Genomic DNA, 57,671 nt, shown 5'->3' with positions numbered 1-57,671 from the left:
TCGAACAATTAATTCATCGCCTTTGCCGACTTCACCGAGTTTGCGGAATACAGTATCCCTGTGGCCGGATAGGACAGAATTGTCATTTTCACCTGGCAGCACACTTTCGGCAAAATGCCCCACGCCTTTTGCCAACTCATCCTCATTGGTTCCATGAAAGATGGGTAAGGTTGCATTTAATTTCGGAATAAACAGCTCTCCCATTTCTTCTCCCATTTTAGGACGGACAGGATACAGCTCTTGTTCTCTCTCTTTTTCCACTTGGTTGACCATTGTATTAGGTTTGGAAGCGGCAGTTGTCTGAGAGTTTTGGGAATGGGTCTTGTAAATATAATAGCCTTTTGCAAATTTAAAGATATTAGTAGTAGAAAACCAAAGACCAAAAACAATAAAAACAATACTTAAGGAAAGAAGAATCAAACGCTTTTTGCGTTTGACCCTATGATTTTTTATTGATTCCAATTTTAAACATTCCTTACTTTTCGGTACGTAAAGAGTCCAGCTGCAACAAAGAATAGTCCCAGCAGTGCTTGTGGAAGATAATCAGAAGCAGTCTTTGGAAGTTTAGCTCCTTTTACTGTCTTACTTGCCGGTGCTTCCTTCTGGGGTTTCTTCTTAATGACTGGTGATTGTTCTACCGTTTTTGCTGCTTCATCAGCAGAATCCTTAATTTGTTCACCAGTATCAACTACTGTGCCAGAATCAACCATTTCTCCTGTCACAATAAGGTCCGCTAAAAATTTCCCGTCCAAACTGTAGATCATTACTTTAAGATTTGCCCCTTTTAATTCCTCTAAATGCATTAAATCGATTAAAGAAATAGGTGTATCTTTACCACTAGCAACGAGGCTGTAAGAAACCTTTAGTTGAAAAATAGATAGTAATTCTTCATAAATGGACGCTAACTCTGCAATTTGTTCGGAAGAAAGCTCGTCCGCTGTATCAAAATCTTCGAAAGCCATCATGCGATTGCCCAATTCTTCTAGTTCCGCCAGGGTTTCTGGATCAGTAAAATGGTCCTCCAAGGACAGTAAATGGTCTTCAAGCCGTTGAAGTTCTTCATCGGTTAAATCCACTTCTTCTTGAAAAATAGGAAGCAGTTCACCAATAATTTCCTCGTCCATCCCTGGGAAGTCGCCGCCATTTAACTCCCAGACCGTTTGCTCCAGGTCGTCGATGAATACGTAATCGTTGATGGTTTTTCCATTATCCTCTAAAAGTTTAAGTAAGGCTTGCTGGTCCAGGTCATAATTTTCTTTAAAATAATCTAGATTTGATAGGTCCGCTTTAATGACGTCCCCTAAGAAATCACTTAGATCCTTTACCGTTTCAAACTCATCCAGACTCGTCTCATAAAGGCTGAGAGACGCTTCAATCTTCTCTTTGGTCACTTCAAAGCCTCGTTCTGTGGATATCTGTGTTAAATAATTAGCAAGATTTTGGTCGAAATCTGGATCTCGCTCAAAAGTGCTGTCTTCTGAATAGAAGGAAACAGCTTGATCAAGGTCATTAAGGAAAATATAATCATTAATCTCTTCCCCGTACTCATTTAACAATTCATTAAGACTGTCTTTATCCAGCTCATACTCTTCATAGATTGAGTCTAAGTTGCTCAAATCTGCTTTGATTACTTCACCAAGGGAGTCTTCCATTTCTTTAACAGATTGATAGTCTTCAATACTTTCTCCATTTAGAGCCAGTGACTCTTCAATCATATCTCTTGATACTTTAAACCCTCGTTCTTGGCTTACTTTTTGTAGATATTGCGACAGTTCCTGCTCAAAATTAGTGTTTTGAGCTGCCATTGTTAGTTGCGGGGATAAACCGATTAACAATGCAAATGTCAGTATAATTGCCCCCAGTTTTTTCATGCAGTTTCTCCTTTTTTCTCTATTTACTTTTCTAGCAAATTATAAAATAATTTCAAAATATTAACAATGGGGATTTTTTGGCAAGGTGATGAGTCAAAATTTTTTAAAGCAAATTGATTTTTATCATTTTTGCGAAAAAAGCATATTAAAGAAGAATATGTTATAATTTTTAATGCCTATCATTTTACTGAGATTATTTTATTTAATAGATACATTAATGAATTGGGGTGCGTGAGATGAAGATTTCTACTAAAGGTCGATATGGGTTGACCATTATGATTGAACTGGCGAAAAAACATGGTGAAGGTCCTACTTCTTTAAAAACGATTGCTCAGGCAAATGATTTATCCGAGCATTATTTAGAGCAGCTGATTGCTCCATTACGAAATGCCGGATTAGTAAAAAGTATCCGTGGAGCTTATGGTGGGTATGAACTAACAAATCATCCTACAAAAATTACCGCAGGAGATGTTATCCGCGTATTAGAAGGTCCAATCACCCCTGTTGAAGGGATAGAGGATGAAGAGCCAGCAAAGCGGGAGCTTTGGATTCGGATCCGTGATGCAATTAGAAATGTCCTTGACAACACGACATTAGAAGATCTGGCAAGCCATAGTGATGACCAGGAGACAGAAGGTTATATGTTTTATATTTAATGTTAAAAATAATAGTAAGAGTCGACTAGTCACCTATTTATTTAGGTGACTTTAGATATTATTAGAACTATCTTGATTGAAGGTGTAATTATGGAACGAATCTATCTTGACCATGCTGCAACCAGTCCGATGCATCCTAGTGTGATAGACAAGATGGTAACCGTTATGAATACCGTGTTTGGAAATCCCTCCAGTATTCATTCCTATGGCAGGGAGGCACGTCATTATATCGATTTAGCCCGGGCTGCGCTTGCCCGCAGTATTGGTGCGCGTGAGACGGAAATTATTTTTACAGGCGGCGGGACCGAAGCAGATAATATGGCGTTGTTTGGTGTGGCTGAGAGTTATCAAATGAAAGGCAAACACATCATAACAACGGAGGTAGAACATCATGCTATCCTCCATGCCTGTCAAAGGTTAGAAAAAAACGGATATGAGATTACCTACCTCCCGGTTGATGAAACTGGACGAATTTCGATCCGCGACCTAAAAGCGGCATTGAGGGATGATACGATTCTAGTATCTATCATGTACGGCAATAACGAAGTGGGCACAATCCAGCCGATTAATGAAATTGGCGAACTGCTGCAAGATCATCAGGCTTTTTTTCATACAGATGCTGTACAGGCTTATGGAATAGAAGAGATTGATGTTGATCAAAGTAAAATTGATTTATTATCAGTATCGGCTCACAAAATAAACGGCCCAAAAGGGGTTGGCTTTCTATTCGCAAGATCTGCTGTCAAGCTGGCTCCACGCCTTTTTGGAGGGGATCAAGAAAGAAAACGACGGGCCGGGACGGAAAATGTTGCCTCGATTGTGGGATTTCATGAAGCTGTTTTGATCGCAAATCAAGAAAGGCCGGCAAAACGAGCGAAGTTCATCGAGTTAAAAGAAACATTAATAGAAAAGCTTCGAGAAGGCCAGGTTGATTTTAACATAAACGGATCGCTTGAATATTCACTGCCACATGTATTAAACTTAAGCTTTCCGGGAACTAGTGTGGAGGCCATGCTGGTCAATCTTGATTTAGCAGGAGTAGCTGTTTCAAGCGGTTCAGCTTGTACGGCCGGTTCAATCGAGCCATCCCATGTTCTTGTTGCCATGTTTGGTAAACAATCAGCGCGGCTGACAAATTCTATCCGCTTCAGCTTTGGCTTTAATACGACAACCGAAGACGTGATTAAAGCTGCTGACGAACTTATGAAAATTGTTAAGCGCCTGAAAAAATAGAGTTTTAGTTAACATGCTTGAAGGAGAGGTGAAATCATGAAAAAAAAAGATCCAAAAGATATACGTGTAGTGGTAGGAATGTCAGGTGGAGTAGATTCCTCGGTTGCAGCGCTTTTATTGAAGCAGCAGGGGTATGACGTTATCGGGATTTTTATGAAAAACTGGGATGACACCGATGAGAACGGTGTTTGTACAGCGACAGAAGATTATGAGGACGTTATTCGTGTCTGCAATCAAATTGGCATTCCTTATTATGCGGTAAACTTTGAAAAACAATATTGGGATAAGGTATTTACCTATTTCCTTGATGAATATAAAGCGGGCAGGACACCAAACCCTGACGTAATGTGTAACAAAGAAATCAAGTTTAAAGCCTTCCTGGAGCATGCCGTGAACCTTGGTGCGGACTATCTTGCTACAGGGCATTATGCTCGTGTAGAGTACCGAGACGGCGAATATAAGATGCTGCGCGGCCTTGATGAAAATAAGGACCAAACGTATTTCCTAAACCAATTATCGCAGGAGCAGTTAAGTAAAGTGATGTTCCCAATTGGTAATCTTGAAAAATCCAGAGTTCGGGAAATTGCCAAGGAGGCAGAGCTTGCTACTGCAACGAAAAAGGACAGTACGGGTATTTGTTTTATTGGCGAACGGAACTTTAAAGAGTTCTTAGGTCAGTATCTGCCAGCGCAGCCTGGAAACATGGAGACCTTTGAAGGAGAAGTTAAGGGCAAACATGAAGGGTTGATGTATCATACCATCGGCCAGCGTCATGGTCTTGGAATTGGCGGATCGGGTGAGCCATGGTTTGCCATCGGTAAGGATTTAAAAAGAAATATCCTATATGTTGGACAAGGGTTCCATCATGAGAAACTTTATTCTGATGCGATTACTGCTGTAAATGTTAGCTGGGTTTCGGACCGTGAGAAGCCTGCTGAATTTGAATGCACAGCGAAATTCCGCTATCGTCAGGAAGACAACAAAGTAACGGTTCGCCTTCTAGAGGGTGACAAAGTACAGGTGCTCTTCCATGAACCAATCCGTGCGATTACTCCAGGACAGGCAGTTGTGTTCTATAATGGTGATGAATGCCTGGGCGGCGGAACGATTGATGAAGTTTATAAAGATGGTGAACGTTTAACCTATGTGGGCTAAGAGAGATCCTGATTCCTTTTTGGAGTCAGGTCTTTTTTTGTGGGGTTCAGACTGTTTAGCGGGAAAAAAAAGAAAAGTGCGCGGAAATAATTTGGAAGCTGGCGGAATTAAATAGAAAACACGCTGGATAAATCTTAAAACCGGCCGAATTCCGCCCTAGGTTTGACGCACTAGTATAGCTTGTTTTGATGTTTGGCGGAAAAAATAAGGAATCGCGCGGAATTAATTAGAAAACGCGCGGGAAAAATCCCAAAATGCGCTGGAAAAATCCTAAAATCGGAGGAATTCCGCGCCAGGTTCGACGCACGAGAATAGCTTGTTTTAATGTTTGGCGGAAAAAATAAGGAATCGCGCGGAATTAATTAGAAAGTAGGCGGAATTAATTAGAAAACGCGCGGAAAAAATCCCGAAATACGCGGGAAAAACACAAAAAACGGCGGAATCCAATTCTACACCACCATCCTAGTATCTCAGGATAACTTTTACTTAAAATATGATATACTTTCATTTAGGATTGGAGTTGAAAAAATGGATAAAAACCAATTAGGTGTTAAATACATGCAAGAAGGAAACTGGGAAGAGGCGGCAAAGGCCTTCAATGAAGCCATTGAACAAAACCCACAAGACCCAGTAGCCTACATCAATTTTGGCAATGTCCTCTCAGCAGTCGGGGACGATGAAAAAGCCATTAGATTCTATCAAAAAGCGATCGAAATCGATGAAAACGCCGCTGCTGCTTACTATAGCATCGGTAACATCCTATTCAGTCACGACCGCTTCGAGGAAGCGAAACAAGTATTTGAGCAAGCCATGAAAAAAGGGCTCGACTCTAGTGATACATATTTTATGTTAGGATTAACCCACCTGCAATTAAATCAAGGCAGACAAGCCTTGCCATACCTGCAGCGAAGTGTCGAACTGAACGAAAATGACTCAGAAGCACGCTTCCAATATGGACTATGCCTCGCTCAAAATGAACTTATTGACGAAGCGACCGTGCAGCTAAAGGCATGTATCGAACTAGATCCAAAACATTCAGATGCCTACTATAACTTGGGCGTTTCCTATGCATTTAAGGAAAATCAAGATAAGGCATTAGCCATGTTTAACAAAGCACTCGAAATCCAGCCGGACCACTTACTCGCGGGCCACGCAAAAAATTTACTTGAACAAAATCTTTAATAAATCAAAGTAGCCGAAAGGAGGGAGCAGAATGGAAAAACAAGACACCCTTGATCTATTTGCCGAGCAAGGAAAGTTCGTAAAGGGAAGACCCATCGTAACGATTTTTCATAATGAAAACAATCTATATACCGTTCTTAGAATTCGTGTCGATGAAACAAATGATCAATATGATGACAAAGAAGCGGTGGTCACAGGGTATTTCCCGAAAATCCACGAGCAGGAAACGTATGTCTTTTACGGGGAGTTTAAGGATCACCCAAAGTTTGGGGTACAGTTCCATACTCAACATTTCAGGAAGGACATGCCGCAGACCAAACAAGGGGTCATTGCCTATCTATCAGGTGAAATGTTTAAAGGTATCGGAAAAAAGACGGCTGAAAATATAGTTGAAACGCTCGGGGAAAATGCAATCTCTAAAATTCTGAATGAACCTTCATTGCTCGATTCCATTCCCAAGCTTCCTCCAGAAAAAGCAAAAACACTTTATGATACCTTAATGGAGCACCAGGGACTTGAACAAGTCATGGTCGCACTTAATCAATATGGATTTGGTCCGCAGATTTCCATGAGAATCTACCAAGCCTATAAAGAAGAGACGCTTTCCATTATTCAAAAGAATCCCTTTCAGCTTGTTGAGGATATTGAGGGGATCGGGTTTGGCCGTGCCGATGAGCTTGGCTATCAGCTGGGGATTACCGGCAGTCATCCTGATCGAATTAAAGCGGCATGCCTTTATACCCTTGAAAATGATTGTATGCAGACGGGCCATGTCTATTTACATGCAGAGGATTTACTTGAACAGGTAAAGACACTGCTTGAAGACAATAAAAGTGATCAAATTGAATACAGCGAGATCTCAAATGAGCTGATTAAGCTTGAAGAGGAAGGGAAAATAATCGGTGAGGAAAAACGTATTTATCTTCCAACATTATTTTTCGCAGAAAAAGGCCTGGTTACTAATATTAACCGAATCTTAAAGCAAACCGAATACAGTAACCAATTCCCTGAGTCTGAGTTCCTTTTGGCATTGGGCGGATTAGAAGAACGCTTGGGCGTGCAATATGCTCCTTCCCAGAGAGAAGCGATCCAAACGGCGCTCATGTCTCCAATGCTCATCCTAACGGGTGGTCCGGGAACAGGTAAAACAACGGTAATTAAAGGGATTGTTGAACTGTACGGCGAACTTCACGGCTGTTCATTAGAGCCGAAGGATTACTATAAAAAAGATGAACCGTTCCCTATCTTACTTGCGGCCCCCACCGGAAGAGCGGCGAAACGGATGACTGAATCCACAGGGCTGCCGGCTGTCACTATTCACCGCTTGCTTGGTTTTAATGGATCGGAAGGATTTGACCGTGATGATGCAAGTCCTCTAGAGGGTAAAATATTGATAGTGGATGAGACCTCGATGCTCGATATATGGCTCGCTAATCAATTGTTTAAGGCCCTGCCGGAACATATTCAAGTCATCATGGTAGGCGATGAGGATCAGCTTCCTTCGGTCGGTCCAGGACAAGTGCTAAAGGATATGCTGAAATCAGAAAGGATTCCGACCGTCCGCCTTACCGATATTTACCGCCAAGCTGAGGGATCTTCCATTATCGAACTGGCGCATGATATAAAAAAAGGTTACTTGCCGCCAAATGTCACAGCGAAACAAGCGGATCGGTCTTTCATCAAATGTTCAACCGCACAGGTCGCTCAAGTAGTTGAAAAAGTAGCCTTGAATGCCAAAAACAAAGGATATACATCAAAGGATATCCAAGTTCTTGCCCCGATGTACCGGGGGCCGGCAGGTATTGACCGTTTAAATGTATTACTTCAGGAGATCTTTAATCCTAATCCTGACGGAAAACGTAAGGAAATCGCCTTTGGGGATGTTAAATACCGAATTGGCGATAAGGTGCTTCAGCTGGTGAACCAGCCGGATAGCAATGTCTTTAACGGTGATATCGGGGAAATTATCTCGATTATTTATGCAAGAGAAAATACCGAAAAGCAAGACATGATTTATATCTCTTTTGAAGGTAATGAAGTGGAGTATACCAGACAGGATTTAAATCAAATTACACATGCCTATTGCTGTTCAGTTCATAAATCACAGGGCAGTGAATTTCCTATTGTTATTATGCCAATCACAAGAAGCTACTATCGGATGCTGCAAAGAAATCTAATCTATACCGCCATCACAAGAAGTAAACAATCCCTAATTATTTGCGGGGAGGAAGATGCCCTTAGAATGGGGATAGAACGCTCAGATGAGCTTCAACGACAAACGACACTCTGCCAAAAGCTGCAAGATTCTATCGTCCTTGTTGCCCAAACGAATCAAGAGATCGACAGTGAATTATCTTATGAAGAAATATTAATGCAAGCAAGTCCGATGATCGGAATGGAAAACGTTACCCCTTATGATTTTCTAACCAATGACGGAAACTAAGAAATGTTCGGGGGTGGAAACTCTTTGCGGACATTCTCTTTATTAAAAGGGCAGCCTGTTTTTGAAACAAAAAGCGGTTCAAAAATAGGCGAAATTACTGACCTATGTATAGCAAGCACCGGAAAAGTCGAAGGGCTATTGGTTAAAAAAGGAGTATTCTTCAAGCAAACCTACTTCCTTGAAATCAAAAAAGTGGCCTCCTTTGGCTGGGATGGGGTAATGATTGATGATAGCAAGCATTTAGAAAAATTGCGGGAGAGCCCTGAATATACATTAAACCATCAACATTCCTTAGATGGCATGATGATGTTATCTAAAAGCGGCGATTCACTCGGAATGTTAAAAGATGTTTATTTTCAGGAAGAATTGGGCACAATCGTAGGGTATGAAATCACGGATGGCTTCTTTTCGGAGATCACGGAAGGCAAACAAGTCATTCAATCCGGGAAGCCCGTAGCGATCGGAAAGGATGCCATTATCGTAGATGTAGATAATACGTGAGGTGTCTTTTCATGTTCAAGTGTCCCAATTGTCAAAGCAAAGATATCGGCAAAATTGGCATCAACCAATATTATTGCTGGAATTGTTTCATTGAGCTCTCCGTTAACAAAGGGATCATCAATACCCATCAGGTTGAAGAAGACGGGTCGCTGAGTTCATTGGATGATTTGTTTGAAGAAGAAGAGCGTCGTTATACGATTTAACTGAGGAATCTCAGGGTTTAGTCTGGCCATTCTGTTAAAGAGGTGAGACGATTGAATAAAATGATGACGACCATGCTTGTTTTTGGTGCAGGGATGGCAACCTACAATATTGCCCAAAGAAATAATATGATGTCAGCCCGCAATATAAAAAAGATGAGTAAAAAGGTAAAACGCGCGTTTCTTTAAGTTTAATCCCCCTCAGGGAACCTTGAGGGGGATTTCTGTATCATCCTGTATATTTCCACCACCAGTCTCCAAAACTAATGCAAGGAGGGGCTTGATGTGGATATTCGGGTAAAATGGTATTATCGGATTGGTTTCTTACTGCTATTATTAATCGCTATTTTTGTTTTTCTGAAAATCAGCTCCTTATGGGTGCCGATTGTTCGAATGATTGGAACGATTATTTTACCCTTCGTTATTGCAGGATTCATCACCTATTTACTGCATCCCATTGTTGAGAAGTTACATGAAAAAGGACTTCATCGCGGTTTTGCAATCATTCTTATTTATCTTATCTTTTTTGGAGGAATTGGTTTCTCCTTATATAAGGGAATTCCGATCGTTATTGACCAAATAAAAGACTTATCAGAAAGTGCTCCTGTCTTTGCCGAGCAGTACCGCGAATGGATAGCACAGCTCCAAAAGCATACGAGGGAATGGCCAGATGGCTTGCAGGCAAGAATAGATGAAGGGATAGACGTTTTCGAAAGTAAACTTGATTCCTTATTAACGATTATCGTCAATATTCTAGTTAACGTTTTAAACTCAGCCCTGTTAATGATGATTATTCCTTTTATCACCTTCTATATGTTAAAAGACTATCCACTATTAAAACGGGCTGTTTGGTATCTGACACCTAAAAGGTGGAGAAAAAAAGGGACATTATTCCTTAGGGATGTAGACCTTTCTCTCGGAGGCTATATTAGAGGACAACTGCTTGTTTGTGTGATCATCGGCAGTCTTTCCTCTCTGCTATTTTGGTTGTTCGATTTGAAATATCCGCTCCTATTAGGGGTGATTGTTGGGGCTACAAATGTCATACCATATTTTGGTCCAATCATTGGGGCTGTACCCGCAGTCATTGTTGCCGCCACCATATCCATGAAATTAGTGATAATAACTATCGTCATTGTCTTTGGACTCCAATTTCTCGAGGGAAATATATTATCCCCTTACATTGTCGGCAAGAGTTTGCATATGCACCCGTTATTGATCATGGGGGCATTGACAACTGGGGGTGAAGTCGGGGGAGTGTTAGGACTCATACTTGCTGTCCCGATCCTAGCCATTTTAAAAGTAGGAATCATTCATGCAAAAAACCACCTAATTCACAATTCAAATTGACAAACGTTTTTTTGGTGGCTATAATTCGTCATATAGTATAATTGTTTAAAAATGTAGAAGGATCAAGTATGTTATAGTCCATCTGTAACGCAGGTTTGCGCAGAAGAGAGGAGCTTCCCAGGCTGAAAGAAGTTCTAGATGAAGGATGACAGAAAGCTAATCCGGAGTGCAGCTAATCACTGCCGTCACGGCCGCGTTAAGGCTATTATTGAGAGATGAGTACATAGATTTGTATTCATAATCAGGGTGGTACCGCGAGACTAAGCTCTCGTCCCTGTTTTGGGATGAGGGCTTTTTTGTATGCTTTTTTATATTAAGGAGGTCTATAAGAAATGAAAAAATTAACAGGAGCCCAGATTCGTTCCATGTTTCTTCAATTTTTTAATGAGGAAAAAGGACATAACATTGAACCAAGTGCATCACTTGTTCCGCATGACGATCCGTCATTATTATGGATTAACAGCGGGGTTGCAACCTTAAAGAAATACTTTGATGGACGTGTAGTACCCGAAAATCCAAGAATTACGAATGCGCAAAAATCAATTCGTACCAATGATATCGAAAATGTTGGTAAGACTGCACGTCACCATACTTTTTTTGAGATGCTTGGAAACTTCTCGATCGGAGAATATTTCAAGGATGAAGCCATCGTCTGGGCATGGGAGTTTTTAACTTCTGATAAATGGATGGGCTTTGACCCTGAACTGCTTAGTGTTACTGTTCATCCGGAAGATCATGAAGCCTATGAAATCTGGAATAAAAAGATTGGTATTCCGGAAGAACGTATTATTCGTTTAGAAGGAAACTTCTGGGATATCGGTGAAGGACCAAGCGGCCCAAATACAGAAATTTTCTATGACCGCGGAGAAGAGTATGGGGACGACCCAGCTGACCCAGAATTATATCCAGGCGGGGAAAACGATCGTTACCTGGAAGTTTGGAATCTTGTATTTTCTCAATTTAACCACAACCCTGATGGCACTTATACACCACTGCCTAAGAAAAACATTGATACAGGTATGGGACTTGAGCGGATGGCTTCCGTCGTGCAAAATGTTCCAACGAACTTCGATACAGATTTATTTATCCCGATTATTCGGGCAACAGAAGAAATTTCTGGTGTGAGTTACGGGGTCGACAAGGAACAGGATGTGGCATTTAAAGTAATTGCCGACCATATCCGTACAGTTGCTTTTGCTGTAGGTGATGGAGCGCTGCCATCAAATGAAGGCCGCGGCTACGTATTGCGTCGTTTGCTGCGCCGTGCGGTCCGCTATGCGAAGCAAATTAATATTAACCGTCCATTTATGTTTGAATTGGTTCCAGTAGTGGGCGAGATTATGCAAGATTACTATCCAGAAGTCAAGGATAAGACAGAATTTATTCAAAAGGTCATTAAGAATGAGGAAGAGCGTTTCCACGAAACCCTGCATGAAGGCTTAACGATTTTAGCAAGTGTCATCAGCAAGGAAAAAGAAAAGGGCAGTGATACCATTTCTGGGGCCGATATTTTCCGTCTATATGACACGTATGGTTTCCCGGTTGAATTAACAGAAGAATATGCAGAAGAAGAAGGTATGAAAGTAGATCACGCAGGATTTGAGTCAGAGATGGAGCAGCAGCGTGAACGTGCCCGGGCAGCCCGTCAAGATGTTGATTCGATGCAAGTTCAAGGCGGTGTCCTTAGAGATGTTACACTCGAAAGTAAATTTGTTGGCTATGACGAAATGACAACTCACTCTGCCGTTTCAGCCATTATTAAAGACGGTGAACTAGTTGACCAAGCAGTGGCAGGTGAAGAAGTACAGCTCATCTTAAACATCACTCCTTTCTACGCAGAAAGCGGAGGCCAAATTGCTGACCGCGGTTTACTTCAAGGTGACGGTGTGACAGCTGAAGTGAAGGATGTTCAAAAGGCGCCAAATGGTCAAAACCTGCATAAGGTTGTTATCCAAAGCGGACAGTTGAAAACCAATCACCAAGTTAAAGCTACTGTTGACCCTGAAAATCGTGTCAAAATTATTAAAAACCATACGGCAACCCATTTGCTTCATCGTGCCCTTAAAGATGTACTAGGTGAGCATGTAAACCAAGCCGGTTCACTTGTTGAACCAGAACGTCTCCGTTTTGACTTTTCTCACTTTGGTCAAATTAAACCGGAAGAATTGGAGCAAGTTGAACGGATTGTTAATGAAAAAATTTGGCGCAATATCGAAGTAGATATTAGCTTAAAACCAATTGCTGAAGCAAAAGAAATGGGAGCCATGGCACTCTTTGGCGAAAAATATGGTGATATTGTCCGTGTTGTTAGAGTCGGAGATTACAGTTTAGAACTTTGCGGCGGATGCCACGTACCGAATACTTCTGTGATTGGTCTCTTTAAAATTGTTTCCGAGGGTGGAATCGGGGCCGGCACTAGAAGGATTGAAGCTGTAACAGGCGAATCTGCTTACAAATTATTAAATGAGCAAGTCGGGCAATTAAAGGATGCTGCTGAAAAATTAAAAACAAATCCAAAGGATATTGGCGGCAGGATTGAAGGACTGTTGGCAGAAATTAAGCAGCTGCAGCGCGAGAATGAATCACTTTCAGCCAAGCTAGGAAATATTGAAGCTGGCAGCCTGGTTTCAAAGGCAAGAGAAATTGATGGTGTAACAGTCTTATCTGCAAAAGTACAAGCTGCTGATATGAATAACCTGAGAAATATGGCCGATGATTTGAAACAAAAATTAGGTTCAGGTGTAATTGTTCTTGGCAGCGCGCAAGATGGAAAAGTGAATTTAATTGCTGCTGTTACAAAGGACCTCATTGAAAAAGGCTATCATGCCGGAAAGTTAATTAAAGAGGTCGCAACACGTTGCGGAGGCGGCGGAGGCGGCCGTCCGGATATGGCTCAAGCGGGTGGTAAAGACCCAGAAAAATTAGATGGTGCCCTTCAATTCGTTGATGAATGGGTGAAATCCATTTGATAATGGGCCAAACTAGTGTAAAATGTAGGTAACTAGAAAAGCGGAAGCGCCTTGTCCAGGGGCGACCGGCATAAGACGAGCCGGCGAGAAGGTTGTTCTTTAACCTTCTTGACGGATTGGCTTATGACCCGAGCCCCTAGGCGCTGGAGCTAGACAATTCTCGTAAAAAATAAGCGAGGTGTATGAAATGAGCTCATTTGATAAAACGATGCGGTTTAATTTTCCTGAAGAGCCGTTTGAACATGATGTCAACGATGTTCTTTTTCAAGTATATGAGGCCCTGCAGGAAAAAGGATATAACCCAATTAATCAAATAGTTGGTTACTTATTATCTGGAGACCCTGCCTATATTCCTCGTCATCGTGATGCCCGTAACATCATACGAAAACTAGAACGGGATGAGATTATTGAGGAACTAGTGAAATCCTATCTAAAAAAACAGCGAGAGGTTTAATGAATGCGCGCATTGGGATTAGATGTAGGCTCAAAGACCGTCGGGATTGCCTTAAGTGATGAACTAGGCTGGACGGCGCAGGGCTTAACGACCCTCAAAATAAACGAGGAAAAACAAGAGTTTGGTTTTGAGGAAATTGGGAAATTAATAAAGGAGTATCAAGTTGATACTGTCGTTATCGGATTACCTAAAAATATGAATGGGACAATTGGACCGCGTGGAGAGGCCAGTAAGCAATATGCGGCTGAAGTTGAGAGCCGGTTTGATGTTCCAACCGTACTGTGGGACGAGCGTTTAACAACAATGGCTGCTGAACGTGTTTTGTTAGAGGCTGACGTCAGCCGGAAAAAACGAAAGAAAGTCATTGATAAAATGGCAGCAGTTATGATCCTGCAAGGTTATCTTGATAGCAAAAATTAATGAGGTGAAAAAATGGCACACGAACATAATCATGAAGAAGAAGAACGCTACATCACACTTGTCGATGAAAATGGCGATGAACAACTATTTGAAATACTTTTCACATTTGACTCCGATGAGTTTGAAAAGTCCTACGTATTCTTTTACCCTGTGGGTGCAAATGAGGATGAGGAAGAAGAAATTGATATCCTTACATATGCGTATATCCCTACAGAAGATGGCGGTTTCGGTGAGTTAATGGAAATTGAAACGGACGAAGAATGGGATATGGTAGAAGAGGTATTTAATACCTTTAACGAGGAACAAGAAGAAGAATAAACGCTTAGACCGGCTAATTTTGGCCGGTCTTTTTGTGTGCTTTTTTTACATATTAATTGTTAAATTGACATTTTTCTTACTGTATGCTCAAATTATTATTGATAGCTTTTTAAGTGAATCTATAGACTAAGAGTTAATGTATCAGTGCATTAGGGAAGGGGGAACAGGATGACAACAAAGGAAAAGGGCAGTAAAAAAGATATCATTCGACAAAAAATGCTTGAACAACATCATGAAGCAAAAATTGTACGTAAGTTTGTTCTTGCCATATCAATATTCCTGCTATTATCCATTATTTTAATTGGCGGTGGAGGTTACTTATATATACAATCTGCACTAAAACCTATTGATGCTGACAGTAAGGTGACTAAAACCGTTGATATACCAATGGGGTCATCTGTAACAGGTATTGGTGAAAGATTAGAAGCCAGCGGAATAATAAAAAATGCAAAGGTATTTAAATACTATGTTAAGTTAAAAAATGAAGGCGGCTTTATGGCAGGTAAATACCAGATGAGTCCTTCGATGGATATTGCTGAAATTGTCAATCGTTTGAAAACGGGAAAGGTTTTGGCTGAAGCTGATTTTAAAATTACCATTCCAGAAGGCAGACAGCTGAAGGAAATTGCCGGTATTATGGCGAAAGCTACCAATCAAAATGAAGCAGATGTATTTAATAAATTAAATAATCAAGAATATATCAAATCACTTATGACTAAATATCCTGATATATTAACAGAAGAAATCTTGCATTCCACTGTGAAGTATCCGCTGGAAGGGTACTTATATCCAGCGACGTATCCATTTTATAAACCAAATCCGACTGTGGAAGAAATGGTAACTGCCATGCTCGATAAGACAAGAACAGTGCTATCGGATTACACGGAGAAAAGTGAAGAGAGAAAGTTGTCCGTCCATCAGTTGTTAACGATGGCCTCACTTGTTGAGGAGGAAGCAACCGGGAAGGCTGATCGTAAAACCATTGCTAGTGTATTTTATAATCGGCTGAAAAAAGGAATGCCGCTGCAAACAGATCCAACGGTTCTGTATGCACAAGGCAAACATAAAGAAAAGGTCTACTATAAGGATCTGGAAGTCAATTCACCTTATAATACTTATTTGAATACGGGACTGCCTCCGGGACCAATTGCCAACTCGGGCAGGGTGTCTATTGAGGCAGCACTTGAACCGAATCAAACGGATTATTATTATTTCCTTGCAACAGATAGTGGAGAAGTGGTGTTTACCAAAACTTTAGCCGAACATAATCAAAAAAAGGCTCAATATATTACCAATAAAAAATAGTTAGTACATGGAGGAAAGATTAGCATTCCTCCTTTTTTTATGGTAAAATAATTCAGGTGTTTTAATAAGTATTCTATAGCGTAACCCACAGTTCTAGGATTTGGCGGCTCTTTTTCCCCAAACAAAGCACAAGCCATGACTTTCGCTTGTATGAATCGAACCTGTGTACGCTATTTTTTCATGTCTAAAGAATACTGTATTGGCAATAATAGAAGCATTTAATTTAAGTTAAGAATTTGAGAATTGTGAGACTAGGCGCCATCGGACCCGAGGCAACGAGCCATAGTTTAATCGCCTTGTGCTTTTCTCAGTAGGATAGAGGTGAGGGCAGCTTGGTAAATGATAAGCTGCAATCTTATATAGAAAGTCTTATTCCATTGCGGAATGAATTATTAATGGAAATGGAGAACTATGCACTCGAACATCAAGTGCCCATCATGGAACTTACCGGAATAGAAACCATGCTGCAATTGCTCCGAGTCCACCGTTCTAAAAAAATCCTTGAGGTAGGAACGGCCATTGGCTATTCGGCATTAAGAATGGCCACAGCTCTGCCTGATGCGAGGATCATTACCATTGAACGGGATTTGGAGAGAATCGAAAAGGCTAAAGAATTTATTCATCGATCGGGTAAGGCTGAACAAATCACCTTAATTGAGGGAGATGCCCTTGAAGTAGGGGATGCTGTTCGTGAGCATGGTCCATTTGATGCTATATTTATTGATGCTGCAAAAGGGCAATATAAAAAGTTTTTTGAAATCTATTCAAAGTATTTAAATTCTGACGGTTTAATTGTTACAGATAATGTACTTTTTAAGGGTCTTGTTGCGGAAAAAGAGATAATTGAATCCAAAAGAATCCGGAATCTGGTGAAGAAAATAGATGATTTTAATGATTGGTTAATGAACCATAACGATTATGATTCCATCATCTTACCAGTTGGTGATGGTATTGCGATTAGCAAAAGAAAGAGGCGAGAGGTATGAAAAAACCGGAATTACTTGTCACTCCATTAACAGTGGACGATATTTTGCCTTTAGCAGAAGCGGGAGCAGATGCGTTTGTAGTCGGTGAACAGCGCTACGGACTGCGTCTTGCCGGTGAATTTAACCGTGATAATGTTAAAAAGGCGATTGAACTGGCACACAGCCAAGGAAAGAAAGTTTATGTAGCCATGAATGCTATTTTCCATAACGAGAGAATTGAAGAGCTGGACGACTATATCAAATTTGTCAAAGAAGCGGATGCCGATGCTATCATTTTTGGTGACCCAGCTGTTTTAATGTCTGCGAAAGATGCAGCTCCTGAAATGAAGCTTCATTGGAATACAGAAACAACCGGAACAAACTGGTTTACTTGTAATTATTGGGGCACAAAAGGTGCAAAACGATCGGTGCTGGCTCGTGAGATTAACATGGATGCTATCGTGGAAATCAAAGAAAATGCGGAAGTGGAGATTGAAGTTCAGGTACATGGGATGAGCTGCATGTTCCAATCCAAACGTTCCCTGCTTGGAAACTATTATGAGTATCAAGGCAAGGTTATGGAAGTCGAAAACCGCAAGAAAGAAGAAAATATGTTCCTGCATGACAAGGAGCGCGGAAATAAATATCCGATTTTCGAAGATGAAAATGGTACCCATATTATGAGCCCGAATGATATTTGTATCATTGATGAGCTTCAAGAAATGATTGAGGCCGGTGTTGATTCATTTAAAATTGATGGGATTCTAAAAAGCCCTGAATACATTCTAGCGGTAACAAAAGCATACCGCACCGCAATCGATCTATGTGTGGAAGATCCAGATGCATATGATGACAAGAAGGACGAGCTGCTAGAGGCTATTGAGGAAATTCAGCCAGCCAATCGTTCATTGGATACAGGATTCTTTTTCAAAGAGACCGTTTATTAAACAAAGTTGCGGCGCTTTTAGCAGCGCTGATATAAAAATTAGAAAATTATTGGGAGGGGTTCACTCGTGAATACAGTCATAGACAAAATTTCTGAAATCATCGATGGAAAACGCGTCATTGTAAAGAAGCCGGAACTCCTTGCTCCAGCAGGCAATCTTGAAAAATTAAAAATTGCTGTGCATTATGGTGCGGATGCTGTTTTTATTGGCGGTCAGGAATATGGACTTCGTTCGAACGCCGATAACTTTACCTTCGAAGAAATGAAAGAAGGCGTAGAGTTTGCGAAGAGATACGGAGCAAAAATCTATGTAACAACAAACATTTTTGCTCACAATGAAAATATTGATGGCTTAGAGGAATATATTTTAGGCTTGAAGGAAACCGGTATTGCAGGAATTATCGTTGCTGATCCGCTGATCATTGAAACTTGCCGCCGCCTGGCGCCTGAAATTGAAATTCATATTAGTACCCAGCAATCACTTTCTAACTGGAAAGCAGCTCAGTTTTGGAAAGAAGCGGGGGCAGAACGGGTCGTGTTAGCTCGTGAGGTTGGAGCTGAGGAAATTAGAGAAATGAAAGAAAAGGTCGATGTAGAAATCGAAACCTTCATTCACGGCGCAATGTGTATTGCCTATTCTGGCCGTTGTACATTAAGTAATCACATGACAGCCCGAGATTCAAATCGCGGCGGCTGCTGTCAGTCATGCCGCTGGGACTATGATCTTTACAAGCTTGAGGGCACTGACCAAGAAAATGCCTTGTTTGGAGAAAACGATTCACCTTTTGCGATGAGTCCTAAAGACCTTAATTTAATCCAGGCAATTCCGAATATGATTGAGCTTGGAATCGATAGCTTAAAAATTGAAGGCCGTATGAAATCCATTCATTACATTGCAACAGTTGTTAGTGTTTATCGCAAAGTAATCGATGCTTATTGTGCCGATCCTGAGAATTTTGTAATTAAGAAAGAATGGTTAGAAGAGCTTGATAAATGTGCGAACCGTGAAACAGCTCCAGCATTCTTTGAAGGAATTCCGGGGTATAAAGAGCAAATGTTTGGTAATCATAGCAAGAAGACAACGTTTGACTTTGTTGGACTCGTGTTAGATTATAACAAAGAGACACAAATGGTTACTTTGCAGCAGCGTAACCATTTCAGACCAGGTGATGAAGTGGAATTCTTCGGTCCTGAAATTGAGAATTTTACTCATGTCATTGATAAAATTTGGGATGAAAAAGGGAATGAATTGGATGCGGCTAGACATCCACTTCAAATTGTACAATTTAAATTGGACAAACCGGTGTACCCTAACAACATGATGCGAAAGGAGAACGCTTAATGCGCAAACCGGTTGTTATTGGTGTAACCGGCGGCTCCGGCTCCGGAAAAACCAGTGTAACAAAATCCATTTATGAAACTTTAAAGGATCATTCGATTTTAGTTCTTGAACAGGATTATTATTATAAAGATCAGCATCATTTACCATTTGAAGAACGTTTGAAAACAAACTATGATCATCCGCTAGCTTTTGATAATGACTTGCTGATTGAACATATCGAGAAGCTTCTTCGCTATGAGGCTATTGATAAACCTGTGTATGATTATTCCATTCATACCCGTTCGGAAAAGGTGATACCGGTAGAACCTAAGGATGTAATCATCCTAGAGGGCATTCTTGTCCTTGAGGATGAGCGTCTCCGAAATTTAATGGATATTAAATTATATGTGGATACAGATGCAGATTTAAGAATTATCCGCCGGCTGACACGTGATATTAGAGAGCGGGGACGGACATTTGATTCGGTTATCGAACAATATCTCAATGTTGTCCGTCCTATGCACAACCAGTTTATCGAACCTACGAAGCGATATGCAGATATCATTATTCCTGAAGGCGGCCATAATCATGTTGCCATAGATTTAATGGTCACAAAAATTCAAACAATTCTTGAACAAAAAGCAATTTTATGACACAATAGCAAAAGAATAGACGTAAATAAATAGATAAAATGCGCGCCCTTTTATAAGGACGCGCTACTATGTATTTACCATATGGTATTACACCTACATAATATTATACACAATTCTATCATGGGGGATTGTGAAGACTAGAAGGAGTGAGGGTTTTGGCTACTGAGAAAGTATTTCCAATGACACAAGCAGGTAAAGATAAGCTTGTACAAGAACTTGAATATTTAAAATCAGTAAAACGTAAAGAAGTGGTGGAAAGAATTAAAATTGCCAGAAGCTTTGGTGATTTATCTGAAAACTCCGAGTACGATTCTGCAAAAGAAGAGCAAGCATTTGTTGAAGGTCGTATTACAACCTTAGAAAATATGATTCGTAATGCAAAGATCATTGCTGAAAGCGAAATGGCAGGAGACTCTGTTGCATTAGGAAGATCTGTTACTTTTATTGAGCTTCCGGATGGGGAAGAAGAAACTTACTCCATCGTGGGAAGTGCAGAAGCTGACCCGTTTGAAGGAAAAATTTCAAACGATTCACCAATTGCTAAGAGCCTTCTTGGGAAAAAAGTTGGCGACCAAGTAACCGTGCAAACTCCAGGCGGAGAAATGAACGTACGTATTGTTTCAATTAAATAATTTATAACCATAGTTTGAAATGTCTTCACCTCGTCAAAACTTTTGACGAGGTGTTTTTTATGTGGAAAAGACGGGCGCTGGGGTGGCTTTTCATTTGTATTATGGGTCTGACACTGCTTTTGGTCCGCCTTATACAAATACAATTAACCGAGACAGAAACATTTTCAAAGCATAACATTAACTTACTTGAGGAAAGTGTGAAGCAAAGAACTCAGGAATTGGTCATTGATAATGGCCGGGGAAACTTTCTTGACCGGAACGGTACGATGCTCAACTCTAAAAAAGTATCCGTCCTAGTCCTTTTCCCTTTTTTAAAAAAAGTAGACTGGGACGCCAAAAAAGTTTCAGCAATTACCGGTGTTCAGGAAAATGTATTAAAAATGGCGGTCAAGGGGGCTAAGAAGCCGTTTGCTTATGGTGACCCACAACCACTGGAGTTAACTGCTTCACAAATGGAACGAATTAATCAATTAAATATTCCTGGTGTATTTGCCGTTGAGAAGAAGTTTGAACGTTCTCAAATTCCCGCAGAACAATTGTTAGGATTAACGGGTGAAAACCCAGAATTAGTAAAAAAAAGGTATCCTAATAAAGAATTATCAGAGAAAACCTTATTGGGTGTTTCGGGCCTTGAGGAAAGCTTTGATGAATTCTTGCTTCCTGAGGGTAAATCAAAGCTTGTCTATCATGTAGACGGCACGGGTGGTCCTTTATTTGGCATCAATGTGAAATATGTTGACCCTGCTAATCCGTTTTATCCTGTGAATGTACGTACTACTCTTGATAAAGGAATCCAGCAAAAGGCTGAGGTCTTGGTGGACAGGTATCATATTAAAAAGGGCGGACTCATCCTGCTTAATATTGAAGATAACAGCGTTCTCGCAATGGTATCCCGGCCTGCTATTAATAAAAAGGATCCCTATGGCGGTGCCGGAATCGTTAATCATATGTTAAAACAGCAGATAATGGGATCCGTGTTCAAAACAGTTGTCGCAGCCGCCGCAATTGATAATAATCTAGATAACCCTGGGCGTCAATTTGATTGCAGTAAAAAAATTAATGGCAGACAAGAGTTGAAATATAATTATGGATCACTGGGTTTCACTGAAAGCTTTGCAAGAAGCTGCAACCGCACTTTTGGTGAGATAGCTAAGGAATTACAAAAAAAGGACTCTCATCTTTTAGAGGTCTATGCTGATAAATTATCTTTAACTAGCACGGTCGGCTGGCAGGGTGACGTGTATCATACAAGTGATTTCAAACAGTTTACTAATGAAGAGAAGGGCCGTGTATTTATTTCAGATGAGGCAAGAAAGGACGCCAACATTGTAGCCATGTCGGGGATTGGCCAGCATGAAGTCCGCGCCACCCCTTTAGCTGTTGCCAATATGATGGCAACTATTGCTAGAGGGGGGAAAAAAGAGATGGTTAGGACGGTATCCAAAATTGAGTATAAAAATGGGACAACCATGGTGAATTTTCCCGTTCAGGAATTAAAGGGGGATACCATCTCACCATACACAAGCATGAGGCTGCAAAAATTGCTTCGGGAAGTGGTCGTTAACCCAAATGGTACAGGAAGATGGTTTAAAGAGCTGCCTTATGAAACAGCGGGGAAATCCGGGACGGCTGAAACAGGGAAATATATGAACGGGAAGCAGCTTCATAATAAATGGTTTGCTGGATACTTTCCATACAAAGATCCTAAATATGCACTTGTGGCTGTGAATTTAGATGTCCTAGATTCTGAGGGCGGAGTGAATCTGTTATTTGCCGACATGGTCAAAATGCTTTATGAAGAGGATCAAGACTAAGCAAGTGGAAAGGTTTTCCCTTCAAGTTCTCATCAAATCGTGTTAGAATATTGAGAGCCATATTTTTTGGAGGGATTAATTTTGAATAATGATTTCAATTCGCGTTCGGGTTATCGATCGAAACGGAAAAAAACAAATCTAGTTTTGAATTCGTTAATTGTTGTCGTCCTGTTACTAATTATTTTTGTTGCCTATAATATTTTCGCTTCGGGAAATGACAATGCATCCTCATCAAAAACGGAAAGTACAAAAACAGAACAAACAAAAACAACGGATAAAGAAAAAACAAATGATAAAGAAACAACAACGGATAAAGAAACAACAACCGATGAGAACACAACAGACGACACTGTAGCAAGTGACGACAGTTCTTCAGAGGATCAAAATGCAGATGACCAGGAAAGTCAAGAAACGACCACACCAGAGCAGCCAGCTGATACACAGGCTGATGAAGAAGCTGCCACGACAACTGAAACTGGTGACCATAAAATGACATTCGAGGGCGAAGACTGGCAGGCGATGATAAATGCCATTTCTAATGCAACAGGTATTGAGCAGAGCAATATGACAGTCTATTGGCTAGGCAGTGATAAGTCTACAGCCAATGGAGCCGTTGGGACCGTTGCTTCTAAAGGTAATTCACAGAAATATAAGGTTTATATAAAATGGGTAGATGGCCAAGGCTATGTCCCTACAAAGGTTGAACCACAATAATGAAAATAGGATGGTGCTTATAAATGCACCATCCTATTTCTTTTTAAAATGCACAACAGCTGTAAAATAAGTCTGACCGTTTTCGTTGACATGCATTTGATGGGATACGGAATGAACTGATAACATAATAGCACGGTTCTCATCAATCTGTGACTCAATCTTTTTTTGCAATGTCTTTAAATTATTAGCTTCGAAAAATTCTACCTTATCCTCAATAAAGTCGAGTTGAAAATTCATCAAGTTGATACCCCCTTCTATATGTTCATTTTAGTTATTTTCTTGCGTGTATACAATTGCTTTATCATTAATCTAGCAGGTTGTTTTTAAATGGTGATAGAATAGGGTTTGCGGATATGTTGGTTGAATCAGAGGAAGATTATAATCATAAAACGTAAACTAAAAAAAACTAGGGCCTTCACTAACCTGACACTACCTAAGTGAATACAATAACACAATCCATTTTATTGTTATAAGTTGTTGGGTTATTGTGGCGAGAAAAGGAAGAGGTAAATTCATGAAGATTGCAATTATTGGAGCTATGGAAGAAGAGGTCACATTACTAAGAGATCATATTGAGGGTCAGACACAAGAAACGGTGGCTGGATGTGAATTTACTTTTGGAAATATGCACGGTGTGGAGGTCATTCTTCTGCGTTCAGGAATTGGAAAAGTAAATGCAGCGATGTCAACGACGATCCTTCTAGAGAAATATAAGCCTGATTGTATTATTAATACGGGTTCAGCTGGCGGCTATAATCCTTCTCTAAATGTAGGCGATGCAGTGATTTCCATGGAAGTTCGTCATCATGATGTCGATGTCACCGCGTTTGGATATGAATATGGTCAGGTACCTCAGCTTCCTGCTGCATTTGTTGCAGATGAAAAATTAATCTCTGTTGCCGAGACAGCTGCAAAAGAAATTGAGAATTTTCAAATTAGTAAGGGGCTAATCGTAACAGGTGACTCTTTTATGGAGGACCCCGTACGTGTCGAGTTTGTTCGGTCCAAATTTAATGATCTGCAGGCGGTTGAAATGGAAGCAGCAGCAATTGCACAGGTAGCCCACCGTTTCGAGGTGCCGTTTGTCATTATCCGTTCCCTTTCTGATATAGCCGGCAAGGAGTCTGAAATTTCATTTGATCAGTTTATAGACAAAGCAGCAACTAATTCTGCTACTTTGGTTATGAAAATGGTAGCTGCCTTAAAATAGTATTTAAGGGGTGGGGCAATGCAGTTTTACAAAAACGTCCACGAGTTAATTGGGCATACACCTATGGTTGAAATTACACAATTTTCTTTGCCTGAAGGTGTGCGTATTTTTGCAAAACTTGAATTCATGAACCCAGGGGGAAGTGTCAAGGACCGGCTTGGTATAGAACTTTTAGAAGAGGCATTTTCGAGTGGAAAGCTGAAAAGGGGCGGTACGGTCATCGAACCTACTGCCGGAAATACCGGAATCGGCTTGGCACTTGCCGCCATTAATAAAGGGATACAGGTTATTCTGTGTGTGCCAGAAAAATTCAGTATCGAAAAACAGGAACTAATGAAGGCGTTAGGAGCTAAGGTAGTTCATACTCCGACAGAACAAGGGATGAAGGGAGCCATTGCGAAAGCGGAGGAGCTTTTAAAAGAAATGCCGGGTTCTTACTACCCGCAGCAATTCGGTAATCCCGCTAACCCTGAAACCTATTATAAAACGCTTGGACCTGAGATTTGGCAGCAACTGGATGGACGTGTCGACATTTTCGTAGCCGGTGCAGGCACGGGAGGGACATTTATGGGGACGGCGCGATACCTAAAAGAACAAAACCAAAAGGTGAAGACGGTAATCGTAGAACCGGAAGGATCCATTTTAAATGGCGGTGAATCAGGCCCTCATAAAACAGAAGGGATAGGGATGGAATTTTTACCTAGGTTTATGGACCCCGCTTATTTTGATGCGATTCATACCGTTTCGGATAGGGATGCCTTTCGTTTGGTAAAGGAATTAGCAGTAAAGGAAGGACTGCTTTGTGGAAGTTCTTCAGGTGCCGCTTTGTGTGCCGCTTTAAAGGAGGCAAAAGCGGCAAAAGCTGGGTCCAATCTGGTGGTTATTTTTCCGGACGGCAGTGAACGTTATTTAAGTAAGAGGATTTTTGAAGGAGGGATTTAGATTGAAGCCGAAAACAAGACTCATTCACGGTGGAATCAGTGAAGACCCTGCCACTGGTGCCGTTTCTTTCCCCATTTATCAGGTGAGCACATATAAGCAGGAGGGAATTGGAGGGCATAAGGGGTTTGAATATTCGCGGACGGGTAATCCGACCAGACACGCGTTAGAAGAGCTGATCAAGGAAATAGAGGGCGGTAAAGCGGGTTTTGCCTTTGCATCTGGAATGGCGGCCATCACTGCTGTATTTATGCTGTTTAACAGCGGGGATCATGTCGTTATCACAGACGATGTTTATGGCGGGACATTCCGTGTATTGACGAAGGTACTGAAGCGTGTTGGCATTGATTCCACCTTTGTGGATACTAGTAATTTGGAAAATATAAAGCGTGAGATCCGGCCGAATACAAAAGCGATCTACATTGAAACTCCGACAAATCCGCTCTTAAAGATCACTGATATCGAAGCGGCAGCGAAACTGGCCAAGGAGCACCATTTGCTCACCATCGTTGACAATACCTTTTCAACTCCTTATTGGCAGAATCCATTGGAGTTTGGGGCGGATATCGTTCTTCACAGTGCCACGAAATATATTGGCGGACACAGTGATGTGGTTGCCGGGTTAGCTGTGGTAAATAGTGATAAGCTTGCAGAAGATTTGCATTTCGTTCAGAATTCGACTGGCGGTGTATTAGGACCTCAGGATTCCTGGTTATTGATACGCGGTATTAAAACATTAGGAATCCGGATGGAAGAAACTGAAGCAAATACGAAGGCGATTGTTGAGTTTTTACAAAACCATCCAAAAGTCAGTAAAGTATTTTACCCTGGTCTTGAATCGCATCCAAATCATGAAATTGCAAAAAGGCAGGCAAGAGGGTTTGGCGGGATGGTATCCTTCGATGTGGGAAGCGGGCAGCGGGCCGATCAGATCTTAAGCAAAGTTAGGTATTTTACGTTGGCAGAAAGCCTTGGAGCAGTCGAAAGTTTAATCTCTGTTCCAGCGCGAATGACCCATGCGTCCATTCCAGCAGAACGAAGAGCAGAATTAGGCATTACAGAAGGTCTCGTCCGAATCTCCGTCGGCATTGAAGATGTCGAAGACTTAATCGAAGACCTATCGCAAGCATTAGAATAGTCTAGAAATTAGAAAAGGTGACAGGCACCATGTTTCACATGGTGCCTGTCACCTTTTCTAATATTTACATACTGTTTGGTTGCTTTTTGTGTGGTAAAGTAGGTTAGTAGATTTTAAGAAGGACAGGTGATAGGTAGTGAAGCAGCAAGCGAAGGCTTTGTATGAAAAAATGGTTGATTTCAAACGTTTCGGAACTGTCTTATTGGCTGTTGGAATCTTTTTTTATTTAGGTGTGATTACTCCCGTTGGAGAAAAAACCGAACTTGCTTTAAATATAATGGTTCTTTCTTCAACGTCCTTTATAGCTTTATCCATTTTATTTTTTATTCAATTTAAGCAGTATCAAAAGAAACTGTCAGAAGTGGATGAAGAAACTTATAATTAAACTTTAGGCGCTTCCGAATTCGGAGCGCTTTTCTTGTTTCCAAAACGGGCGTTTCAATCATTTATTAAAAAATTTTGGAAAAAGTGGTTTACAAAGTTAGTTAGCGTGGATATAATTACCATAGAAAGTCAAATATTCCAAATGGAGGTCGAAGAAAATGATGTTAGTTAGAGAAGCATGGACAGCAAACACAGCCGCGTACAACAACATGAAAACTGTATATCTTAATAACACTCATTCGACCAGATTGGAATGGATGGCTTAGCACTTATCTTTTATATAAGTGTATAGCGACAATACATATCCATGCCGCAGGGAGAATCGTGCCTTGCGGTATTTTTGTGTCTAAATCGGATGCTCTGACCGCAGGGATTTCTTTCTGCGGCCTTTTTGTGCCCTTTTTACGAGCCATTTGGATATGTATAGCATAAGGTAAAACTGCGGGCCTTAGAGGAGTCGCATGGTGTTAATGTTGAAAATGATCTTTAAGCAAATTTCCTATAGGGAGGTGTTATTATGACCCTGAATATTTTATTTTTATCAATCACAATCAAAAAGCGAAATGTAAGTTTAGAAGAAGCAGCAAATCAGGAATTTGTTGAAAAACTTTACGAAGAAAACAAAGATCGTCAAATCTCCATGTATCGTTTTATGTAAGACTGCATTAAAAAGGAAGTGAAAAAAATGACTCTAAATATCCTATTTTTAACTATTACCATCCATAAACGAAAAACAAGTCCGCAAGAAGCTGTCCATCAAGAGATGGTTGAAAAAATTTATGAACAAAAGAATGACCGGCAGATTTCAATGTACCGGATGTAAGTGAGTGTTTTCAAAAATAACGAAAGGTGGTTTTAATAATGGCATTTTTTTTAATGCAAGGACGAGGAGCAAGCTTATGGGGTATGAAAGATACCACCTAGATAAAAAAAGAATTTAGGAGGTTAACAAGAAAATGCCGCTGCACACTGTATTTCTAACTTTAATTATTAAATTGATGAAACATAAACAAATATTTTAATGTAAGACATACGTTTTTCTTTATATCAGTAGTGTTAACAAAATGTTCACGATTCCCTTAGATTGATACTGTGTAAATATGATAAATTTAAATTAAAAAATGACAGATCTCTAAGGGGTGGAGAACATGTTTATGGTTGTGATGGCACTTGTTATTACAGGGGCGATTGGATGCGTAATTTCTGCAGAGATTAGTGTAGAATAAATAAAAAAATGAGCATTGGTCAATAGAAGCCAATGCTCATTTTTTATTATCACGAAATTATTTATTATCAGTGAGCTGCAAAAATTCATCAATGTCCGCGAGACAAAGACCGACTGCTTTTTCCCAAAAATCTTTTTGAGTTAAATCTACTTGTAAATGTTTTTGGGCTAACTCCTCTACTGTCATGGAGGCAGTATCCCTTAACAGGGCAATATATTTTTCTTCATACCCTTTTCCTTCTTCTAGTGCCCGCGCATAAATGCCCAATGAAAAAAGATAACCAAATGTATAAGGGAAATTATAGAAAGGTACATCGGTAATAAAGAAGTGCAGCTTCGAAGCCCAAAAAAGTGGATGATATTCCTCTAATGCATCACAATAAGCCTCTTTTTGTGCAGCCAACATTAATTCGCTGATTCGATCACTAGAGACGGTTCCAAGTTTCCGCTCCTCATAAAAACTGCTTTCAAACAAGAAGCGTGCATGGATATTCATAAGCAGGGCAACTGTACGCTGGATTTTATCATCCAAAAGCACAAGCTTTTCTTGTTCATCTTTTGCGTTTTTAACAGCAGCGTCTGCCACGATCATTTCCGCAAAAGTGGAGGCAGTTTCTGCCACATTCATGGCATAATTGCAATTGAGATATGGAACGTCCCTCATTGCATAAGAATGAAAGGCATGGCCCAGTTCATGTGCAAGTGTTGACACATTGGATGGTGTACCGGAATAAGTCATAAATATTCTAGATTGCTCATTCACTGGAAAATCCGTACAAAATCCTCCTGGAGCCTTCCCGGGACGATCTTCGGCTTCAATCCATTGGTCACGAAAAGCGTGTTTAGTGAATAAGGCAAGCTTATCTCCAAACTGGGCGAAGTTCTGCTCGATAAATTGGGCCCCCTCTTGGTAGGTTACCTTGGATTCTGTTTTCCCGTATGGCGCATCCAAATCAAACCAGCTTAATTTTTCAATACCTAGAAGTTTTGCTTTTCTTTCTAAATACTTAACAAGTTTTTGTTTATGTTCAGAAATGACGGTCCACATTGTGTCCAATGTCACTTTTTGCATGCGGTTAATGCTGAGCGGCTCTTTTAAAACATCGTCCCAGCCACGCTTCTGATAGACACTTAACCGGAACCCCGCAAGATGGTTCAAGGTTTTTGCAAGCAGATCGGCTTGGCTGCCCCAAACCTGTTCCCACTGATTAAATATAGAAGCACGGACATTACGGTCGGGGTTAGAGAATTTATTAAAGGTCTGTCCGACAGATAATTGTTTCTCTTCACCGTCTTCCACAAAGGGAACTTTTATTTTACTTACAATTAAATCGTATAATTGTCCCCAGCTATGATAGCCATCGACTTCAAGCGTGCTGATTAAGGCCTCTTCCTCTTTTGAAAGTTTTTCTTTTGCCTTTTCACGGCTTTCTGTTAATACAAAGCGCAGCTCTTTTAACGGCTCAGAATCAACGATTTCCAGCCAAGTTTCATCATCAATCATTGTTAAGTGATTGTCTAGAGAACCTAAAGCAGTTTGAAATGCAGCCCCTAAACTAGTTATTTTTGAATCAAGGGAATATGCCTTTTTATCTTTTGTGTTTTGAGCTAGTAAGCAGCCGGTGAATGCTCCAGCCTGCGCCAACTTCTTTGCAGATTCTTCTAAATCATGAAGAAGCTCCTGAAGATGCTCAGTGTCCCCAGCTGCGTTAGCAGGCACCCAATTATTTACCTTTGCTTCGAACCTTTTAATAGTTTCTTCTGTCTGGACTAAGAACTGTTCGAATTCCTCGGATTGACTTCCTCCTGGAAACAAAGCATCAAGGTTCCATACTTCTGAATATGTAGTGGCTGTCATGGTAGTCCTCCTTAAAATATGTACTTTCTCATTATAATCTTTTTTATAAAAAATTCTCTTAATTTGGACTTGGAAAAAGAATGGCATGTCCCAATAAATACATATTAAATTTATTATTGTGCAGTCTTTTTATAGTATAATTTAACAAGATTTATAAGCTGGGAGTGAAAAAGCAGTGGCGAAGATCTTACTCGTTGATGATGAATCAAGAATGTTGGATTTACTATCCCTTTACCTATCCCCAAGAGGATATCACTGTATTAAATGTACATCCGGGGCTGATGCCCTTCAATATCTGCATGAGGATCATGCAGACCTCGTTCTATTAGATGTGATGATGCCGGAAATAAACGGCTGGGAAGTTTGTAAGGAAATTAGAAAAAAGTGGGATATTCCGATTATCATGTTAACAGCCCGCAGTGAAAAAATAGATATTATTAAGGGTTTAAACATTGGGGCAGACGATTATATCTCGAAGCCGTTTGATGAAGAAGAATTAATTGCCCGAATCGAAGCCGTGTTAAGAAGGAAACACGTGCCGAACGGTTTAATCTCTTTTCAAGGACTTAACTTAAATGAGGATTCTTTTCAGGTATCCTATAAGCACCAGCAAATTTCTGTCACACCGAAGGAATTTTCCCTGCTGACCCTTTTATTAAAAAATCAGAATAAGGTATATACACGTGAACATCTTTTAACAACCATATGGGGGTATTCTGCTATGACTGAAGATCGGACGATTGATTCCCATGTTCGCAATTTACGTGAAAAATTACGTAAAGCAGGTTTTCCTGTGAATGATTATTTGACAACGGTCTGGGGAGTGGGGTATAAGTGGATGGATAAGGAAGCATAAACAAATTAATAGATTACTATACGTCTTTTAGGAGGACATGATGAAGTATAAAATTAAGGTGTTTTTTACATTGGTGTTAGGGGTGCTCCTGATTTTATCTGGCTGCTCTAATAAGAAGCAAGAACAGAAAGAAATGAGCTCCAACAGTAGTAAACCAGCTTTCAAAATCGTGGAGGCAGGAGCCTTTACCTTGAAGAATATCCGCGGGATTGGGTATCCAGGAAATGACAGTGCTTTATACATTGCTGGAAATGACGGTTTAAAAATGTATAAGGATAAAAAATGGTATGAAGCAACAACGAATCAACATGATTACATAGGATTTCAAGCTGTTGAGTCCGGATTTATTGCCAGTGGTCACCCACAGGAGGGGACAGGCTTAGAGGATCCGCTTGGATTAATAAAAAGTGACGATAAAGGTGAGACTGTTCAGAAGCTAGCCTTTTATAATGAAGCGAACCTTCATTTTACGGCTGCCAGTTATTCTGGAATGGGTCTGTATATCATTGGTGAGAAAGAAAGTAACACTATCAGTTTGGGTGTTAACTATTCAACAGATAAAGGGAAAACTTGGAATAAGAGTACGTTTAAAAATTTTGATGCGGATTCGATGGGAATGATGGCTGTGCACCCAACGGATGGGAATACCATGGCGATGGCCACAAGATCCGGAATCTATTATTCAACCGATAATGGGAACACCATGAAGCTGATTACAGGGAAGATGATGGTTACGGCGTTAACATTCAACGGTGACTCCATTTTATTTTCCAGTGTGGAAAATGAAAAAATCCTATTAAAAACACTTTCCCCATTGACTGGTGAACAGTCTACTATCATCATTCCTTTTCTGGATTATGATAACCCGATCACATATCTGGCGGTTAATCCAAAGAACAAAAATGAAATGGCGTTTACCACCTACAACAATGATTTATATAACACGATTGACGGCGGGAAGACATGGAATAACTTACTGAAAGATGGTAAATAACACAAAAAGGGCAGGAGAAGTTTCTCCTGCTCTATTTATTGCCATGTTAGTATATCATCGCTTTTTGCGCTCTTTTTCAGCCCGGTAGAATTCATGGAACATTTTCATTAAGGCGCGTTTTTCAATTCTAGACACATAGCTTCTTGAAATACCAAGTTCCTTAGCAATTTCCCGCTGTGTCTTTTCCTTCTGCAAATCAAGTCCGAATCGGCCGATTATGACTTCCTTTTCCCTATCATCCAGTACTTCGATATACTTCTTTATTTTTTCCAGTTCCATATTAAGCTGAATCGTATCAACCACATCTTCAGATTCTGATTTAAGGACATCTATTAAAGATATCTCATTACCTTCTTTATCCTGCCCAATGGGATCATGCAGGGAAACATCCTTTTTCGTCTTCTTAAGCGCCCTTAAGTGCATCAAAATCTCATTTTCGATACATCTGGCTGCATAGGTTGCCAGCTTCGTTCCTTTTCCTTCGGAGTAACTCTCAATTGCTTTTATTAACCCTATTGTACCAATTGAAATTAAGTCTTCCGAATCCTCACCGGTATTTTCAAATTTTTTGACAATATGGGCGACAAGACGTAAATTGTGTTCTATTAACATATTACGAGCGTGTGCATCCCCTTCTGCCATTAACCGCAGATATTTCCTTTCATCAGCAGCAGATAGGGGTTGGGGAAAGGCATTATTTTTCACATAAGAAACAAGAAATAAAAATTCCTTCATCAAATATCCGAGAGCTGTTAAGATTCCAGTCATCCACATCTACCCCCGTGCTTTATTGGACTCTAGCCCTTTTAATAATTCCTATGAAGAAAACTCAAAATTGTGTCTGTCCCTTATATTTTATTTTTAAAAAAATAAAATGACCTTCCTAGCGGACACTAAAAAGGTCATAATGAATTTAGCATTATGTGAAAGAAAAATGATATTATACTTTTTTCAGTTTAAAGGAGCTTACCATTAAGAAGGATAAAATAATTATAATAAATAAGAACGTTTGTGAAGGCAGGTAAGGGATGGCAAGAAAACTTAAGGTTGCAAGACAGCCTGCTGCTGTAATTGGTAATCCTGTGAAATAACCGTTGCTTTCTGTAATATTAAATCTTGCTAAGCGAAAAGCACCGCAAGCAATATAAAATACGGTGAAGAATGAACCAGGACCGCCAAATTCAAATAATATTCCTTGATAAAGTAATAGTGCTGGCGCGACTCCAAATGATATAATATCACTCATGGAATCCAATTGTTTGCCTAATTCCGATTCAATATTAAATTTTCTGGCAATCATACCGTCAAACCGATCGGCAAGAGCAGCAATGAAAATAAGCAATAAGCTTAAGCGTAAATTCCCATGTAAGCCCAGTACAATGGCAAAACCGCCGAGTGAAAGGTTTGTGATGGTAATGACATTTGCTGTTTGGGATTTCAGCTTTTTAATTGTGTGATCCAATACGTCCAATAAAAACATTCTCCACACCACTCCTTTTTCTGAAAAAACGAAGGGAATTGTATTTTCTAGGTTATTCTATATTATTTAATTCTAAGGGTTTTATGTCTTTCCGTAAAGAGTATTTTTACACTATTTGGGGGTATTCTCGTGATACAAGTTTTTTATCGGCTGATGATCGAATTAACAAACGGACGGTGGTCGTCTGGCGGGTTAAAGTGGTTTGCCCGGTCACCAGTCAGTCGGTTTGTCGTTCCATCATTTGCCCGTGTTTATCGATTAAATCAAGAAGAAATGGAAAAAGGATTAGCTGACTACCCAACCTTGCATGATTTATTTGTCAGAACGTTAAAAAGAGGGACAAGGAAGATTGACCAGGCTGCTGACTCAGTCGTCAGTCCCGTTGATGCGGTTTTAGAAGACGTAGGAACCATTAAAGAAACAAGCGATATACTCGTAAAAGGGAAAACATACTCCATCGAAGAAATGCTTGGAGATCCCGATGGTTTGAACAAATATCTTAACGGTACATATATGATTTTATATTTAAGTCCAAGTCATTACCACCGTATTCATAGTCCCGTCAATGGAACCGTCATTAAACAATGGAAACTTGGTTCAAAATCGTATCCGGTTAATAAATGGGGATTAAAATATGGCCGCAGGACCCTATCCAAGAACTATAGGGTAATAACGGAGGTACAAACGGATTATGGTCATGTTGCCATTGTCAAGGTAGGGGCGATGTTTGTTAATTCCATTGAGACCACACATACGGGCAATAAGTTAGAAAAAGGCGGGGAAATGGCCTACTTCAGTTTTGGGTCTACGGTGGTTCTATTATTTGAAAAAGGTATCTTTCAAATCGATCAAACCTTGCAAATCCCACAAGACCTAAAGGTTGGAGAAAGAGTAGGCGTTTTAATAAAGTAAAAACAACGGCGACAGGGGAGCGCCGTTATTTTTGTACTCGTTTAGGAAATTATAAAATTTTCGCTTGTGGGTAACTGTTAATTAAAGGATTGTCGACGTCCAGCGCCTAGCCCCTCGAGGTCATAAGCCAATCCGTCCAAAAGGTTAAAAAGCAACCTTTCGGCCGGCTCGTCTTATGCTTGTCGGGGCTGTTCAAGGCGCTTGCGCTTTTGTTCTGAAAAAAAAAGCCCTAGCAGGGCGGTGAATCATAGTTATGATGACCTTTTTATTTTATTGTATAAAGAACGCCGGTGAATTTCAGACTCAATGAGGTTAATAAATTCTGGGCTCAAGTTTAATTCCCTTGCTTTAAAGTATGATTCAATTAATAATTCATCTGACAGTTTCCGCATGTCAGAATCCACCTCCGATTAAAGTTATTGGTTCTATTTTATTAAAATTAAACATAAATTGGTAAGTTCATTTGCTGTAACCTAAATCTACCAAATTTATTCCTTTAGAACAATCGTTCTCGTTATCCACAGATTTACGTGGATAACTTGTGATTAGTTTGTTCATAAAGTAACGAAGTCTAAAGAATTCAATGGGTATAATGTTAATAAGGTTATCCACAGAGAAGCAAAATGCAGGGTTTTGTCGAAAAATTTTTATTTGAAGTCAGATAAAATTAGTAACCCAAGGAAAGTATTCGTAATTGATTCTCATGTAATGTCGATTTTTGAAGGATAATAAGATATAAACCCTTTTATAGGTCCTTTCACTTTTCTTTTGAAACGAGGGGGGAAATTAGTTATGATGGTACAAGAAAAGAAAATGATGGTTGTTTATCCAACATTTTTATTTACAATTAATGAGGTGTACGCTTAGTGCTTAAACAATTTTTACCGAATGAACATGTAAAAAGCATTCTCGATATTTCTCCTGATGCCTTAAAAGCAAGAGGAATTAAGGGGATTATTACCGATTTGGATAATACACTTGTGGAGTGGGATCGTCCGAGTGCCACGCCGCAATTAATTAAATGGTTTGACGAAGTAAAAAAACATAATATCAAGGTAACCATTGTCTCCAATAATAATGAAGAGCGAGTTAAGTTTTTTTCAGATCCGTTAAATATTCCATTTATATTTAGGGCACGTAAGCCAATGGGACCTGCTTTTCTTCGCGCCATTCAATTGATGGGGATTAAAAAGGAAGAGGCAGTGGTCATTGGTGACCAATTATTAACCGATGTTCTCGGAGGAAATCGAAGCGGATTCCACACGATCCTAGTGGTTCCTGTAGCCCAAACAGATGGGTTTTGGACCAAATTTAATCGATTTGCAGAACGGAGAATTTTGAATTGGTTTCGTAAAAAAGGGATGCTTCAATGGGAGGATTAATAAGTGAGTGATCAACAATATTTTTGTATGGGCTGCGGTGTAAAAGTCCAAACGGAAAACCCAAATGAACTTGGGTTTGCGCCTTCTTCAGCTTTAGAGAAAGAAACGATTATTTGTCAAAGATGTTTTCGATTAAAGCATTACAATGAGGTTCAAGATGTTAACTTAACCGATGATGACTTCTTAAAAATACTTAATGAGATTGGCAAGTCCGACGCTCTGATTGTAATGATTGTTGATATCTTTGATTTTAACGGAAGCTGGCTTCCTGGATTACATCGCTTTGTTGGAAATAATAAGGTGGTGCTTGTAGGAAATAAAGTTGATTTATTGCCTAAATCCGTCAAGCATAGTAAGTTAATTCAATGGATGAAGAATGAATCAAAGGAACTAGGTCTTAGACCAGAAGAAGTGTACTTAGTTAGCGCAGCAAAGGGACTGAATATTAGAGAGACAGCCGCTGCTATCGATGAATTAAGAAATGGAAAAGATGTCTATGTAGTTGGATGTACCAACGTGGGCAAATCCACTTTTATTAATCGAATTATTAAGGAAGTAACTGGGGAGGCTGACGTGATAACGACTTCGCATTTTCCTGGTACAACCCTAGATATCATAAAAATCCCGTTAGATGATGAAAAATCCTTAATTGATTCACCAGGGATTATTAATCACCATCAAATGGCGCATTTTATTAATAAAAAGGATTTAAAGATCATTACTCCTAAAAAGGAAATAAAGCCTAAGGTCTTTCAATTGAATGAAGGGCAAACATTATTTTTTGGCGGTTTAGCCCGGTTTGATTATATAAGCGGCGGCAGAAGATCGTTTGTTTGTTATGTATCTAATGAATTGAATATCCATCGAACAAAGATAGAAAATTCAGGCAGCCTTTATGATAAACATGTTGGTGAAATGTTGACACCGCCAGGACCGGATGAACTGGCAGAATTTCCGGAGTTGGTCAGACAGGAATTTACAATAAAAGAAGCCAAGACAGATATCGTTTTTTCTGGACTTGGGTGGATTACAGTAAATGAGGCTGGAGCGAAAGTGGCTGCTTATGTCCCAAAGGGAGTCCAAGCCCTATTGCGCAGGTCATTAATCTAACCGTATAGATAGTACGTAAACAGGGTGGGGAAACGCATGAAAAAGCTATTTGGAGTTTTGGGGAATCCGATTGGGCATTCAATGTCACCAGTTATGCATAATGATTTGTTTTCATTATATAATTTAAATGCCATTTATCTTCCTTTTGAAGTAAAAGAAGGCGATCTATTAGATGCTGTTAAAGGACTAAAGGCCATCGGAGCAGGTGGTTTTAATGTTACGGTTCCGCATAAAAGTAAAGTTATCCCCTTCCTTGATGAAGTGGATGAATTAGCAGCAAGCATTGGGGCAGTCAATACAGTAGTGAATGAAGCGGGAAAATTAATTGGCTACAATACCGACGGTCTCGGTTTTTTGAGAGGTTTACATGCAATTGTACCCGATGTTCGAGAAAAAAGGATTTTGGTCATTGGAGCAGGTGGTGCGGCACGGGCCATTTTCTTTACCTTAGCCAAAGAAAACCCAATCCAAATCGATATTGCTAATCGTACGGTTGAAAATGCCGCTCGACTTATTGAAGAATGTCCATACTCTACTTCCTCAAAAGCACTTACAAATGAGGAAGCAGACAAACATTTAGGTGAATATGATTTACTTATCCAAACGACAATGGTTGGTATGGCTCCGAAAATTAATGACCAGCCCTTAGGTCTTAAAAACCTGCGTGAGAATTCTGTAGTTTGTGATATTATCTATAACCCACTAGAAACAAGCTTTTTACGGGAAGCGAAAGAAAATGGGGCAATCGTACAGAATGGAATGGATATGTTTGTCTATCAAGGGGCATTGGCTTTTGAGAAATGGACTGGAATTTTTCCAGATATACAAAGAATGAAAGATAACGTGTTGGAACAATTAGGAGGAAAATAATGTTAACAGGTAAACAAAAAAGATTTTTACGTTCAAAGGCGCATCATTTAGACCCCATTTTTCAAGTGGGGAAAGGCGGCGTAAATGAAAATATGATTAAACAAATTGCTGATGCCCTAGAAGCAAGAGAACTTTTTAAAGTCAGTATCCTGCAAAATTGCGAGGAAGACAAAACTGAAGTGGCTGAAAAGCTTTCGGAAGGTACTGGTGCTGAAATCGTTCAAATTATCGGTAACACGATCGTGTTATATAAAGAGTCCACTGAAAAGAAAACGATTATTCTTCCTTAAAAATGGAATCCTTAATCTAAGTAAAGGAAGGGCGCATCCATGAAGAAAGTTGGAATATTGGGAGGCACGTTCGATCCGCCCCATTATGGACACCTTTTAATTGCAAATGAAGTACAATCAGCACTAGAGCTTGATAAAATTTGGTTTATGCCAAATCATGAACCGCCTCACAAGAAAAAGCCGGAGTCAGTTGAGGATGAGGACCGTCTCCACATGTTAGAACTGGCCATTGCAGAGAACGCCAACTTTTCCATTCAGCCAATTGAAATGGATCGGAAAGGCCCTTCTTATACGGTGGATACCATGAAAATACTTCATACAGAGTATCCAGATCATCAGTTTTACTTTATAATTGGCGCCGACATGATTGAATATTTACCGAAATGGCATGATATTGATATACTCGTTAATCTTGTCCAATTTGTCGGAGTCAAGAGAAAGTCATATAGCCATCAAACAGATTACCCTGTTCTTTATATTGATGTTCCGGCAATTGATGTGTCATCGAGCATGATAAGGGATAGAGTTAAAAAAGGTCAATCAGTTCGATATCTTTTGCCGGATTCCGTTATTGATTATATTGAGGAGAAACAATTATATGGATCGTCAAAAAGCATTAGACTTAGTTAAAATTCAGCTCACGGAACACCGCTATCAGCATACGTTAGGCGTAATGGAAACGGCGATTGCCTTGGCTGAAAGGTATGGGGCAGATGTAAAGAAGGCGGAAATGGCAGCTATTTTTCATGACTATGCAAAGTTCCGCCCAAAAGAAGAAATGAAAGAAATTATTGTCTCAAAAGGTATGCCGCAGGATTTGCTGCTTTTTAATACAGAATTGTGGCATGCTCCCGTGGGTGCCTTTTTGGTAGAGCAAGAGGCAGGAATTACTGATCCAGAAATACTGGATGCTATTCGCTATCATACTTCTGGAAGACCGAATATGACTTTGCTTGAAAGAATCATTTATTTGGCCGATTATATTGAACCTGGCAGACACTTCCCAGGCGTTGAAGAAGTTAGAGAACTGGCCCAGGAAAATCTCAATAGAGCACTCGTAAAATCAGTTCAGAATACGATTTTGTTTCTAATGAAGAAGAATCAGACCATTTATCCGCAAACTTTTTATACTTATAATAACTTAATCCTAAAATTGGAGGACTGATGAATGGATAATCAGGAACTATTAAAAATGGCAGTAAAAGCGGCAGACGATAAACGTGCAGAAGATATCTTAGCTTTAGATATGAAAGGAATCTCGTTAATCGCTGATTATTTTATTATTTGTCATGGTAATTCTGACAAACAGGTACAGGCGATTGCTCGAGAGATTAAAGAGAAGGCTCAAGAAAATGGATATGATGTAAAAAGAATGGAAGGTTTTGATGAAGCGACATGGGTACTAATTGATTTAGGTGATGTAGTTGCCCATGTGTTCCATCGTGATGAACGGAGCTATTATAATTTAGAACGCTTATGGGGAGATGCCCCGCAGGTTGATATCCTCAGCGAGTTAAGTTCATGAGTTATGAGCAATTTGCCTACTTGTATGATGAGCTAATGAAAGATGCTCCGTATGACCAGTGGGTATCGTTTGTGGAGAGTATCCTTGCTCAGAATAACATTGAATCCCCCCGGCTGTTGGATTTAGCTTGTGGTACTGGAGAGCTCTCTGTCCGATTTGCCGGGCGTGGTTTTGAAGTGACGGGAATCGATTTATCAGAAGATATGCTTTCCGTAGCCCAGGCCAAAGCCGAAGGAAATCATGTAAGGATTCCATTTTTTCAGCAAGACATGGCAAATTTAGAAGGACAGGGACAATATAATGTTATAGGGATCTTTTGTGATTCTTTAAATTATCTGCAGTCAGAAGAAGAGGTAAGGTTAACCTTTTCAAATGTTTATCAGCATCTTGAGGATCACGGGGTTTTTATTTTTGATGTCCATTCGATCTATAAGATAAACGAAATTTTTATCCATCAGACCTTTGCTCTGAATGAAGAGGACATAGCTTATATATGGAATAGCTTTCCCGGTGAATTTCCTAATAGTGTAGAACATGAACTAAGCTTTTTTGTTCTAGATGATCGGTCAGGGAAATACGACCGGATTGATGAACTTCATCTACAGCGGACATATCCTATCGAGCAATATACTAACTGGCTGGATGCAGCTGGTTTTGAATTACTCAAGGTGAGTGCCGATTTTGAGCATGAAGCACCTGCACCGCAGTCAGAAAGAATTTTCTTTGTTGCTAAGAAGAAATAAAAAAAGCCATCTTTTTTTAAAAAAGATGGCTTTTTTATAAAGCATTGAAGGAATTTGTCTTTATTTATCGAATTATTGTTTTGAGAATTGTATTTCTACTTGTTCCAGGTCCTCTTTAAATTTAGCATGGGTGGCTTGAAAGATGTGTTCAAATACTAACCCAAGCTCATTCTCTAATACCTTTATGCCTTCACCTGTAATTCCGCCCTTAACACATACCTTTTCTTGTAGTGACGGTAATGTATAATGTCCTTGTTTTATTAATTCTCCAAGTCCCACAATCATCTCACTGGCAAATATGGTTGCTGTTTCGGTATCGATTTCGGTCTCCTTTACCGCTGCTTGGATAAAATGCTGAAGCAGATAGCTAAAGAAGGCAGGTCCGCAGCTAACGATATCAGACGCTACTCTCGTAATTCCTTCCTCAATACACACTGGAACAGAAAACTTCGAAATTAACTTTTCTACTCTCGTTTTCCAATGATCACTGCAATGTTCACCATACGTAACAAGAGAAACCCCGGCTAATGCCCGGTTCGTAATACTTGGAATAATGCGGATCGTTGAACAGGACACTGTTTTTTCAAGCTGGCTTGTACTGACAGGACTGGTTATCGAAATGAGACACTTATCAGATGTTAAATGTGGATTTATTTGATTAAGTATTTTACGGATATCTAAGGGTTTAACACAAAGAAAGATTAAATCGGATTGTGCAGCAACTTCTTCCGGATTTGCCCCAATCAAAATGTCCTTATATTTATCTTTAAGCAGCAAGGCTTTTGATTTTGTTCTATTTGTGATCATCATAGAAGAAGGGGCTGCGGCCTTTCCGTCAATCAAAGCCTCCACAATGATTCTCCCCATATTACCCGTACCGATAATGCCTATATTCATTACTCGACCCTCCTTCGCATCCCGTATTCTTTTATAACATTATGAAAATAAATGGTGAAATATACCTTGAGAAAGGAAGGATAACCATGAAAGATTGGTTGTTAAGTCACAAAATTCAGATTGGCGTTGTCCTATTAATTGCTCTAGCCGGCTTTTATTACTTTTATGTGCAAGGTTCAGAAGAGACTGCCCCATTAAGTTCCATTAGCAAGGAAACCGAACCTCAAGAAACAAACTTGGAGATTAACAATGAGAACTCAACTGCAGCCGAGGCTAAACTGCCTGAAAAAATAATGGTTGATGTTAAGGGCCAGGTGAAACGTCCCGGTGTATATGAATCGAATACAGGTGAAAGGGTGATGGACGTAATCGGAAGAGCAGGTGGCTTAACGGAGCAAGCGGACCAGACCCAAGTCAATTTAGCGCAGCATGTGGAGGACGAAATGGTTATCTACATTCCTGCCAAGGGTGAAGAGGAAGCTGCTTTACTTATGTCCAATGCAGCGGGTGAATCAGCCGCTGTTGGAACAGAGCAAAAGCAGGGGAAAATTAATATCAATAAAGCAGATGAGCAGCAACTGCAAACTCTGCCGGGAGTCGGCCCTGCAAAGGCCGCAGCGATTATCGAATATCGGAATACCAGCGGACCATTTAAAGCAATTGAAGACCTAAAAAATATCAGCGGAATTGGTGATAAAACATTTGAAAAGCTAAAGGATTCAATCGTAGTGAAATAAACTATTATTGACCTGGAAAGACTTGTACAAGTAAACTAAGAAGAAAAGTATTTTTAGGGAGTGAGATACGTGGAACGAATCTCTTGGGATCAATATTTTATGGCACAGAGCCATTTACTTGCGTTAAGAAGTACTTGTACGAGATTAACCGTTGGAGCAACCATTGTCAGAGATAAACGTATTATCGCAGGCGGCTATAACGGTTCCATTGCCGGCGGGGATCACTGCATCGATAAAGGGTGCTATGTTATTGACCATCATTGTATTAGGACCATACATGCTGAAATGAACGCATTATTACAATGTGCAAAGTTTGGTGTGCCAACTGCCGACTCTGAAATTTATGTAACTCATTTTCCTTGCCTGCAATGTTGTAAGGCTATTATTCAAGCTGGAATTAAAACCGTTTATTATGCAGAGGATTATAAGAATCATCCCTATGCAATTGAACTGTTTGAACAGGCAAAAGTTAAAATTGAAAAGGTTGAATTAAAGGAAAGGACCATTCAATTAAGTAATTAAAACAATATCAGGCGCCGGTTAATTCCGGCGTGATAAAAATGGAGTAGGATCGATGAGCGGAAAATTTATTTATGCTGCTATTGCTGCATTATTTGGTGTTTTGTGTGCACTAGTTAAACTTTTCCCATTTCTTTTATTATCAATTATATATCTAGTTATATTAATGAAAAGTAAAAGATTTAAACGAGACCAAGCGTTTATCATGATTATTATTGGTGTTTCTTGTTTTATTAAAGGGGAGTGGACTGAGGTACATAACCAAACAAAGATCCTTGAGTCTAAGACCTTTTTTACTATTAAATATACCCAGAATCCTATTATTGATGGTGATCTTTTAAAAGTACAAGGCATAGAAACCCAATTAAAAGAAAAAGTCCTTCTCCGTTATCAAATAAAATCCGAGGAGGAAAAAAACACATTACAAAACAAAAGCTTTTACGGAATTTTATGTAATGGTTCCGGCACGTTAAACCATCCTTCTACAGCAAAAAATCCAAATGGCTTTGACTACCGCTCGTTTTTAGCTGCTAAGGAAATCTTTTGGGTCATTGATCTAAATCAGAGTCCGCTTCAATCTTGTCACCCCATCCGAAACTCCCCAGCTGAATTAATAAAAAACTTCCGCTTTGCAGGCATTAAATATCTTGAAAAAAATTTCCCCTCAGAAATTGCCGGGTTATCTAGCGCTTTAATTTTTGGTGAGACAGATATTCTTGATTCTGAATTATTAAGTAACTATCAGCGTACGGGCATTGTCCATTTACTGGCCATTTCTGGTCTTCATGTCTCCTTGTTTATTGGGATGATCTTTTTGATAGGAATTCGGGGCGGCCTAACTAGACAAGTGATGACAAATGCGTTATTGGTACTGTTACCCATTTATGTTGTGTTGACCGGCAGCTCACCCTCAGTTGTACGTTCTGGCCTCATGATCTCCATCATCTTATTGGCTGAAAAGTGGAAACATCATTTAAAGATTATGACCATTGATGCGATCAGTTTGTCGTTTGTCTTCTTCATCTTTTTTTCCCCATTAATAATTTATGATATTGGTTTCCAGCTTTCCTTTTTAGTTAGTTTTTCGATTATTTTATCAGCTCCCCGCATTCTCAAAGGATATCAAGGGAATGGGGGAAAGATGCTCGCCACCTCCGTTATCGCTCAAGCTTCGGCCATGCCGATCTTGCTTTATCATTATTTTGAAATTTCCCTCATTGGCATATTCGCAAACTTGCTGTATATCCCCTTATTTTCATTTATCTACCTGCCTGCTGTGTATGTATTATTGATCATTCATTTACTATTTGGCACTGCTCCAACATGGATGATTGGCTTATTGCAAAAGACGGTAGAGTTATCAAATAAGTTGATTGAGGTTTTAGCAGGCATTTCTTATATGAATTTTACCCCGGGGCGTCCTCATATTATTTTGATGGTTATTTACATAATCCTTCTTGGCAGGATTTTTTACATTTGGGAAAGAGCTCCTTATCCCAACAGAAAAACGCATTTACTCGTACTAGGGGTAATATTGTTAGCTGTTCAGCCGTGCTGGAATATGCTGAATCCGTATGGTGAAGTAACGATGATTGATGTAGGCCAGGGAGACAGCATTTTAATTCACCTTCCGCATGGGCAAGGGAATTACCTTATTGATACAGGCGGTTCAATGAACTTTTTAGAAGAAAAGTGGAAACAGCGGACCAAACCTTTTGAAGTTGGCCGGGATGTAGTGCTTCCCTTTTTAAAAGCGAAGGGGATTACAAAAATTGATAAATTAATCTTAACACACGGTGATATGGATCATATTGGCGGTGCTGAATCCATCCTATCAGGACTTCGGGTAGAACAAATTCTAATGCCATCAGTAAAAGAAACGTCTGAAACAGAACAACAGATTACCGAGTTGGCAGTGAAACAAAGGATTCCTGTCATAAAAGTATCATCCGGTAATTATTGGAGCCAGAGTGAAAGTGAATTTTTTGTCCTATCTCCAGAAAAGAATTTTACAGGTGAGCGTAACAGGGGTTCCATTGCGATTTTTGCGGAAATTGGCGGAGTCCGTTGGTTTTTTGGAGGAGATCTTGACCAAGAAGGGGAGGAAAACATTCTCAGAAAATATCCTAATCTGGCCATCGATGTTCTAAAAGCAGGACACCATGGAAGTAAAACGTCGAGCGGTACAGCATTTATTAATCAAATCAGACCTAAAGCAGCCCTCATTTCAGCAGGTGAACATAATCGATTTGGGCATCCCCATCAAGAGGTGCTCGACCGCTTGAATGCAGTCAATGCGGTTATTTATCGAACAGATTTGCAAGGGGCTATTACCTACTATTTTTATCGTGGAAAAGGAACCTTTTTAACCTATTTGCCATAGGTTATAGTATTACAGAAAGAGCCTAAATAAAAAAAGGCTGAACTTTGGCAGCCTTTTAATAAGTTATGTAGCATTCATTAGGAACCAATTAACTTGATGACTGTTGCAATGATAAACATTATAGCAAAAAAACCGAAAGAAACTCCAAATCCAACCCCAGAATCAATTGCATCATTACGTTTGTTTTGCACGTCTTTTTCAAAATGATTCACTTTTATACCCCTCCTATTTTCATGTATAGTATAAGCTATTTGTCTGAAAAAATCCAGCATGCCTTTTGTCGCTTCCTCTACTGACAAGAGTTGTCAAAATAGTTGGACTCAGTAAGGGAAACATATAATTATTAGGAACCCCGCCAGTTAATATGATGATCCTAGGGCAAATATTACTGGCGTTTAAATAGATCGGGAATTGGCACTTCATGGATAAAGTGCTAATTCCCTTTAAGTACTTGTCAAAAGGTCCAAGCTTCTTTACGATAAGATAGGAGTGAAATTAAAGGGAGCGCTGGATAAAATGGTATTAGAAATATGGAAGAAAATTAAAAAGAAGGAAATTGCTCCTATTTATTTATTATATGGAACGGAAGCTTTTTTAATCAATGAAACAAAGCAATTACTTCTCGACCATATTTTAGAAGAGGAAGAAAAGGACTTTAACTTTTCTGCTTATGATTTGGAGGAGACCTCCGTTGATTTGGCATTAGAGGATGCTGAGACTTTTCCTTTTTTAGGTGAGAAAAAAGTTGTCATTTTACATAACCCCGTGTTTTTAACAGCTGAAAAAACGAAGGAAAAGGTAGAGCACAATCTGGCAAAACTAGAACAATATCTCAAAGAACCAGCTCCATATACGGTGATGGTCATTTCAGCTCCGTATGAGAAATTAGACGAGCGTAAGAAAATTACAAAAGAACTCAAAAAGAATGCCGAACTAGTCGAAGCCAAAAAAATGTCGGAACATGATTTAAAAAAATGGGTAAAAGACCGGGCAAAAAACAATGGAATGGAAATGGAAGAAAATGCGATTGATCAATTGCTGGCTTTAGCTGGTACGAATATGTTTATGCTTGCAGGTGAGGTGGATAAATTATCTTTATATGCAGCGGAACAAAAGCGGATTGATCGTGAACTAGTTGAAAAATTAGTTGCCAGAACCCTGGAACAAAATATCTTTACCCTTATTGAAAAAGTAGTCCAAAGAAAATTGGATGAGGCCTTGCGGATTTATTATGACTTATTAAAACAGAATGAGGAACCGATTAAGATTTTGGCATTGCTTTCTGGCCAATTCCGCCTGATTTATCAAGTAAAGGAACTATCAAGACGGGGGTACGGACAGCAGCAAATTGCAGGCTTCCTAAAAATCCATCCCTTTCGGGTAAAGCTTGCTCTTGGGCAGGCCGGAGGATTTACTGATGAAGAGTTAGCCCACTTGATGGCACTCTTGGCGGATGCTGATTACCAGATGAAAACTGGCGGTATGAATAAATCATTACTGATTGAGATGCTATTGTTTCGCTTAAAAAGATAATAAAAAAGCTCCAGGGCCTTGGTAAGCTAGGCGCTGGAGATGGACAATAAAAAAACGATTCCGAGTCGGAATCGTTTTTTTTATACACTTTTAATTAAAGAGTGTTAGCTTTTTTCATTAGACGTGATTTTTTACGAGCAGCAGCGTTCTTGTGGATAAGACCTTTAGCAGCAGCCTTGTCTAATTTACTAGCAGCAGCAACTAATGCTTCTTTAGCAGCAGCAGCATCGTTAAGAGTAACAGCAGCTTCTACTTTTTTAACAGCCGTACGCATTGCGGATTTAGCAGTTGTATTTTGAGCATTACGAGCTTCAGTTGTTTTCACACGCTTAATAGCAGATTTAATGTTAGGCATTACATTCACCTCCTACAAAGAATCGAGACTTATATGAACTCGACTTTACATTCATCCATAATAATTCAGAACAAGAAGTATTTTATCAAACAGAAGACAAGATTGCAATACACAATTCTAGAGGAAGTTAATATAAAGTGCATGTTTTACAGGATAGAGGGAGAAAATAGGAAATAGTTTCTATTTAGGATTCTCTATTAGGAGTGAAATGGAATGAATGAGTCTATCGATTTAAGTAAGTATTCTGTCCGAACAGACTTAGCAATTGAAGCAAGGGAAATGGTACTCGCAGGCAAGTCTGTCGGAGAAGAAAAGAACCTATCAAACATTGAGGGCGTTATCATTAAAGAAAAAGAAGTGAATGATATAAAAATCTCTCTTGTTGAGGTTACGAACCAGGGTGCCGAGCAATTGGGCAAAAAAGCGGGCCGATACTTAACTTTAGAGGTACAAGGGATCAGACAGCAGGACTCAGAAGTACAGCAAAAGGTACAAGAAATATTTGCACGGGAGTTTGCTCATTTCTTAGCTGGATCTGGAATAAAAAAAACAGACTCTTGCTTGGTGGTAGGTTTAGGGAACTGGAATGTGACCCCAGATGCACTCGGACCAATGGTGTGTGAAAATCTTATGGTCACTCGTCATTTATTCCAGCTGCAGCCTGAGAATGTTGAGGAAGGCTATCGTTCTGTCAGTGCCTTATCGCCGGGTGTAATGGGGCTGACTGGCATTGAAACCAGTGACATTATTTTTGGTGTTGTTGAAAAAACAAAACCTGATTTTGTTATTGCCATTGATGCATTGGCATCACGTTCGATTGAGAGAGTAAATTCAACGATACAAGTTTCTGACACAGGGATCCACCCTGGATCAGGTGTAGGGAACAAAAGAAAGGAACTAAGTAAGGAGACACTTGGGATTCCCGTTATAGCCATTGGAGTTCCAACTGTTGTAGACGCTGTTTCAATTACAAGTGATACCATTGATTTTATTTTAAAACACTTTGGCAAAGAGCTAAGGGAAGGAAATCGCCCTTCTAGAGCTCTTGCACCAGCCGGCATGTCTTTCGGTGAAAAAAGAAAATTAACCGATGAGGACATGCCAGAGGAGCAGCATCGTAAAACCTTTCTGGGAATGATTGGCACTCTTCCTGAGGAGGAAAAAAGAAAACTAATCTACGAAGTCCTATCGCCATTAGGCCATAATTTAATGGTGACACCGAAAGAAGTAGATGTGTTCATTGAGGATATGGCCAATCTAATAGCCGGGGGATTAAATGCGTCACTGCACACGGCTATTGACCAAGAGAATGCTGGATTTAATACGAGATAATATTACTTCAGACGGGGTCTAGATAATATAAGACCCCGTCTTCTTCATGACGACTTTTAAATCATAGTTCTATCAATTCTAGTAGAGTCATAGTATTTACTAGAATCGTTTAAGCGGGGTGGAACTATGAAAAATGCTAGACCATCGGGTGCCTTTTTAATTGTCCAGGGGACAAGCATTCTGAAAATTTTTGCTGCACTTTCACTATTTATCATATTGATCTTCTCCATTAGTGGCCTCTTAACATCGTTGAAGCCGCAGTATAGATTAATGTCTGCTTCTGTTAATCAAGCCGCAACAAATGTTAACGGTGAATTACTCTATCAATTAATCGGCTGGGAAAATCATCATTTCTTAAAGGTGGATAATAGCTGGGAAACCACCCCAAAATTGACTAATTTGGTATTTAAGCTATCGAGCAATATTAATCTAAATGATCCACGAAGCCTTCTTGGCAGGGAACTTCCAGGTTTCTATCAGTTTGATGGGAAAATCCTTGTGGCTGGTGAAGGGACAAATTATACAAATATGCCAGTAGAATCCGCACCACCTATCGAAATAATGAAAGAGGAACGAGAAGCTGCTTTACAAAATTTGGAGGGGCTGGACAAGCCTGCAGATGAAAATTCCTCTAATACTCCTGGGCAAACGACCGGAAATAGAAAGGTTGTTTATGTTTACTTCTCGCATAATCGGGAATCCTATTTACCGTACTTAAAAGGAGTTACTGACCCGAATTTAGCCTATCACTCCCAAATAAACGTGACCAAGATTGGCGATCAATTAAAAACAAGCTTAGCCGACAGAGGAATTGGCAGCTTTATAGACAAGACAGACATTCAAGCAAATTTAAATAAAAAGGGCTGGAAATTTTGGAAATCCTACGATGAATCTCGTACCGTTGTCCAAACAGCTATGACTTCCAACCGCGATTTAAATTACTTTATTGATATCCATCGGGATTCCCAGCGGAAAAATAATACTACCGTCACCATTAATGGGAAAGCCTACGCAAAAGTAGCATTCATAATTGGAGGAAAGAATCCTAATTACGAAAAAAATGCAAAGTTTGCAACGGAACTCCATAAAAGGCTTCAGGAGAAATATAAGGGGCTAAGCAGAGGAGTTATCATTAAAAATGCGGCAGGTTCAAACAGTATTTATAATCAAAATCTATCTGAAAATGCCATATTGATTGAATTTGGCGGGGTGGATAATTCCTTCGATGAGCTAAACCGGTCAGCTGATGCCCTTGCGGATGTGTTTAGTGATTATTATTGGCAGGCAGAAAAAGTTAATCAGGAAACAGAGCAGCCTTCAAACAAACAATAGCAGGCAGGGAGCACTTTTATGAAACTATTTATGTTAAAAAGCTTATGTCTCGCCGCTTTACTGCTAATTGCCGTGTTAACAGGTATGCAATTAGCAAGTAATGGAATACAAAAAATGAAGGGGTATAACGATCCAAATCTTGAAGATGCCATAAGTATTCATGAAAAAGACAATCATGTTCAGGCCTCCATCCTTGGGAATGATATCTCAAGTCATGATATTGAAGCAAAAAAGAAGAAATTAGAGGAAATAAGTGCCTATAATTTCTTCTCCTCGATGGGCAGAAAAATGTCGGATGGAATCTCGGGAGCTTCTGAAAAATTAATTCATTTTATTGCTGAATAAGGAAAGACGGGGTCTATTGCCGTCTTTCCTTCTTTTATGGAGCCTTCTCCCAGACGCTGCAGATAAGCTTGACTGCATTCTGTATTGAATCTTAGTTTCCCTGCTGATATAATCAGAAATAGTGTACATGTGCGAGTATAGTAGGAGTGGAAGACCATGAACAGAGAAGAAAGACTCAAACGACAATCAAAAATTAGAAATTTTTCCATTATTGCCCATATTGACCATGGTAAATCAACGTTAGCTGACCGGATTTTAGAAAAGACGAATGCGCTATCCTCTCGTGAAATGAAAGATCAGCTGTTGGACTCAATGGATCTAGAAAGAGAACGTGGGATTACGATAAAGTTAAATGCTGTACAGTTAAATTACAAAGCAAAAGATGGCGAAGAATATACGTTTCATTTAATAGATACACCAGGGCACGTCGACTTTACTTATGAGGTTTCAAGAAGCCTTGCAGCCTGTGAAGGTGCTGTATTAGTCGTAGACGCTGCACAGGGAATTGAAGCACAAACACTAGCAAACGTATACTTAGCCCTCGATAATGACCTTGAGATTTTACCTGTTATTAATAAAATTGATCTGCCTAGTGCGGAACCAGAAAGAGTCCGCGGTGAAATTGAAGAAGTAATCGGCCTGGATGCATCTGAGGCTGTTCTTGCATCTGCCAAAGCAGGTATTGGAATAGAGGAAATCCTTGAGCAAGTGGTGGAAAAGGTTCCTGCTCCGGCAGGGGACCCAGAAGCCCCACTAAAAGCATTGATTTTTGACTCCTTATATGATGCCTACCGCGGAGTTGTTGCCTACATTCGAATCGTCGAAGGTACCGTCAAAGTCGGAGATAAAATTAAGATGATGGCTACGGGAGCAGAGTTTGAAGTAAACGAAGTCGGTGTTTTTACACCTAAAGCGGTTATGCGGGATGAACTGTCTGTGGGGGATGTTGGCTTCCTGACTGCATCGATTAAAAATGTCGGTGACACACGTGTTGGTGATACGATTACCAATGCCAAAAATGGTGCAACTGAACCGCTCCCAGGATACCGCAAATTAAATCCAATGGTTTATTGTGGACTTTACCCAATTGATACAGCCAGGTTTAATGATCTCCGTGAAGCCTTGGAAAAACTGCAGTTGAATGATTCGGCGCTTCAGTTTGAGCCAGAAACATCTCAAGCACTTGGATTTGGTTTCCGTTGTGGATTCCTCGGACTACTTCATATGGAAATTATTCAAGAACGGATTGAACGTGAATTTAAAATTGATTTAATTACAACGGCACCGAGTGTTATTTACCATGTTCACCTAACAGATGGTTCTCAACTAAATGTTGACAACCCATCTGATATGCCAGATCCGCAAAAAATCGACCGTGTCGAAGAGCCGTATGTTAAAGCGACGATGATGGCTCCGAATGACTATGTCGGTGCTATTATGGAGCTTTGCCAATTGAAGCGCGGAATTTTTATTGATATGCAATACCAAGGGGAAAATAGGGTCAGTATTGTTTATCAAATTCCACTAGCTGAAATCGTCTATGATTTCTTTGATCAACTGAAGTCTAGTACAAGAGGCTATGCATCATTCGATTACGAGTTAATTGGATATCAGCCTTCAAGTCTGGTTAAAATGGATATATTACTAAATGCAGAAAAAGTAGATGCTCTGAGTTTTATTGTCCATAAAGATTTTGCTTATGACCGCGGAAAGATCATTGTTGAGAAACTAAAAGAACTCATCCCAAGACAACAGTTCGAAGTACCAATTCAAGCGGCAATCGGTCAAAAAATTGTGGCTCGATCTACCATCAAAGCGATGCGAAAAAACGTATTAGCTAAATGTTACGGCGGCGATATCTCTCGTAAACGTAAATTGTTAGAGAAGCAAAAGGAAGGTAAGAAACGGATGAAACAAGTTGGATCCGTTGAAGTACCGCAAGAAGCGTTTATGGCAGTATTGAAAATGGACGAGAACAATACGAAAAAATAAAAACAGTGAGAGGTTAGGGAATGCCTGCTGAATCAGGTTCTCCTAGCCTCTTTTTGTTAGAAAGATAGAGGAAGACAAATGATTAATGCTGCATACCTCCATATCCCATTTTGTGAGCATATTTGCCACTATTGTGATTTTAATAAAGTGTTTTTAAAGGGACAGCCTGTTGACGATTATTTAGAGGCACTCGACCAGGAAATGAAAATGACTCTTTTGGAATTTCCAACCCAATCGTTAAAAACGATTTTTGTTGGAGGAGGTACCCCTACTTCCCTAAATGAGCAACAGCTTTATCGGTTTTGTGAAAGTATTTCTTTGAATTTGCCAAAAGCTGAAGAATATGAATTTACTTTTGAAGCAAATCCGGGTGATTTAAAAAGTGAGAAGTTACAAATATTAAAAGATGCTGGTGTAAACCGGATTAGTCTTGGGGTGCAGACCTTTAATGAAGATCTGCTAAAAAAAATCGGCCGTGTCCATAAAGCTAAGGATGTTTATCAGACGATAGAAAATGCCAAGAAAATAGGGTTTGAAAATATAAGTGTTGATTTGATATTTAGTTTGCCAACTCAAACAATAGAGGATTTTAAGGAATCACTAATCGAGGCATTTTCCCTGGATATTCCTCACTTTTCTGCTTATTCCCTCATTATCGAGCCGAAAACCGTTTTTTATAATTTATTAAAAAAGGGCAAGCTGCCTACCCCGGGTGAAGATGTGGAAGCAAGTATGTATGAAATGTTAATGGAACAAATGGAAAAACACGGATTTAACCAATACGAAATCAGTAATTTTTCAAGACCAGGGTTTGAAAGCAGACATAATTTAACCTATTGGAATAATGAATATTATTATGGTTTTGGGGCGGGGGCACATAGTTATTTAAATGGACGGAGACGCTCCAATTCAGGGCCATTAAAAAAATATATCGATCAAATTAACAATCATACTCTTCCAATCCTAGAAGACCATCAGGTGACAAAAGAGGAACAAATGGAAGAAGAAATGTTCCTTGGGCTCAGAAAAACTAAAGGTGTCTCGATTGCTCACTTTTTTGAAAAATTTGGTCAAGATCCACTTGTATTATTTGCAAATGAACTATCAGATCTAGTTGAAAAACAGTGGATTGAAATCAGTGACGGCAATATATATTTAACTAAAAAAGGACGCTTATTAGGCAATGAGGTTTTCCAGGCCTTTTTGGGGGTCATCTAAAGTTAAGGCAACATGCTTTACTTCCTTTTTGCGTTTCTTTTTGATTGACACCATCCCACTTTTTTTGATAATTTATTAATATAATTAGCACTCGTTAATGAGGAGTGCTAACAGAGGTGATGTACGTTGCTAACAGATCGTCAATTGTTGATTCTTCAGGTTATTGTTGATGATTTTATTCGATCTGCCCAACCAGTCGGCTCAAGAAGTTTGTCGAAAAAAGAGGAAATTTCCTTTAGTTCCGCTACCATTCGAAATGAAATGGCTGACCTTGAAGAGCTGGGGTATATCGAAAAGACACATACCTCCTCAGGGCGTGTGCCTTCTGAAAAGGGATATCGGTATTATGTGGATCATTTACTCTCACCTCAAGCATTAAATCACCAGGATGTCTCAATCATAAAGTCATTATTTGCTGAGAGAATATTTGAGTTTGAAACAATCATTCAAAGATCCGCGAAAATTCTATCAGAGCTTACTAATTACACTTCGATTGTTTTAGGGCCTGCAGTGAGTATTAATAAGTTAAAAAAAATACAAATTATCCCATTAAATAGGGAGACTGCAGTAGCAATTTTTGTAACGGATACAGGACATGTGGAAAACAGGACTTTTTCGTTACCTGAAATGATGGATGCAAGTGATATAGAAAAAACGGTAAATATCTTAAATGAACGTTTATCTGGTGTTCCGCTGGAAGAGTTAAATGATAAGATTTACAAAGAAGTAGCGATGCTCCTGCGGCAGCATATTCATAACTTTGATTTAATGCTCAAGTTGATTGCTGAATCATTTAAAATGCCGGTAACCGAAAAGCTTTTTTTCGGTGGGAAAACAAATATGTTAAGCCAGCCTGAATTTCATGATATTACAAAAATCCGCAGCTTGCTTACGATGATCGATCAGGAAGAATGGATTTATAATCTTATTCGAAACGAGTCAGCGGGTATTCATGTTAAGATTGGCAGAGAGAATAATATCAGCGCAATGGATAATTGCAGCTTAATTACTGCCTCTTATTCTGTAGGTGCTGAGAAATTAGGAACCATTGCTATATTAGGCCCTACAAGAATGGAATATTCGCGTGTCATAAGTCTGCTCCAATTCTTGAGCAAAGACTTGACCAATACATTAACAAGATTGTATCAAAGCAGGTAGTGCTGGTAATATTGGTAAGGGTGAAATGCCTTTTAGATTTCACCCTCTTTCCTTGTAATATATCAGTTCAAGTAAATAGGTAATGAATCCTTTAAGGGAGGTGAGTAAGTTGACGAATGAAAATAACAATACGATTAATGAAGAAGTAGAAATCGAAAGTACTGAACAAGTTGAACTTACTGAAGAAAATACAGGTGAAACTGTTGTTGGTGAAGAAACTTCACAAGAAGCAGCAGAAGTAAATCCTGTTGACAAATATTTGCAAGAAATCGAAGAACTAAAGAATAAGCTCGAGGAAGCAGATAATCGGTATTTAAGACTTCAAGCAGATTTTGATAATTTCCGCCGCCGTACTAGATTAGATCAAGAGGCGAGCGAAAAATATAGAGCTCAAAAATTGATTGCTGATTTACTTCCGGCATTAGACAACTTTGAAAGAGCATTGAAAGTAGAAGCCGATAATGAACAAACCAAGTCGTTGCTGCAAGGAATGGACATGGTTTACCGCGGTATGGCCGACGCATTAAAAAAAGAAGGCGTTGAACCAATAGAGGCTGTTGGTAAAGAATTTGATCCACACCTTCATCAGGCAGTAATGCAGGGAGAAGATGATAATTTTGGTTCAAACATTATTACTGATGAATTCCAAAAAGGTTATCTTTTAAAAGATCGGGTTATTCGCCCTTCAATGGTAAAAGTAAATCAATAATTCTACATATTTATTAGGAGGAAAAGGCAATGAGTAAAATAATTGGTATCGACCTTGGAACAACAAACTCTTGTGTATCCGTTCTTGAAGGCGGGGAACCAAAAGTAATTCCAAATCCAGAAGGAAACCGTACAACTCCTTCCGTAATTGCATTTAAAAATGGTGAGCGCCAGGTAGGGGAAGTGGCTAAGCGCCAAGCGATTACAAACCCAAATACAATTATCTCTATTAAGCGTCACATGGGTACAAATTACAAAGAAAATATCGAAGGCAAAGATTATACTCCACAAGAGTTGTCTGCCATCATTCTTCAATATTTAAAATCTTACGCTGAAGATTACTTAGGTGAGCCGGTAACAAAAGCAGTTATTACTGTGCCAGCTTACTTTAACGATGCAGAGCGTCAAGCAACAAAGGATGCAGGCAGAATCGCCGGCCTTGAAGTAGAACGTATTATAAACGAACCTACAGCCGCAGCACTTGCATATGGTTTGGACAAAACGGACCAAGACCAAACCATTCTTGTTTATGACCTTGGCGGCGGTACATTTGACGTGTCGATCCTTGAATTAGGTGATGGAGTATTTGAAGTTAAATCGACTGCAGGGGATAATCGTCTTGGCGGCGATGACTTTGACCAAGTCATTATCGATTACTTAGTGGAACAGTTCAAAAAAGAAAATGGTATTGACCTTTCTCAAGATAAAATGGCATTACAACGTTTGAAAGATGCGGCTGAAAAAGCGAAAAAGGATTTATCAGGTGTAACTACAACTCAAATTTCTTTACCATTTATCACTGCTGGTGCTGCTGGTCCTCTTCACTTAGAAGTATCAATGACAAGAGCAAAATTTGATGAAATTTCTGCAAACCTTGTTGAACGTACTATGGGACCAGTTCGTCAGGCATTAAGTGATGCTGGATTAACTCCTTCCCAAATCGATAAGGTCATCCTTGTTGGTGGTTCTACGCGAATTCCTGCTGTTCAAGAGGCAATCAAGAAGGCAACTGGACAAGAACCGCACCGCGGTGTAAACCCGGATGAAGTAGTAGCAATGGGAGCAGCCATCCAAGGCGGTGTAATCACTGGAGACGTTAAGGATGTTGTATTACTTGACGTAACACCATTATCTCTTGGTATTGAAACAATGGGTGGTGTGTTTACGAAGTTAATCGACCGTAACACGACGATCCCAACATCAAAATCACAAGTATTCTCAACTGCTGCTGACAATCAAACAGCTGTTGATATTCATGTATTACAAGGGGAACGTCCAATGGCAGCAAACAATAAGACTCTAGGACGCTTCCAATTATCTGATATTCCGCCAGCACCACGTGGAATTCCACAAATCGAAGTTACATTTGATATTGATAAAAACGGTATTGTTAACGTTCGTGCTAAAGACCTTGGCACAAATAAAGAACAGCAGATTACCATTAAGTCTTCAACTGGACTTTCAGATGAAGAAATTCAAAAAATGGTTCGAGAAGCAGAAGAAAATGCTGAAGCAGACAAGCAGCGAAAGGAAGAAGTGGAACTTCGCAATGAGGCTGACCAGCTAGTCTTCACAACTGAAAAAACGTTAAAAGACCTAGAAGGTAAGGTAGACGCAGCAGAGGTTGCAAAAGCAAACGAAGCAAAAGATGCCTTAAAACAAGCTATTGAGAAAAATGATTTAGATGAGATCCGTGCGAAAAAAGATGCATTACAAGAAATCGTTCAAGCGTTGACTGTTAAGCTATATGAGCAAGCAGCACAAGCGCAGCAAGGTGCTCAGGATCCGAACGCTGCAGGTCCTAAAGATGACAATGTAGTAGATGCTGAGTTCGAAGAAGTAAAAGACGACAAGTAAGACATCTAAAAAGTCTAAAGTAATTTTTATTCTTGTAAAAAAGTCAAAGTCAGAGTAACAGGCTTTGGCTTTTTTATTGCAATACCCTTTTAAAAGGTGTTAGAATAATCTTTATGTGACAGATTCGGGAGTGGTAATCATGAGTAAACGGGATTACTATGAAGTGCTGGGTGTTAGTAAAAGTGCTTCTAAGGATGAAATTAAAAAAGCCTATCGTAAACTATCTAAACAGTACCATCCGGATATTAATAAAGAGCCGGATGCAGCTGATAAATTCAAAGAGATTGCGGAAGCATATGAAGTCTTAAGTGATGATCAAAAGAAGGCCCATTATGACCAATTTGGACATACTGATCCTAACCAAGGTTACGGCGGCTTCGGTGGCAGTGATTTTGGCGGAGGCGGCTTCGGCGGCTTTGAAGATATCTTTAATACCTTCTTTGGAGGCGGAGGTGGCGGGTCGAGAAGACGTGATCCAAATGCTCCTAGACAAGGTGCGGATTTGCAATATACGATGACGGTGTCGTTTGAAGAAGCGGCATTTGGAAAAGAGACTGATATTGAAATTCCAAGAGAAGAGACCTGTGAAACCTGCCATGGCTCGGGCGCTAAGCCTGGAACTACACCAGAAACTTGTCAGCACTGTCATGGTACAGGCCAGTTAAATGTAGAGCAAAATACGCCATTTGGCAGAATTGTTAATCGTCGTACTTGTCATCATTGTAATGGCACAGGGAAAGAAATTAAGCATAAATGTTCAACCTGTGGCGGAAGAGGAAAAGTCCAAAAACGAAAAACAATCCATGTCAAGATACCTGCAGGAATTGATGATGGACAACAACTTCGTATGGCAGGCCAGGGGGAAGCCGGAATTAACGGCGGCCCGGCAGGTGATCTTTATGTAGTATTCCAGGTCCGTCAGCATGAGTTCTTTGAACGGGACGGCGATGATATCTATTGTGAGATGCCAATTACATTTGTTCAAGCTGCCTTGGGAGATGAAATTGAAGTTCCTGCTTTAAAAGGAAAGGTTAAGCTTAAAATCCCTGCCGGTACACAAACAGGTAAAAAATTCCGCTTAAAAGGGAAAGGTATTCCTAACGTACGCGGTTACGGTGTGGGGGATCAATATATAATCGTTCGAATTATTACCCCGACGAAACTATCGGATAAACAAAGGCATCTTCTTAAAGAATTTGCAGATATTAGTGGTTCTTCACCTATAGGTGAACACGAAGAAAGTTTCTTCTCAAAAGTAAAAAGAGCTTTTAAAAGCGAGTAAGGATG

The 57,671-nt window shown here is 39.8% G+C and carries 61 protein-coding genes (1 of these 61 only partly in view); 51 read left to right on the top strand and 10 right to left on the bottom strand.

Features of this window, described 5'->3' with window-relative positions; all coding sequences use genetic code 11:
* Together GXK58_RS09100 and GXK58_RS09095 are read right to left on the bottom strand one after the other, a co-directional pair.
* A protein-coding gene (locus GXK58_RS09100; protein ID WP_160722214.1) for a class D sortase crosses the window boundary here: on the bottom strand, positions 1-453 show its 5' portion. The gene continues 195 nt to the left of window position 1, outside the view; only the first 453 of its 648 coding nucleotides appear in the window; its start codon is at positions 451-453; its stop codon lies beyond the left edge, outside the window.
* A gap of 11 nt (positions 454-464) precedes the next feature.
* Positions 465-1,871 (bottom strand): processed acidic surface protein, encoded by a 1,407-nt coding sequence (locus tag GXK58_RS09095; RefSeq protein WP_160721891.1) that lies wholly within the window; start codon positions 1,869-1,871, stop codon positions 465-467.
* Between the two features lie 236 nt (positions 1,872-2,107).
* Here GXK58_RS09095 and cymR point away from each other — a divergent pair, with 236 nt between their 5' ends.
* The 21 genes from cymR to GXK58_RS08990 all read left to right on the top strand — a co-directional run bounded on the left by cymR (position 2,108) and on the right by GXK58_RS08990 (position 23,102).
* Complete coding sequence (gene cymR, locus GXK58_RS09090; RefSeq protein ID WP_160721889.1) at positions 2,108-2,527, top strand: cysteine metabolism transcriptional regulator CymR; 420 nt, start codon at positions 2,108-2,110, stop codon at positions 2,525-2,527.
* A 90-nt stretch (positions 2,528-2,617) separates the two neighbouring features.
* Complete coding sequence (locus GXK58_RS09085) at positions 2,618-3,760, top strand: cysteine desulfurase family protein (RefSeq protein ID WP_160721887.1); 1,143 nt, start codon at positions 2,618-2,620, stop codon at positions 3,758-3,760.
* A gap of 36 nt (positions 3,761-3,796) precedes the next feature.
* Positions 3,797-4,915 carry a tRNA 2-thiouridine(34) synthase MnmA gene (gene mnmA, locus GXK58_RS09080; RefSeq protein WP_160721885.1) on the top strand — a complete coding sequence of 373 codons (1,119 nt, stop codon included), beginning with the start codon at positions 3,797-3,799 and terminating at the stop codon, positions 4,913-4,915.
* 528 nt (positions 4,916-5,443) lie between these two features.
* Positions 5,444-6,097: a tetratricopeptide repeat protein gene (locus tag GXK58_RS09075; protein ID WP_160721883.1), complete on the top strand. Its 654-nt coding sequence runs from the start codon at positions 5,444-5,446 to the stop codon at positions 6,095-6,097.
* 31 nt (positions 6,098-6,128) lie between these two features.
* The gene (gene recD2, locus GXK58_RS09070; protein WP_160721881.1) at positions 6,129-8,540 is read left to right on the top strand and encodes an SF1B family DNA helicase RecD2; all 2,412 of its coding nucleotides are present in this window, start codon (positions 6,129-6,131) and stop codon (positions 8,538-8,540) included.
* Between the two features lie 24 nt (positions 8,541-8,564).
* A complete protein-coding gene (locus GXK58_RS09065; RefSeq protein WP_160721879.1) occupies positions 8,565-9,041 on the top strand; it encodes a PRC-barrel domain-containing protein in 477 nt (158 codons plus the stop codon).
* An 11-nt stretch (positions 9,042-9,052) separates the two neighbouring features.
* Positions 9,053-9,244 (top strand): hypothetical protein, encoded by a 192-nt coding sequence (locus tag GXK58_RS09060; protein ID WP_098529891.1) that lies wholly within the window; start codon positions 9,053-9,055, stop codon positions 9,242-9,244.
* A 60-nt stretch (positions 9,245-9,304) separates the two neighbouring features.
* Positions 9,305-9,430: a YrzQ family protein gene (locus tag GXK58_RS09055; protein ID WP_237389621.1), complete on the top strand. Its 126-nt coding sequence runs from the start codon at positions 9,305-9,307 to the stop codon at positions 9,428-9,430.
* A 96-nt stretch (positions 9,431-9,526) separates the two neighbouring features.
* Positions 9,527-10,591: an AI-2E family transporter gene (locus tag GXK58_RS09050; RefSeq protein WP_160721875.1), complete on the top strand. Its 1,065-nt coding sequence runs from the start codon at positions 9,527-9,529 to the stop codon at positions 10,589-10,591.
* Between the two features lie 332 nt (positions 10,592-10,923).
* Positions 10,924-13,560, top strand: coding sequence for an alanine--tRNA ligase (gene alaS / locus GXK58_RS09045; protein ID WP_160721873.1), 2,637 nt, complete (start codon positions 10,924-10,926; stop codon positions 13,558-13,560).
* Between the two features lie 187 nt (positions 13,561-13,747).
* On the top strand, positions 13,748-14,014 hold the full coding sequence (locus GXK58_RS09040; RefSeq protein WP_160721871.1) for an IreB family regulatory phosphoprotein: 267 nt from the start codon (positions 13,748-13,750) through the stop codon (positions 14,012-14,014).
* A gap of 3 nt (positions 14,015-14,017) precedes the next feature.
* On the top strand, positions 14,018-14,434 hold the full coding sequence (ruvX, locus tag GXK58_RS09035) for a Holliday junction resolvase RuvX (RefSeq protein ID WP_160721869.1): 417 nt from the start codon (positions 14,018-14,020) through the stop codon (positions 14,432-14,434).
* Positions 14,435-14,446: 12 nt separating this feature from the next.
* A complete protein-coding gene (locus tag GXK58_RS09030; protein WP_160721867.1) occupies positions 14,447-14,752 on the top strand; it encodes a DUF1292 domain-containing protein in 306 nt (101 codons plus the stop codon).
* Between the two features lie 168 nt (positions 14,753-14,920).
* A complete protein-coding gene (gene mltG / locus GXK58_RS09025) occupies positions 14,921-16,057 on the top strand; it encodes an endolytic transglycosylase MltG (RefSeq protein WP_160721865.1) in 1,137 nt (378 codons plus the stop codon).
* Between the two features lie 332 nt (positions 16,058-16,389).
* Positions 16,390-17,043: an O-methyltransferase gene (locus GXK58_RS09020; protein ID WP_160721863.1), complete on the top strand. Its 654-nt coding sequence runs from the start codon at positions 16,390-16,392 to the stop codon at positions 17,041-17,043.
* Positions 17,040-17,969 (top strand): peptidase U32 family protein, encoded by a 930-nt coding sequence (locus tag GXK58_RS09015; protein WP_160721861.1) that lies wholly within the window; start codon positions 17,040-17,042, stop codon positions 17,967-17,969. Before GXK58_RS09020 ends, GXK58_RS09015 begins: the two co-directional genes overlap by 4 nt.
* Before the next feature lie 66 nt (positions 17,970-18,035).
* On the top strand, positions 18,036-19,310 hold the full coding sequence (locus GXK58_RS09010; RefSeq protein WP_160721859.1) for a peptidase U32 family protein: 1,275 nt from the start codon (positions 18,036-18,038) through the stop codon (positions 19,308-19,310).
* A complete protein-coding gene (udk, locus tag GXK58_RS09005; protein ID WP_160721857.1) occupies positions 19,310-19,942 on the top strand; it encodes a uridine kinase in 633 nt (210 codons plus the stop codon). Before GXK58_RS09010 ends, udk begins: the two co-directional genes overlap by 1 nt.
* Before the next feature lie 155 nt (positions 19,943-20,097).
* Positions 20,098-20,574, top strand: coding sequence for a transcription elongation factor GreA (gene greA / locus GXK58_RS09000; RefSeq protein ID WP_160721855.1), 477 nt, complete (start codon positions 20,098-20,100; stop codon positions 20,572-20,574).
* A 59-nt stretch (positions 20,575-20,633) separates the two neighbouring features.
* Positions 20,634-22,388 carry a peptidoglycan D,D-transpeptidase FtsI family protein gene (locus GXK58_RS08995; RefSeq protein ID WP_160721853.1) on the top strand — a complete coding sequence of 585 codons (1,755 nt, stop codon included), beginning with the start codon at positions 20,634-20,636 and terminating at the stop codon, positions 22,386-22,388.
* Between the two features lie 81 nt (positions 22,389-22,469).
* Positions 22,470-23,102, top strand: a complete 633-nt coding sequence (locus tag GXK58_RS08990; protein WP_160721851.1) for a YrrS family protein — start codon at positions 22,470-22,472, stop codon at positions 23,100-23,102.
* Between the two features lie 33 nt (positions 23,103-23,135).
* On the opposite strand, the gene GXK58_RS08985 is transcribed toward GXK58_RS08990, so the two are convergent.
* Complete coding sequence (locus GXK58_RS08985; RefSeq protein ID WP_160722212.1) at positions 23,136-23,339, bottom strand: DUF2536 family protein; 204 nt, start codon at positions 23,337-23,339, stop codon at positions 23,136-23,138.
* A 277-nt stretch (positions 23,340-23,616) separates the two neighbouring features.
* Here GXK58_RS08985 and mtnN point away from each other — a divergent pair, with 277 nt between their 5' ends.
* The 6 genes from mtnN (at position 23,617) to GXK58_RS08955 (ending at position 27,596) form a co-directional block, all read left to right on the top strand.
* Positions 23,617-24,312 carry a 5'-methylthioadenosine/S-adenosylhomocysteine nucleosidase gene (gene mtnN / locus GXK58_RS08980; RefSeq protein WP_160721849.1) on the top strand — a complete coding sequence of 232 codons (696 nt, stop codon included), beginning with the start codon at positions 23,617-23,619 and terminating at the stop codon, positions 24,310-24,312.
* A gap of 18 nt (positions 24,313-24,330) precedes the next feature.
* Positions 24,331-25,254, top strand: a complete 924-nt coding sequence (gene cysK, locus GXK58_RS08975) for a cysteine synthase A (protein WP_160721847.1) — start codon at positions 24,331-24,333, stop codon at positions 25,252-25,254.
* Between the two features lies 1 nt (position 25,255).
* Positions 25,256-26,389, top strand: a complete 1,134-nt coding sequence (locus GXK58_RS08970; protein ID WP_160721845.1) for a bifunctional cystathionine gamma-lyase/homocysteine desulfhydrase — start codon at positions 25,256-25,258, stop codon at positions 26,387-26,389.
* Between the two features lie 136 nt (positions 26,390-26,525).
* Positions 26,526-26,774: a YrhC family protein gene (locus GXK58_RS08965; RefSeq protein WP_160721843.1), complete on the top strand. Its 249-nt coding sequence runs from the start codon at positions 26,526-26,528 to the stop codon at positions 26,772-26,774.
* A 516-nt stretch (positions 26,775-27,290) separates the two neighbouring features.
* Positions 27,291-27,431 carry a YrzI family small protein gene (locus GXK58_RS08960; protein ID WP_160721841.1) on the top strand — a complete coding sequence of 47 codons (141 nt, stop codon included), beginning with the start codon at positions 27,291-27,293 and terminating at the stop codon, positions 27,429-27,431.
* 27 nt (positions 27,432-27,458) lie between these two features.
* Positions 27,459-27,596, top strand: coding sequence for a YrzI family small protein (locus GXK58_RS08955; RefSeq protein WP_160721839.1), 138 nt, complete (start codon positions 27,459-27,461; stop codon positions 27,594-27,596).
* 460 nt (positions 27,597-28,056) lie between these two features.
* On the opposite strand, the gene GXK58_RS08950 is transcribed toward GXK58_RS08955, so the two are convergent.
* Positions 28,057-29,856 (bottom strand): M3 family oligoendopeptidase, encoded by a 1,800-nt coding sequence (locus GXK58_RS08950; protein ID WP_160721837.1) that lies wholly within the window; start codon positions 29,854-29,856, stop codon positions 28,057-28,059.
* A gap of 175 nt (positions 29,857-30,031) precedes the next feature.
* On the opposite strand from GXK58_RS08950, the gene GXK58_RS08945 reads away from it, so the two are divergent.
* Together GXK58_RS08945 and GXK58_RS08940 are read left to right on the top strand one after the other, a co-directional pair.
* On the top strand, positions 30,032-30,712 hold the full coding sequence (locus tag GXK58_RS08945) for a response regulator transcription factor (protein ID WP_160721835.1): 681 nt from the start codon (positions 30,032-30,034) through the stop codon (positions 30,710-30,712).
* A gap of 37 nt (positions 30,713-30,749) precedes the next feature.
* Entirely contained in the window at positions 30,750-31,706 is a 957-nt protein-coding gene (locus GXK58_RS08940; protein ID WP_160721833.1) for a F510_1955 family glycosylhydrolase, read from the top strand.
* Positions 31,707-31,760: 54 nt separating this feature from the next.
* Here the strand turns inward: GXK58_RS08940 and sigK are convergent, their stop codons facing one another.
* Positions 31,761-32,474 carry an RNA polymerase sporulation sigma factor SigK gene (gene sigK / locus GXK58_RS08935; RefSeq protein WP_160721831.1) on the bottom strand — a complete coding sequence of 238 codons (714 nt, stop codon included), beginning with the start codon at positions 32,472-32,474 and terminating at the stop codon, positions 31,761-31,763.
* 172 nt (positions 32,475-32,646) lie between these two features.
* On the bottom strand, positions 32,647-33,186 hold the full coding sequence (gene pssA, locus GXK58_RS08930) for a CDP-diacylglycerol--serine O-phosphatidyltransferase (RefSeq protein ID WP_160721829.1): 540 nt from the start codon (positions 33,184-33,186) through the stop codon (positions 32,647-32,649).
* A 129-nt stretch (positions 33,187-33,315) separates the two neighbouring features.
* On the opposite strand from pssA, the gene GXK58_RS08925 reads away from it, so the two are divergent.
* The gene (locus tag GXK58_RS08925; protein ID WP_160721827.1) at positions 33,316-34,098 is read left to right on the top strand and encodes a phosphatidylserine decarboxylase; all 783 of its coding nucleotides are present in this window, start codon (positions 33,316-33,318) and stop codon (positions 34,096-34,098) included.
* Positions 34,099-34,349: 251 nt separating this feature from the next.
* Here GXK58_RS08925 and GXK58_RS08920 read toward each other — a convergent pair whose 3' ends face one another.
* Complete coding sequence (locus tag GXK58_RS08920) at positions 34,350-34,490, bottom strand: sporulation histidine kinase inhibitor Sda (RefSeq protein ID WP_160721825.1); 141 nt, start codon at positions 34,488-34,490, stop codon at positions 34,350-34,352.
* A 474-nt stretch (positions 34,491-34,964) separates the two neighbouring features.
* Here GXK58_RS08920 and GXK58_RS08915 point away from each other — a divergent pair, with 474 nt between their 5' ends.
* The 8 genes from GXK58_RS08915 to GXK58_RS08880 are packed head-to-tail and all read left to right on the top strand — an operon-like array spanning position 34,965 to position 40,018.
* The gene (locus GXK58_RS08915; RefSeq protein ID WP_160721823.1) at positions 34,965-35,480 is read left to right on the top strand and encodes a YqeG family HAD IIIA-type phosphatase; all 516 of its coding nucleotides are present in this window, start codon (positions 34,965-34,967) and stop codon (positions 35,478-35,480) included.
* A 3-nt stretch (positions 35,481-35,483) separates the two neighbouring features.
* Positions 35,484-36,590, top strand: coding sequence for a ribosome biogenesis GTPase YqeH (gene yqeH / locus GXK58_RS08910; protein ID WP_160721821.1), 1,107 nt, complete (start codon positions 35,484-35,486; stop codon positions 36,588-36,590).
* Positions 36,591-36,626: 36 nt separating this feature from the next.
* Positions 36,627-37,460: a shikimate dehydrogenase gene (aroE, locus tag GXK58_RS08905; protein WP_160721819.1), complete on the top strand. Its 834-nt coding sequence runs from the start codon at positions 36,627-36,629 to the stop codon at positions 37,458-37,460.
* Positions 37,460-37,750 carry a ribosome assembly RNA-binding protein YhbY gene (yhbY, locus tag GXK58_RS08900; RefSeq protein ID WP_160721817.1) on the top strand — a complete coding sequence of 97 codons (291 nt, stop codon included), beginning with the start codon at positions 37,460-37,462 and terminating at the stop codon, positions 37,748-37,750. The genes aroE and yhbY overlap by 1 nt, the downstream gene beginning before the upstream one ends.
* 39 nt (positions 37,751-37,789) lie before the next feature.
* The gene (locus tag GXK58_RS08895) at positions 37,790-38,380 is read left to right on the top strand and encodes a nicotinate-nucleotide adenylyltransferase (RefSeq protein ID WP_160721815.1); all 591 of its coding nucleotides are present in this window, start codon (positions 37,790-37,792) and stop codon (positions 38,378-38,380) included.
* Positions 38,349-38,915 (top strand): bis(5'-nucleosyl)-tetraphosphatase (symmetrical) YqeK, encoded by a 567-nt coding sequence (yqeK, locus tag GXK58_RS08890; protein WP_160721813.1) that lies wholly within the window; start codon positions 38,349-38,351, stop codon positions 38,913-38,915. The genes GXK58_RS08895 and yqeK overlap by 32 nt, the downstream gene beginning before the upstream one ends.
* A gap of 3 nt (positions 38,916-38,918) precedes the next feature.
* A complete protein-coding gene (rsfS, locus tag GXK58_RS08885) occupies positions 38,919-39,275 on the top strand; it encodes a ribosome silencing factor (RefSeq protein WP_160721812.1) in 357 nt (118 codons plus the stop codon).
* Complete coding sequence (locus GXK58_RS08880) at positions 39,272-40,018, top strand: class I SAM-dependent DNA methyltransferase (RefSeq protein ID WP_160721810.1); 747 nt, start codon at positions 39,272-39,274, stop codon at positions 40,016-40,018. Before rsfS ends, GXK58_RS08880 begins: the two co-directional genes overlap by 4 nt.
* Before the next feature lie 72 nt (positions 40,019-40,090).
* Here GXK58_RS08880 and comER read toward each other — a convergent pair whose 3' ends face one another.
* The gene (comER, locus tag GXK58_RS08875) at positions 40,091-40,915 is read right to left on the bottom strand and encodes a late competence protein ComER (RefSeq protein ID WP_160721809.1); all 825 of its coding nucleotides are present in this window, start codon (positions 40,913-40,915) and stop codon (positions 40,091-40,093) included.
* 86 nt (positions 40,916-41,001) lie between these two features.
* On the opposite strand from comER, the gene GXK58_RS08870 reads away from it, so the two are divergent.
* The 3 genes from GXK58_RS08870 to GXK58_RS08860 all read left to right on the top strand — a co-directional run bounded on the left by GXK58_RS08870 (position 41,002) and on the right by GXK58_RS08860 (position 44,554).
* Positions 41,002-41,652, top strand: coding sequence for a helix-hairpin-helix domain-containing protein (locus GXK58_RS08870; RefSeq protein WP_160721807.1), 651 nt, complete (start codon positions 41,002-41,004; stop codon positions 41,650-41,652).
* A gap of 69 nt (positions 41,653-41,721) precedes the next feature.
* Positions 41,722-42,174, top strand: a complete 453-nt coding sequence (locus tag GXK58_RS08865; RefSeq protein ID WP_160721806.1) for a ComE operon protein 2 — start codon at positions 41,722-41,724, stop codon at positions 42,172-42,174.
* Between the two features lie 52 nt (positions 42,175-42,226).
* Positions 42,227-44,554, top strand: coding sequence for a DNA internalization-related competence protein ComEC/Rec2 (locus tag GXK58_RS08860; protein WP_160721804.1), 2,328 nt, complete (start codon positions 42,227-42,229; stop codon positions 44,552-44,554).
* A 77-nt stretch (positions 44,555-44,631) separates the two neighbouring features.
* On the opposite strand, the gene GXK58_RS08855 is transcribed toward GXK58_RS08860, so the two are convergent.
* Positions 44,632-44,766 (bottom strand): YqzM family protein, encoded by a 135-nt coding sequence (locus GXK58_RS08855; protein ID WP_160721803.1) that lies wholly within the window; start codon positions 44,764-44,766, stop codon positions 44,632-44,634.
* A 304-nt stretch (positions 44,767-45,070) separates the two neighbouring features.
* Between GXK58_RS08855 and holA the strand changes: the two genes are divergently transcribed.
* Entirely contained in the window at positions 45,071-46,087 is a 1,017-nt protein-coding gene (gene holA / locus GXK58_RS08850; RefSeq protein WP_160721801.1) for a DNA polymerase III subunit delta, read from the top strand.
* A 94-nt stretch (positions 46,088-46,181) separates the two neighbouring features.
* Here the strand turns inward: holA and rpsT are convergent, their stop codons facing one another.
* Positions 46,182-46,442 (bottom strand): 30S ribosomal protein S20, encoded by a 261-nt coding sequence (gene rpsT / locus GXK58_RS08845; RefSeq protein WP_160721800.1) that lies wholly within the window; start codon positions 46,440-46,442, stop codon positions 46,182-46,184.
* Positions 46,443-46,655: 213 nt separating this feature from the next.
* On the opposite strand from rpsT, the gene gpr reads away from it, so the two are divergent.
* The 9 genes from gpr to dnaJ all read left to right on the top strand — a co-directional run bounded on the left by gpr (position 46,656) and on the right by dnaJ (position 57,666).
* The gene (gene gpr, locus GXK58_RS08840; RefSeq protein WP_160721798.1) at positions 46,656-47,774 is read left to right on the top strand and encodes a GPR endopeptidase; all 1,119 of its coding nucleotides are present in this window, start codon (positions 46,656-46,658) and stop codon (positions 47,772-47,774) included.
* A 126-nt stretch (positions 47,775-47,900) separates the two neighbouring features.
* Positions 47,901-49,106, top strand: coding sequence for a stage II sporulation protein P (gene spoIIP, locus GXK58_RS08835; RefSeq protein WP_160721797.1), 1,206 nt, complete (start codon positions 47,901-47,903; stop codon positions 49,104-49,106).
* Between the two features lie 18 nt (positions 49,107-49,124).
* On the top strand, positions 49,125-49,451 hold the full coding sequence (locus GXK58_RS08830) for a DUF3679 domain-containing protein (protein WP_160721795.1): 327 nt from the start codon (positions 49,125-49,127) through the stop codon (positions 49,449-49,451).
* A 156-nt stretch (positions 49,452-49,607) separates the two neighbouring features.
* A complete protein-coding gene (gene lepA / locus GXK58_RS08825) occupies positions 49,608-51,443 on the top strand; it encodes a translation elongation factor 4 (protein ID WP_160721794.1) in 1,836 nt (611 codons plus the stop codon).
* Positions 51,444-51,521: 78 nt separating this feature from the next.
* Positions 51,522-52,661: a radical SAM family heme chaperone HemW gene (gene hemW, locus GXK58_RS08820; protein WP_160721793.1), complete on the top strand. Its 1,140-nt coding sequence runs from the start codon at positions 51,522-51,524 to the stop codon at positions 52,659-52,661.
* Positions 52,662-52,787: 126 nt separating this feature from the next.
* Complete coding sequence (hrcA, locus tag GXK58_RS08815) at positions 52,788-53,819, top strand: heat-inducible transcriptional repressor HrcA (RefSeq protein ID WP_160721791.1); 1,032 nt, start codon at positions 52,788-52,790, stop codon at positions 53,817-53,819.
* Positions 53,820-53,928: 109 nt separating this feature from the next.
* The gene (gene grpE, locus GXK58_RS08810) at positions 53,929-54,528 is read left to right on the top strand and encodes a nucleotide exchange factor GrpE (protein ID WP_237389605.1); all 600 of its coding nucleotides are present in this window, start codon (positions 53,929-53,931) and stop codon (positions 54,526-54,528) included.
* Between the two features lie 29 nt (positions 54,529-54,557).
* On the top strand, positions 54,558-56,384 hold the full coding sequence (dnaK, locus tag GXK58_RS08805; protein ID WP_160721788.1) for a molecular chaperone DnaK: 1,827 nt from the start codon (positions 54,558-54,560) through the stop codon (positions 56,382-56,384).
* Positions 56,385-56,523: 139 nt separating this feature from the next.
* The gene (gene dnaJ, locus GXK58_RS08800; protein WP_160721787.1) at positions 56,524-57,666 is read left to right on the top strand and encodes a molecular chaperone DnaJ; all 1,143 of its coding nucleotides are present in this window, start codon (positions 56,524-56,526) and stop codon (positions 57,664-57,666) included.
* The last annotated feature ends 5 nt before the right edge of the window (positions 57,667-57,671 follow it).

The organism is Bacillus sp. USDA818B3_A (assembly GCF_009928415.1).
Lineage (GTDB): Bacteria > Bacillota > Bacilli > Bacillales > Cytobacillaceae > Neobacillus.
This window is presented reverse-complemented; position numbering and strand designations above follow the sequence as displayed.

Bases quoted from the DNA above. Each gene is read 5' to 3' on its own strand.
- ruvX (WP_160721869.1), top strand. From the start codon at position 14,018: ATGCGCGCATTGGGATTAGATGTAGGCTCAAAGACCGTCGGGATTGCC.
- comER (WP_160721809.1), bottom strand. From the start codon at position 40,915: ATGAATATAGGCATTATCGGTACGGGTAATATGGGGAGAATCATTGTG.
- GXK58_RS09060 (WP_098529891.1), top strand. From the start codon at position 9,053: ATGTTCAAGTGTCCCAATTGTCAAAGCAAAGATATCGGCAAAATTGGC.
- udk (WP_160721857.1), top strand. From the start codon at position 19,310: ATGCGCAAACCGGTTGTTATTGGTGTAACCGGCGGCTCCGGCTCCGGA.
- GXK58_RS09030 (WP_160721867.1), top strand. From the start codon at position 14,447: ATGGCACACGAACATAATCATGAAGAAGAAGAACGCTACATCACACTT.
- rsfS (WP_160721812.1), top strand. From the start codon at position 38,919: ATGGATAATCAGGAACTATTAAAAATGGCAGTAAAAGCGGCAGACGAT.
- GXK58_RS08895 (WP_160721815.1), top strand. From the start codon at position 37,790: ATGAAGAAAGTTGGAATATTGGGAGGCACGTTCGATCCGCCCCATTAT.
- mltG (WP_160721865.1), top strand. From the start codon at position 14,921: ATGACAACAAAGGAAAAGGGCAGTAAAAAAGATATCATTCGACAAAAA.
- spoIIP (WP_160721797.1), top strand. From the start codon at position 47,901: ATGAAAAATGCTAGACCATCGGGTGCCTTTTTAATTGTCCAGGGGACA.
- GXK58_RS08860 (WP_160721804.1), top strand. From the start codon at position 42,227: ATGAGCGGAAAATTTATTTATGCTGCTATTGCTGCATTATTTGGTGTT.
- GXK58_RS08870 (WP_160721807.1), top strand. From the start codon at position 41,002: ATGAAAGATTGGTTGTTAAGTCACAAAATTCAGATTGGCGTTGTCCTA.
- holA (WP_160721801.1), top strand. From the start codon at position 45,071: ATGGTATTAGAAATATGGAAGAAAATTAAAAAGAAGGAAATTGCTCCT.
- alaS (WP_160721873.1), top strand. From the start codon at position 10,924: ATGAAAAAATTAACAGGAGCCCAGATTCGTTCCATGTTTCTTCAATTT.
- GXK58_RS09075 (WP_160721883.1), top strand. From the start codon at position 5,444: ATGGATAAAAACCAATTAGGTGTTAAATACATGCAAGAAGGAAACTGG.
- pssA (WP_160721829.1), bottom strand. From the start codon at position 33,186: ATGTTTTTATTGGACGTATTGGATCACACAATTAAAAAGCTGAAATCC.
- GXK58_RS08880 (WP_160721810.1), top strand. From the start codon at position 39,272: ATGAGTTATGAGCAATTTGCCTACTTGTATGATGAGCTAATGAAAGAT.
- GXK58_RS08940 (WP_160721833.1), top strand. From the start codon at position 30,750: ATGATGAAGTATAAAATTAAGGTGTTTTTTACATTGGTGTTAGGGGTG.
- mtnN (WP_160721849.1), top strand. From the start codon at position 23,617: ATGAAGATTGCAATTATTGGAGCTATGGAAGAAGAGGTCACATTACTA.
- yqeK (WP_160721813.1), top strand. From the start codon at position 38,349: ATGGATCGTCAAAAAGCATTAGACTTAGTTAAAATTCAGCTCACGGAA.
- lepA (WP_160721794.1), top strand. From the start codon at position 49,608: ATGAACAGAGAAGAAAGACTCAAACGACAATCAAAAATTAGAAATTTT.
- mnmA (WP_160721885.1), top strand. From the start codon at position 3,797: ATGAAAAAAAAAGATCCAAAAGATATACGTGTAGTGGTAGGAATGTCA.
- sigK (WP_160721831.1), bottom strand. From the start codon at position 32,474: ATGACTGGAATCTTAACAGCTCTCGGATATTTGATGAAGGAATTTTTA.
- dnaK (WP_160721788.1), top strand. From the start codon at position 54,558: ATGAGTAAAATAATTGGTATCGACCTTGGAACAACAAACTCTTGTGTA.
- hemW (WP_160721793.1), top strand. From the start codon at position 51,522: ATGATTAATGCTGCATACCTCCATATCCCATTTTGTGAGCATATTTGC.
- gpr (WP_160721798.1), top strand. From the start codon at position 46,656: ATGAATGAGTCTATCGATTTAAGTAAGTATTCTGTCCGAACAGACTTA.
- GXK58_RS09095 (WP_160721891.1), bottom strand. From the start codon at position 1,871: ATGAAAAAACTGGGGGCAATTATACTGACATTTGCATTGTTAATCGGT.
- rpsT (WP_160721800.1), bottom strand. From the start codon at position 46,442: ATGCCTAACATTAAATCTGCTATTAAGCGTGTGAAAACAACTGAAGCT.
- GXK58_RS08950 (WP_160721837.1), bottom strand. From the start codon at position 29,856: ATGACAGCCACTACATATTCAGAAGTATGGAACCTTGATGCTTTGTTT.
- GXK58_RS08960 (WP_160721841.1), top strand. From the start codon at position 27,291: ATGACCCTGAATATTTTATTTTTATCAATCACAATCAAAAAGCGAAAT.
- aroE (WP_160721819.1), top strand. From the start codon at position 36,627: ATGAAAAAGCTATTTGGAGTTTTGGGGAATCCGATTGGGCATTCAATG.
- GXK58_RS08920 (WP_160721825.1), bottom strand. From the start codon at position 34,490: ATGCGGAAACTGTCAGATGAATTATTAATTGAATCATACTTTAAAGCA.
- yhbY (WP_160721817.1), top strand. From the start codon at position 37,460: ATGTTAACAGGTAAACAAAAAAGATTTTTACGTTCAAAGGCGCATCAT.
- cymR (WP_160721889.1), top strand. From the start codon at position 2,108: ATGAAGATTTCTACTAAAGGTCGATATGGGTTGACCATTATGATTGAA.
- GXK58_RS09040 (WP_160721871.1), top strand. From the start codon at position 13,748: ATGAGCTCATTTGATAAAACGATGCGGTTTAATTTTCCTGAAGAGCCG.
- GXK58_RS08985 (WP_160722212.1), bottom strand. From the start codon at position 23,339: ATGAATTTTCAACTCGACTTTATTGAGGATAAGGTAGAATTTTTCGAA.
- dnaJ (WP_160721787.1), top strand. From the start codon at position 56,524: ATGAGTAAACGGGATTACTATGAAGTGCTGGGTGTTAGTAAAAGTGCT.
- recD2 (WP_160721881.1), top strand. From the start codon at position 6,129: ATGGAAAAACAAGACACCCTTGATCTATTTGCCGAGCAAGGAAAGTTC.
- GXK58_RS08955 (WP_160721839.1), top strand. From the start codon at position 27,459: ATGACTCTAAATATCCTATTTTTAACTATTACCATCCATAAACGAAAA.
- GXK58_RS09085 (WP_160721887.1), top strand. From the start codon at position 2,618: ATGGAACGAATCTATCTTGACCATGCTGCAACCAGTCCGATGCATCCT.
- GXK58_RS09015 (WP_160721861.1), top strand. From the start codon at position 17,040: ATGAAAAAACCGGAATTACTTGTCACTCCATTAACAGTGGACGATATT.
- GXK58_RS09055 (WP_237389621.1), top strand. From the start codon at position 9,305: ATGATGACGACCATGCTTGTTTTTGGTGCAGGGATGGCAACCTACAAT.
- cysK (WP_160721847.1), top strand. From the start codon at position 24,331: ATGCAGTTTTACAAAAACGTCCACGAGTTAATTGGGCATACACCTATG.
- GXK58_RS08830 (WP_160721795.1), top strand. From the start codon at position 49,125: ATGAAACTATTTATGTTAAAAAGCTTATGTCTCGCCGCTTTACTGCTA.
- GXK58_RS08995 (WP_160721853.1), top strand. From the start codon at position 20,634: ATGTGGAAAAGACGGGCGCTGGGGTGGCTTTTCATTTGTATTATGGGT.